Origin of the sequence: Streptomyces sp. NPDC059255, assembly GCF_042752355.1 — a bacterium.
Taxonomy (GTDB): domain Bacteria; phylum Actinomycetota; class Actinomycetes; order Streptomycetales; family Streptomycetaceae; genus Streptomyces.
Window position 1 is genome coordinate 1 of record NZ_JBHYZP010000014.1, and the last position, 57,671, is coordinate 57,671.

At 72.5% G+C, this 57,671-nt stretch carries 44 protein-coding genes and 1 pseudogene (1 of these 45 running past the window's edge); 15 read left to right on the forward strand and 30 right to left on the reverse strand.

Translation table 11 applies throughout. The features are described from left to right. The first annotated feature begins 56 nt into the window (after positions 1–56). Both ACFXKG_RS17910 and ACFXKG_RS17915 read left to right on the forward strand, forming a co-directional pair. Positions 57–2,108, forward strand: coding sequence for a beta-galactosidase (locus tag ACFXKG_RS17910; RefSeq protein WP_384839855.1), 2,052 nt, complete (start codon positions 57–59; stop codon positions 2,106–2,108). 153 nt (positions 2,109–2,261) lie between these two features. Then, complete coding sequence (locus ACFXKG_RS17915) at positions 2,262–4,298, forward strand: RICIN domain-containing protein (RefSeq protein WP_384839312.1); 2,037 nt, start codon at positions 2,262–2,264, stop codon at positions 4,296–4,298. A 112-nt stretch (positions 4,299–4,410) separates the two neighbouring features. Here the strand turns inward: ACFXKG_RS17915 and ACFXKG_RS17920 are convergent, their stop codons facing one another. The 5 genes from ACFXKG_RS17920 to ACFXKG_RS17940 all read right to left on the reverse strand — a co-directional run bounded on the left by ACFXKG_RS17920 (position 4,411) and on the right by ACFXKG_RS17940 (position 11,370). Beyond that, positions 4,411–6,777: a CBM35 domain-containing protein gene (locus ACFXKG_RS17920; protein ID WP_384839858.1), complete on the reverse strand. Its 2,367-nt coding sequence runs from the start codon at positions 6,775–6,777 to the stop codon at positions 4,411–4,413. Positions 6,778–6,993: 216 nt separating this feature from the next. After that, on the reverse strand, positions 6,994–7,872 hold the full coding sequence (locus ACFXKG_RS17925; protein WP_384839315.1) for a carbohydrate ABC transporter permease: 879 nt from the start codon (positions 7,870–7,872) through the stop codon (positions 6,994–6,996). After that, a complete protein-coding gene (locus ACFXKG_RS17930; RefSeq protein ID WP_384839318.1) occupies positions 7,869–8,795 on the reverse strand; it encodes a carbohydrate ABC transporter permease in 927 nt (308 codons plus the stop codon). The genes ACFXKG_RS17925 and ACFXKG_RS17930 overlap by 4 nt, the downstream gene beginning before the upstream one ends. A gap of 104 nt (positions 8,796–8,899) precedes the next feature. Further along, a complete protein-coding gene (locus ACFXKG_RS17935; protein WP_384839322.1) occupies positions 8,900–10,222 on the reverse strand; it encodes an ABC transporter substrate-binding protein in 1,323 nt (440 codons plus the stop codon). Positions 10,223–10,299: 77 nt separating this feature from the next. Further along, positions 10,300–11,370: a LacI family DNA-binding transcriptional regulator gene (locus ACFXKG_RS17940; RefSeq protein WP_384839326.1), complete on the reverse strand. Its 1,071-nt coding sequence runs from the start codon at positions 11,368–11,370 to the stop codon at positions 10,300–10,302. A 103-nt stretch (positions 11,371–11,473) separates the two neighbouring features. Between ACFXKG_RS17940 and ACFXKG_RS17945 the strand changes: the two genes are divergently transcribed. Both ACFXKG_RS17945 and ACFXKG_RS17950 read left to right on the forward strand, forming a co-directional pair. Then, the gene (locus ACFXKG_RS17945; protein ID WP_384839329.1) at positions 11,474–13,690 is read left to right on the forward strand and encodes a glycoside hydrolase family 36 protein; all 2,217 of its coding nucleotides are present in this window, start codon (positions 11,474–11,476) and stop codon (positions 13,688–13,690) included. A 234-nt stretch (positions 13,691–13,924) separates the two neighbouring features. Next, positions 13,925–15,160 (forward strand): annotated as a pseudogene (locus ACFXKG_RS17950) (immunoglobulin-like domain-containing protein); the annotation flags it as partial. Between the two features lie 114 nt (positions 15,161–15,274). Here ACFXKG_RS17950 and ACFXKG_RS17955 read toward each other — a convergent pair. The 4 genes from ACFXKG_RS17955 to ACFXKG_RS17970 all read right to left on the reverse strand — a co-directional run bounded on the left by ACFXKG_RS17955 (position 15,275) and on the right by ACFXKG_RS17970 (position 18,843). Further along, on the reverse strand, positions 15,275–16,168 hold the full coding sequence (locus tag ACFXKG_RS17955) for a serine protease (RefSeq protein ID WP_384839332.1): 894 nt from the start codon (positions 16,166–16,168) through the stop codon (positions 15,275–15,277). Between the two features lie 179 nt (positions 16,169–16,347). Further along, entirely contained in the window at positions 16,348–16,605 is a 258-nt protein-coding gene (locus tag ACFXKG_RS17960) for a hypothetical protein (RefSeq protein WP_365817509.1), read from the reverse strand. 73 nt (positions 16,606–16,678) lie between these two features. Then, positions 16,679–17,317 carry a histidine phosphatase family protein gene (locus tag ACFXKG_RS17965; RefSeq protein WP_384839335.1) on the reverse strand — a complete coding sequence of 213 codons (639 nt, stop codon included), beginning with the start codon at positions 17,315–17,317 and terminating at the stop codon, positions 16,679–16,681. After that, positions 17,314–18,843, reverse strand: a complete 1,530-nt coding sequence (locus ACFXKG_RS17970) for an FGGY-family carbohydrate kinase (RefSeq protein WP_384839338.1) — start codon at positions 18,841–18,843, stop codon at positions 17,314–17,316. The genes ACFXKG_RS17965 and ACFXKG_RS17970 overlap by 4 nt, the downstream gene beginning before the upstream one ends. A gap of 309 nt (positions 18,844–19,152) precedes the next feature. Between ACFXKG_RS17970 and ACFXKG_RS17975 the strand changes: the two genes are divergently transcribed. Genes ACFXKG_RS17975 through ACFXKG_RS17985 form a run of 3 tightly spaced genes read left to right on the forward strand, consistent with a single transcriptional unit; the run spans position 19,153 to position 22,514 of the window. After that, on the forward strand, positions 19,153–19,947 hold the full coding sequence (locus tag ACFXKG_RS17975; RefSeq protein ID WP_384839341.1) for a DeoR/GlpR family DNA-binding transcription regulator: 795 nt from the start codon (positions 19,153–19,155) through the stop codon (positions 19,945–19,947). Positions 19,948–19,986: 39 nt separating this feature from the next. Then, a complete protein-coding gene (locus tag ACFXKG_RS17980) occupies positions 19,987–21,003 on the forward strand; it encodes a 2-hydroxyacid dehydrogenase (RefSeq protein ID WP_365817501.1) in 1,017 nt (338 codons plus the stop codon). A gap of 56 nt (positions 21,004–21,059) precedes the next feature. After that, complete coding sequence (locus tag ACFXKG_RS17985; RefSeq protein ID WP_384839345.1) at positions 21,060–22,514, forward strand: FGGY family carbohydrate kinase; 1,455 nt, start codon at positions 21,060–21,062, stop codon at positions 22,512–22,514. A gap of 120 nt (positions 22,515–22,634) precedes the next feature. Here the strand turns inward: ACFXKG_RS17985 and ACFXKG_RS17990 are convergent, their stop codons facing one another. The 4 genes from ACFXKG_RS17990 to ACFXKG_RS18005 are packed head-to-tail and all read right to left on the reverse strand — an operon-like array spanning position 22,635 to position 28,718. Then, positions 22,635–23,522, reverse strand: a complete 888-nt coding sequence (locus tag ACFXKG_RS17990) for a carbohydrate ABC transporter permease (RefSeq protein ID WP_384839348.1) — start codon at positions 23,520–23,522, stop codon at positions 22,635–22,637. Then, positions 23,519–24,505 carry a carbohydrate ABC transporter permease gene (locus ACFXKG_RS17995; RefSeq protein WP_384839351.1) on the reverse strand — a complete coding sequence of 329 codons (987 nt, stop codon included), beginning with the start codon at positions 24,503–24,505 and terminating at the stop codon, positions 23,519–23,521. Before ACFXKG_RS17995 ends, ACFXKG_RS17990 begins: the two co-directional genes overlap by 4 nt. Beyond that, positions 24,502–25,812: an extracellular solute-binding protein gene (locus ACFXKG_RS18000; protein ID WP_384839355.1), complete on the reverse strand. Its 1,311-nt coding sequence runs from the start codon at positions 25,810–25,812 to the stop codon at positions 24,502–24,504. The genes ACFXKG_RS17995 and ACFXKG_RS18000 overlap by 4 nt, the downstream gene beginning before the upstream one ends. Then, on the reverse strand, positions 25,809–28,718 hold the full coding sequence (locus ACFXKG_RS18005; protein WP_384839358.1) for a family 78 glycoside hydrolase catalytic domain: 2,910 nt from the start codon (positions 28,716–28,718) through the stop codon (positions 25,809–25,811). The genes ACFXKG_RS18000 and ACFXKG_RS18005 overlap by 4 nt, the downstream gene beginning before the upstream one ends. Positions 28,719–29,110: 392 nt before the next feature. Between ACFXKG_RS18005 and ACFXKG_RS18010 the strand changes: the two genes are divergently transcribed. After that, positions 29,111–30,724 carry an alkaline phosphatase D family protein gene (locus tag ACFXKG_RS18010; protein ID WP_384839361.1) on the forward strand — a complete coding sequence of 538 codons (1,614 nt, stop codon included), beginning with the start codon at positions 29,111–29,113 and terminating at the stop codon, positions 30,722–30,724. Positions 30,725–30,817: 93 nt separating this feature from the next. Here the strand turns inward: ACFXKG_RS18010 and aspA are convergent, their stop codons facing one another. The 7 genes from aspA to ACFXKG_RS18045 form a co-directional block, all read right to left on the reverse strand. Then, the gene (gene aspA, locus ACFXKG_RS18015) at positions 30,818–32,236 is read right to left on the reverse strand and encodes an aspartate ammonia-lyase (protein ID WP_384839364.1); all 1,419 of its coding nucleotides are present in this window, start codon (positions 32,234–32,236) and stop codon (positions 30,818–30,820) included. Positions 32,237–32,352: 116 nt separating this feature from the next. Beyond that, entirely contained in the window at positions 32,353–33,408 is a 1,056-nt protein-coding gene (locus ACFXKG_RS18020; protein ID WP_384839367.1) for an asparaginase, read from the reverse strand. Positions 33,409–33,410: 2 nt separating this feature from the next. Beyond that, a complete protein-coding gene (locus ACFXKG_RS18025) occupies positions 33,411–34,937 on the reverse strand; it encodes an amino acid permease (protein WP_384839370.1) in 1,527 nt (508 codons plus the stop codon). Continuing rightward, positions 34,934–35,671: a FadR/GntR family transcriptional regulator gene (locus ACFXKG_RS18030; RefSeq protein ID WP_384839373.1), complete on the reverse strand. Its 738-nt coding sequence runs from the start codon at positions 35,669–35,671 to the stop codon at positions 34,934–34,936. Before ACFXKG_RS18030 ends, ACFXKG_RS18025 begins: the two co-directional genes overlap by 4 nt. A gap of 145 nt (positions 35,672–35,816) precedes the next feature. Next, complete coding sequence (locus ACFXKG_RS18035; protein ID WP_384839376.1) at positions 35,817–36,773, reverse strand: TauD/TfdA dioxygenase family protein; 957 nt, start codon at positions 36,771–36,773, stop codon at positions 35,817–35,819. A 333-nt stretch (positions 36,774–37,106) separates the two neighbouring features. Continuing rightward, the gene (locus tag ACFXKG_RS18040; protein ID WP_384839380.1) at positions 37,107–37,730 is read right to left on the reverse strand and encodes a peptide deformylase; all 624 of its coding nucleotides are present in this window, start codon (positions 37,728–37,730) and stop codon (positions 37,107–37,109) included. A 153-nt stretch (positions 37,731–37,883) separates the two neighbouring features. Next, positions 37,884–38,324 carry an SPW repeat protein gene (locus ACFXKG_RS18045; protein ID WP_382888180.1) on the reverse strand — a complete coding sequence of 147 codons (441 nt, stop codon included), beginning with the start codon at positions 38,322–38,324 and terminating at the stop codon, positions 37,884–37,886. 226 nt (positions 38,325–38,550) lie between these two features. Between ACFXKG_RS18045 and ACFXKG_RS18050 the strand changes: the two genes are divergently transcribed. From ACFXKG_RS18050 to ACFXKG_RS18070, 5 genes are all read left to right on the forward strand, one after another. Next, a complete protein-coding gene (locus ACFXKG_RS18050; RefSeq protein ID WP_384839384.1) occupies positions 38,551–39,240 on the forward strand; it encodes a GntR family transcriptional regulator in 690 nt (229 codons plus the stop codon). Positions 39,241–39,339: 99 nt separating this feature from the next. Continuing rightward, a complete protein-coding gene (locus ACFXKG_RS18055) occupies positions 39,340–40,347 on the forward strand; it encodes a 1-aminocyclopropane-1-carboxylate deaminase (RefSeq protein ID WP_384839387.1) in 1,008 nt (335 codons plus the stop codon). 205 nt (positions 40,348–40,552) lie between these two features. Next, the gene (locus tag ACFXKG_RS18060) at positions 40,553–41,413 is read left to right on the forward strand and encodes a hypothetical protein (protein WP_384839390.1); all 861 of its coding nucleotides are present in this window, start codon (positions 40,553–40,555) and stop codon (positions 41,411–41,413) included. 125 nt (positions 41,414–41,538) lie between these two features. After that, on the forward strand, positions 41,539–42,249 hold the full coding sequence (locus ACFXKG_RS18065; RefSeq protein WP_384839861.1) for a response regulator transcription factor: 711 nt from the start codon (positions 41,539–41,541) through the stop codon (positions 42,247–42,249). Next, on the forward strand, positions 42,246–43,730 hold the full coding sequence (locus tag ACFXKG_RS18070) for an ATP-binding protein (protein ID WP_384839393.1): 1,485 nt from the start codon (positions 42,246–42,248) through the stop codon (positions 43,728–43,730). Before ACFXKG_RS18065 ends, ACFXKG_RS18070 begins: the two co-directional genes overlap by 4 nt. On the opposite strand, the gene ACFXKG_RS18075 is transcribed toward ACFXKG_RS18070, so the two are convergent. Continuing rightward, on the reverse strand, positions 43,705–44,559 hold the full coding sequence (locus ACFXKG_RS18075; protein ID WP_384839396.1) for a hypothetical protein: 855 nt from the start codon (positions 44,557–44,559) through the stop codon (positions 43,705–43,707). The genes ACFXKG_RS18070 and ACFXKG_RS18075 overlap by 26 nt on opposite strands. A gap of 232 nt (positions 44,560–44,791) precedes the next feature. Between ACFXKG_RS18075 and ACFXKG_RS18080 the strand changes: the two genes are divergently transcribed. Continuing rightward, positions 44,792–45,757 carry a bile acid:sodium symporter family protein gene (locus tag ACFXKG_RS18080; protein ID WP_384839864.1) on the forward strand — a complete coding sequence of 322 codons (966 nt, stop codon included), beginning with the start codon at positions 44,792–44,794 and terminating at the stop codon, positions 45,755–45,757. Between the two features lie 90 nt (positions 45,758–45,847). Here ACFXKG_RS18080 and ACFXKG_RS18085 read toward each other — a convergent pair whose 3' ends face one another. The 7 genes from ACFXKG_RS18085 to ACFXKG_RS18115 all read right to left on the reverse strand — a co-directional run bounded on the left by ACFXKG_RS18085 (position 45,848) and on the right by ACFXKG_RS18115 (position 55,254). Further along, the gene (locus tag ACFXKG_RS18085; RefSeq protein ID WP_384839399.1) at positions 45,848–46,480 is read right to left on the reverse strand and encodes a TetR/AcrR family transcriptional regulator; all 633 of its coding nucleotides are present in this window, start codon (positions 46,478–46,480) and stop codon (positions 45,848–45,850) included. Beyond that, positions 46,477–48,498, reverse strand: a complete 2,022-nt coding sequence (locus tag ACFXKG_RS18090; RefSeq protein WP_384839402.1) for a CocE/NonD family hydrolase — start codon at positions 48,496–48,498, stop codon at positions 46,477–46,479. The genes ACFXKG_RS18085 and ACFXKG_RS18090 overlap by 4 nt, the downstream gene beginning before the upstream one ends. 105 nt (positions 48,499–48,603) lie before the next feature. After that, positions 48,604–50,457: a dipeptide ABC transporter ATP-binding protein gene (locus ACFXKG_RS18095; protein WP_384839405.1), complete on the reverse strand. Its 1,854-nt coding sequence runs from the start codon at positions 50,455–50,457 to the stop codon at positions 48,604–48,606. Next, positions 50,457–51,377 carry an ABC transporter permease gene (locus ACFXKG_RS18100; protein WP_384839408.1) on the reverse strand — a complete coding sequence of 307 codons (921 nt, stop codon included), beginning with the start codon at positions 51,375–51,377 and terminating at the stop codon, positions 50,457–50,459. The genes ACFXKG_RS18095 and ACFXKG_RS18100 overlap by 1 nt, the downstream gene beginning before the upstream one ends. Then, positions 51,374–52,333, reverse strand: a complete 960-nt coding sequence (locus ACFXKG_RS18105) for an ABC transporter permease (RefSeq protein WP_384839412.1) — start codon at positions 52,331–52,333, stop codon at positions 51,374–51,376. The genes ACFXKG_RS18100 and ACFXKG_RS18105 overlap by 4 nt, the downstream gene beginning before the upstream one ends. A gap of 7 nt (positions 52,334–52,340) precedes the next feature. Then, on the reverse strand, positions 52,341–53,990 hold the full coding sequence (locus ACFXKG_RS18110) for an ABC transporter substrate-binding protein (RefSeq protein WP_384839415.1): 1,650 nt from the start codon (positions 53,988–53,990) through the stop codon (positions 52,341–52,343). 256 nt (positions 53,991–54,246) lie between these two features. Continuing rightward, positions 54,247–55,254, reverse strand: a complete 1,008-nt coding sequence (locus ACFXKG_RS18115; protein ID WP_384839420.1) for a helix-turn-helix transcriptional regulator — start codon at positions 55,252–55,254, stop codon at positions 54,247–54,249. 94 nt (positions 55,255–55,348) lie between these two features. Between ACFXKG_RS18115 and ACFXKG_RS18120 the strand changes: the two genes are divergently transcribed. Then, entirely contained in the window at positions 55,349–56,293 is a 945-nt protein-coding gene (locus ACFXKG_RS18120; RefSeq protein ID WP_384839423.1) for a D-2-hydroxyacid dehydrogenase family protein, read from the forward strand. Between the two features lie 133 nt (positions 56,294–56,426). Here the strand turns inward: ACFXKG_RS18120 and ACFXKG_RS18125 are convergent, their stop codons facing one another. Together ACFXKG_RS18125 and ACFXKG_RS18130 are read right to left on the reverse strand one after the other, a co-directional pair. After that, positions 56,427–57,101, reverse strand: coding sequence for a hypothetical protein (locus tag ACFXKG_RS18125; RefSeq protein WP_384839426.1), 675 nt, complete (start codon positions 57,099–57,101; stop codon positions 56,427–56,429). A 57-nt stretch (positions 57,102–57,158) separates the two neighbouring features. Next, a protein-coding gene (locus tag ACFXKG_RS18130) for a cellulase family glycosylhydrolase (protein WP_384839429.1) crosses the window boundary here: on the reverse strand, positions 57,159–57,671 show its 3' end. Its footprint extends 1,422 nt past the window's final position; the window shows 513 of its 1,935 coding nt (coding positions 1,423–1,935); its start codon lies beyond the right edge, outside the window; the stop codon is at positions 57,159–57,161.

Below are 57,671 nucleotides of genomic sequence, written 5' to 3' on the forward strand. Positions count from 1 at the left end.
GTGCCCGCGGTCCGCCCGGACCGCCGGGACCCGGCACGATCTTCCCGAGGAGCAAGATGACCCGCGCCCCGTCGCCCCGCTGGCTGCGCCGGCCGCACGACGCCACCGCACCGGGGTTCGCCTACGGCGCCGACTACAACCCGGAGCAGTGGCCGCGCGAGGTGTGGCACGAAGACATCCGGCTGATGCGCGAGGCCGGTGTGAACATCGTGTCCCTCGCCATCTTCTCCTGGGCCCGTATCCAGCCCGGCCCCGACGTCTGGGACTTCGGCTGGCTGGACGAGATCATGGATCTCCTGCACGCCGGCGGGATCTCCGTCGACCTGGCCACGGCGACCGCGTCCCCGCCCCCGTGGCTCACCACACTGCACCCCGAGATCCTCCCCGTGGGGCCGAACGGTGAGACGGTGTGGCCGGGCGCCCGCCAGCACTGGCGGCCCACCTCCCCGGTGTTCCGTACCTACGCGCTGCGGCTCGCCACCGCCATGGCCGAGCGGTACGGCGACCATCCGGCGCTCGTCGCCTGGCACATCTCCAACGAGCTGGGCTGCCACAACGTCTACGACTTCTCCGACGACGCGGCCCGCGCGTTCCGGAGCTGGCTGGCCGCCCGCTACGGCACGGTCGAGGCGCTCAACCACGCCTGGGGCACGGATTTCTGGTCCCAGCGCTACACGGAGTGGGAGCAGATCCTGCCGCCCCGGCTGGCCGCCTCGCACCCCAACCCGAGCCAGCAGCTCGACTTCAAGCGCTTCTCCTCGGACGCCCTCAAGGAGCATCTGCGCGCCGAGCGTGAGGTGCTGTACCGGCTGACCCCCGAGGTACCCGTCACCACCAATTTCATGGTGATGGGCGAGACCAAGGGCATGCACTACGCCGACTGGGCGCACGAGGTGGACTTCGTCTCCAACGACCACTACGTCCACCCGGGGCCCCAGGCCCTCGACGAGCTGTCGTTCTCCGCGAACCTCACCGGCTCGCTCGCGGGCGGGCATCCGTGGTTCCTGATGGAGCACTCCACCAGCGCGGTCAACTGGCAGCCGGTCAACCTGGCCAAGCGTGCGGGGGAGCTGGCCCGCGACTCGCTGCTCCATGTCGCGCACGGCGCCGACGCCGTCTGCTACTTCCAGTGGCGGCAGTCCGCGGCGGGCGCCGAGAAGTACCACTCGGCGATGGTGCCGCACGCCGGTGCCGACAGCGAGGTGTTCCGCTCGGTGACCCGGCTCGGCGCGCTGCTGGGCGACCTGTCCGAGGTCGCCGGGTCCACCCGGCGCCCCGCGCGGGCGGCGATCCTCTTCGACTGGGAGTCGTGGTGGGCCAGCGAACAGGACTCCCACCCGTCCTCCCTGCTCCGTTACCGGCAGGAGGCGCTCGACTGGTACTCGGCGTTCCTGGCCCTCGGGGTACGGGCCGACGTCGTCCACCGCGGGGCCGCACTCGACGGCTACGACCTGGTGGTGGCGCCGATCCTGCATGTGGTGCCGCGCGCCCTCGCCAAGGAGCTGAACAGCTTCGTGGAGAACGGCGGCCACCTCGTCACCACCTACTTCTCCGGTGTGGTGGACGAGAACGACCACGCGTGGCTGGGCGGTTACCCGGGTGCGCTGCGCGATCTGCTGGGCATCAGGATCGAGGAGTTCGCGCCGCTGCCCGAGGGCCGCAGCGTCACCCTGGACGACGGTTCCACCGGCACGCTCTGGACGGACCCGGTCACCCTCACCGACGACGCGGTGGAGGTGCTCGCCTCGTACACCTCCGGTGACCAGGCGGGCCGCCCCGCGATCACCCGGCGTCCGGTCGGCCAGGGGTCCGCCGCGTACGTCTCCACCCGGCTCGGCGCCGACGGAGTACGGGGCGTGCTCGCCCGGCTGCTCGACGGCGCCGGGGTGAGCGGCGAGCTGCCCGCGGCGGCCCGCGGCCGGGTCGAGCTGGTGGTGCGCGGCCACGGCGACACCGCCTACTGGTTCCTCGTCAACCGCACCGACGAGTCCGTCGAACTCCCCGGTGTGGACGGAACCCTGCTCGCGCTGACCGCCGGGGCGGACGAGCGCCCCGCCGGGCAGCCCCTCGTTCTCGGCCCGCGCGGCGTCGCGGTGGTGCGCCGCTGAGGCCGCCGCGCCGCTGAGAGCCTTCCTCCGCAGATCCACAGATCCGCAGATCCGCAAGCCGCAGAGAAGGGACGTACGCCCCACTCACCCCTCCGTAAGGCACGTGCGCAGTTCTCCCCCGATGACGCGACGAGGACAAGGGAAGACCCCACGATGAAGCGACCCCGTACCATCCGGTATCTGCCGGCGGCCCTGGCCGTCGTTCTGGCCACCGGCGGTGTACTGGCCGGCGGACCGCTGCCGGCCGCCGCCGCCGAGCCGGGCTCCGCCGTCACCGTACGGCCGGACCCCTCGTACCAGGGACAGGAGTTCGAGGGCTGGGGCACCAGCCTGGTCTGGTTCGCCAACGCCACCGGTGGCTATCCCCCGGCGATCCGCGAGAAGCTCGCCAAGCTGGTCTTCGGCGACGACGGGCTCGCGCTGAACATCGCCCGCTACAACATCGGCGGCGGCAACGCCCCCGACGTACGGGACTACCTGCGCGCGGGCGGCGCGGTGCAGGGCTGGTGGAAGGCGCCGGAGGGCACCACGCGCGAGGACACCACCTGGTGGTCGGCGGACGACCCGGCCGACTGGAACCCGAACGCCGACGCCACGCAGCGCTGGTGGGTGAACCGGATCGCCAAGGACATCACCCACTGGGAGGCGTTCTCCAACTCGCCGCCGTGGTTCATGACCGAGAGCGGGTACGTCTCCGGCAACTTCCAGGCCGGTCAGGACCAGCTCAAGCCCGGCTCGGTGGACGACTTCGCGGCGTATCTGACGGGCGCCGTGGAGCGGCTGGAGAAGTCGAGCCGGATCAAGGTCGACACCATCGACCCGTTCAACGAGCCCAACACCTCCTACTGGGGCACCACCCTGGGTCCGGACGGCGAGCCGGTCGGCGGCCGGCAGGAGGGCGCCCACGTCGGCCCCGAGCGTCAGCAGCAGGTCATCAGGGCGCTCGCGGCGAAGCTGGGCACGGCGAAGACCGACGCGGTGATCTCGGCGATGGACGAGACCAACCCCACCACGTTCGCCCGCAACTGGGAGTCCTACCCGCAGGACGTACGGGAGCTGGTCGCGCAGCTCAACGTCCACACGTACGGCACCGGGGGCAGGACCACCGCGCGGGACATCGCCAAGGCGGCCGGCAAGCCGCTGTGGATGAGCGAGGTCGACGGCGACTGGGGCGACGGCCAGGACTTCACCAGCATGCGTCCGGGGCTCGGGCTCGCGAAGCACATGGTGGACGACCTGCGCGATCTGGAGCCCACCGCCTGGCTGTTCTGGCAGCCGGTGGAGGACTACGACAACATGAAGCCGGGCGGCGAGTCCGCGAAGGGCGGCAACTGGGGCTCCATCCAGGTGCCGTTCAGCTGCACCGCGAAGGACACCCTGGAGACCTGCCCGATCCGGACCAACACCAAGTTCAACACGGCCCGGAACTTCACCCACTTCATCAAGCCGGGCGACCGGCTGGTGAAGACGGACGACACCACGAGCGTGGCAGCCGTCTCCGCGTCGGGGCGGGACGCCACCGTCGTCCATGTCAACGACACCACCGCGGCGCGCGCCGTGACCGTGGACCTCTCCGGATTCGGCCGGATCGCCCGGGACGCGACGGTCACCCCCGTGGTCACCGACGCGGGCGGCGCCCTCGTCAAGGGGGCTCCGGTGGCCGTGAAGAACGGCGGCGCGACCGTCGCCGTACCCGCCCAGTCGGTGACCAGTCTGCTGGTCAAGGGGGTCTCGGGGGTCGCGAAGGACGCCGCGGAGCTGCAGCGGGGGCACAGCTACACGCTGACCGGCGTGGGCAGCGGAAAGTCGCTCGACGTGTCGGACGACGCCACCGGCACCGTCATCCGCACCCCCGACACGGCCGACACGGGCCAGCGGTGGCGGATCGAGAAGGTGTCGAACGGCACCGGCAACCGGGACCGCTACGTCGTACGCAACGCGGAGCGGAAGCTGCGGCTGGCGGTGCGGGACGGGGCCGCCGTGCTGGAGCCGGACCGGGGCAGGGCCGGCGGGGCCGCCCGGTGGATCCTGTCCACCACCGGTGACTCCACCTACACCCTGGTCGGCGCGGAGAGCGGCACGCTGCTCGAAGTCCCGGGCCAGGCGGCGGCGGACGGCTCACGGGTCTCCGTGTGGACGCCCAACTCCGGTACCAACCAGCGCTGGAGGATCACCGACGTGACGTCGTAGCCGGCATCGCGTGAAACAGCCGAGGACCGGCCCGGGAGGGCCGGTCCTCGGTCGTTGTGCGGGGTGATGCGCTGTACCGCCCGCCGGTGTACGCGGTCGGCCGGCCGGTGGGTCAGCCCCGGACCGGGGCCAGCTCGATCCTGTCGATGTTCGGCGCCCAGGCGGACGCGTTCCCGATCGTGAGGGTGTTGGCACCCGGCTTCAGGGTGACCGGGACGCCGAGGGTCCAGAAGTCGTCCCAGCTCCAGGTGTTCTTGAAGGTCACCCGCCGGGTGTCGCCGCCGACGGTGATGTCGGCGGTACGGGACATGATGTCGGTGTTGTAGGCGTGGCCGTTGTCACGGCGGTCGTTGTGGCTGTACGAGAGCACCAGGACGTACTGTCCCGCGCGGGGCGCGTCGACCGTGAAGGTGGCGGTGCTCGCCGCGCTGTTGCCCAGCCGGCCGATGTACGTACCGGCCGAGGCGCCGGCGCTCGCCACGAGCCGGGCGCCGCCTGCCAGCGTGGCCCGCTCGCCCTCGTGGACGACGGAGCCGGCCGAGGTGCCCGTGCCCGCCACGTCGAGGGAGCGCAGCGCCGCCCGGCCCGAGGCGGTGATACGGTTGTTGCCCGCCACGAGGTACAGCTTGAGTGCCTGGTCCGGGGCGGCGGTGACGGTCTCGCCGTGCAGCGAGAGCCGTACGGCGGCGGAGGCGCGTGAGGTCACCGTGTAGTACCCGTCGCGCGGGGCGTACACGTCGAGCACCGCCTTGCCGCCGGAGCCCAGGACGAGTGCGCCCGTGCCGGTGCCGGTCGCGTCCCGGTAGTCGTAGGACACACTGCCGGAGATGTCGGCGAACGTGGCCTCGTACGCGGTGGCCGGTGTGGTGCGGGCCGTCAGGTCGATCCGGTCGAGGGTGACCTCGCCGGTGCCCTTGGCCAGGGTGAGGGTGTGGCGGCCCGCGGTGAGCTCGACCGTCACGTCCTGCTTGGCCCGGTAGAGCCAGTTCTGGGTGGACGGGTAGCCGACCGTACGCGCCGCGCCGCCGTCGACCGAGAGCCGCTGGGTGGCCGGGGCGCCGGACTGGTTGCCGTACAGGACCGACAGCTCGTACGGGCCGGTGGCCGGCACGTCCACGGTGAAGTCGACCTTGCTGGCCTCGGTGTTGAGCGAGCCGACGTCCTTGGTGCCGGAGGCCGCGTACCCGTTGGCGTCGGAGACGGTGCCCTGGGTGTAGACCTGACCGCCGGTGATCCGCGCGTCCTCCGCCTCGTACGACGCCGACCACGGCACGGCGGGCACGGCGGGCGCCCCGGAGCCCGCCGGGGTGAGCAGGATCCGGTAGGCGGACATCTTGTCCAGGCCCGTGAGCGGAACGGTCACGGTGCCGTCCGCGGCGACGCGCAGTTTCGTACGGGACAGCACCCGCGGGGCGGCGTGCTGTCCCTCGTAACCGGACCAGGCGGCCTCGGCGACGGTCGCGGTGACCGAAGTCCCGAAGACCGCCGGATCGACCCGGCGCACGGAGACCTCCGCGTCGCCGGACGAGCCGCCCAGCAGGACCTGCGCCTGCCGGCGCGCGGGGTCGGCCGAGGCCAACCCCTGGAGCGTGTCGACGGTGTTGGGGGACGGCGGGGTGACCTTCACGGTCCGGCCGGTCAGGCCCGCGTACCAGCGGAAGAACCACCAGCCGCCGTTGGGGATGTTGGTGTGGACGACGTTGCCGCTGAGGTTGCCCGCGGCATCCCAGTACGCCTGGTTCGCGGATACCTTGTTCCGTTCGAACATCGAGACCCACTGGACCAGTTGGCCCGGCACCGACAGGTCACGGCGATTGGCGTACTCGTCGATGTTGACGGGCAGCGGGCCGATGCCGAGGCTCTTCTCGATGGCACGGTAGTTGTCGTGGTGGGCCTGGAAGTCCCGCAGCGAGGAGGGGCCGAGCTCGTGCCAGGTGGTGACGTCCGGCAGGACGTTCTCCCTCTTGGCGAAGGTGAGGAAGTCCGTCAGCAGCCGTGTGTGGTAGCCGGATTCGTTGGGCCCCGCGATCCGGGCGTCCGGGTCGATCGCGCGGATCCGCTGGTAGACCGTCTTCCAGTCCTTGAGGAAGCGGTCCCGGTTGACCTCGTACGCCGCCTGGTCGGCGACGCCCAGGTTGTACCAGATCTGGTCGGGCTCGTTGAACGGCACATAGACGAAGTGCTCGCTGTCCGGAGCGGCGGCGATGTCCGCGGTGATCCGGTCCACCTTGGTGAGGTAGTCGTTGATGCCGAGGTCCTCGTACGGCCACTTGGCGTACATGTCCTGCATCAGCACGAGGATGTCCCCGCCGCCGTTGCGGAGGAACGACTCCGAGACCGATATCGCGTCCCCGTTGGGGTGCTGCGCCCCGCCCTCCGGCTTCTGCGAGACGCTGGTGAGCTTCAGCGGCGCCAGGGCGGCGTCGCTCGGCACTCCGTCGTCGCCCAGCCCGTAGAGCGCGCCGTTCGCGCCGAGCATGACCTTGCCCTCGGGGGCGGCGAGGTCGACGGTGAGGCGCTGGGCCGCGGCCGGGGCGGGCTCTCCTGCCTGGGCGGCGGGCAGGAATCCTGTGGTCAACGCTGCTCCCAGCAAGGTCGCGCCGATGGCGGTGGACGCGCGGTGTCCGGTCCTGCCCGGTGTGCGCGGGGTACGGGACGTGCGGGTCGTACTCACTGAACCTCCGGTTGCTCGACGTTACTTGACGGCTCCGCTGGTGATTCCGGACACGATCCTGCGCTGGGCCACCAGGAAGACGGCGACCATCGGCAGGCTCATCACCACCACGTACGCGAAGATGAGATGCCAGTTGTTGAGGTAGAGCTGTGCTCCGGCGACCTGGTACAGGTTGATGGGCAGGGTCGCCGCGTCCGAGCCGCCGAGAACGAAGAAGGCGTAGAAGATGTCGCTCCAGGCGTAGAGCATCACCATGATCGTCGCGGTGGCGATCACCGGCCGCAGCAGCGGCAGGATGACGCCCAGGAAGATCCGCGCCGGCCCCGCGCCGTCGATCCGGGCCGCTTCCTCCAGTTCGGTGGGGATGGTGCGGATGAACCCGGTCATGAAGAAGACCGAGGTGGACAGATACATGCCGGTGTAGACGGCGATCATGCCGGGGCGGGTGCCGGCGAGTCCGAGCTGGCGCAGCTCCATCACGATGGTGATCACGGCGGGCGGCAGCAGGAGGCCGCTGATGGTCAGCGCGTACGCCGCCGAGACCAGTCGGGACGAGCGGCGGGCGAAGACCCAGGCCGCGCCCGCGCCGAGGATCAGCACCAGCGCCACCGAAGGAACCACCACCAGAAGGGAGTTGACGAAGCCCCGGAGCATCTCGCCCTGGCCGACGGCGTCCGCGTAGTTGTCGGCGGGCTGCCACTGCCGGGGCGGATCGAGGCCCGGCCGGACCGCCTCGCCCTGCGGCTTGGCCGAGGTGACGAGGACCAGCCACAGGGGTACGCCGACGGCGACGGCCGCGAGCAGCACCACCAGAACGGGGCGCCCGTGACGCCAGGCGCGCGGCTCCCGGCCGGGGACCGGTGCGCGGCGGGGCGCCGCCGGGGCGTGAGCGGTGGTCACAGCATCTGCTCCCTTCGGCGCAGCCCGATGACGAGGGGGATCGCGATGGCGACCACGATCAGGAAGAGGACGAGGCTCATCGCGGAGGCCTGGGCGTACAGGCCCTGTCCGAAGACCCGGAACATGTAGATGTTGAAGACCTCGGTGGAGGCGGCGGGGCCGCCGCCCGTGGTGGCCTGGACGATGTCGAAGGTGTTCATCGAGCCGATGAGGGCGGTGGTCACGTTGAAGGTGAGGGCGGGCGCGAGCATCGGCCAGCGCACCGAGCGGAAGGTGCGCCAGGGCCCGGCCCCGTCGACCTTCGCGGCCTCCAGCATGTCGCCGGGGATGCCCTTGAGCCCGGCGAGGTAGATCAGCATGGACAGGCCCATCCACTTCCAGCCGTGGATGACGGAGACCAGGACGAGCGTCCAGGTGGTGGAGCCGAGCCAGGGGATGTCCGTGCCCAGCACCGCGTTGACCGCGCCGTCCTGGTCGAGCAGGGCCTGGAAGACGTAGCCGACGGCGAGTGCGGAGATCAGCACGGGCAGGAAGAACACGGCGCGGAAGAAGCGGTTGAAGCGGGAGTCCTGTTCCAGGAGCAGGGCCAGGCCGAGCCCGAAGCCGTTCTGGAAGAGGGCCGCCAGGGCCGCGTAGACGAGGGTGGTCCTGATGGCCCGGACCAGGGAGCCGTCCTCGGCGATGGTGGCGAAGTTGTCGAGTCCGGTGAAGGCGATGTCGGGGTGGTACGAGGACCAGTCGGTGAACGGGTAGTAGAAGTTGAGCAGGTTCGGCACCAGGAAGAAGGCGACGAAGAGCACGACCGCCGGCAGCGCGAACCACCAGGGGTGGTGGACGGCCGCGCGGGGCAGCCGTCCCACCGGTCCGCTCTTCCCGTAGGCGGGCGGCGCCGCCTTGCGTGGGCGTATGGCTGTCTCCGCCACGGCTGACATCCCTCGTTCCGAAGTGTTCCGTTACCGAAGTGTTCAGTGATGGGGCAGTGTTGAGGCGCCGGCCGGGACCCGGTGGGAAAAATCATGACGAGCCGTCAGAATCCCGGTGTGCCCTGGGCCTTGGCCACCTGGGCGAACTGGTCCTGGATGGCCTGGGCCACCTGCGCCGGGGTTTTCTTGCCGTAGATCATGTCGGCGAGGTAGAGATGGGCGTCCGGGGCGACGACGGCCTTGGCCTGGAACACACCGTTGGCGGTGGGCAGCGCCTTGAGCTGGGCCAGCGAGGTCCCGGGCAGCCCGTCGGGGCTGGGTACGCCGGGCTGGACGGACGGGATCTTCATCGCCTTGATGTACTGCGCGTAGTCCGTGCCGAGCCAGAAGGCCAGGAACTGGCGGGCGGCGTTCTGCCGCTTCTCGTCGCCGGTCCTGAAGGCGACGACCCCGTTCGTCTGGTCGGGCGAGTACATGCCGGTGGCGTCCGAGTGGGAGACCGGGAACCAGCCGATCTTCCGGTCGATCTCCGCGGTGCTGTGCTTCGCCTGTAACTGCGTCTGGAAGGAGGTGACGTTGAGGACCATGCCCGCCTCGCCGTTCCACAGCGCGTCGGCGGAGCCGGTGAAGGTGCCGGTGCGGTAGTTCTTCTGCGCGAGTCCGGCGCCGAGGAGTTGGTCCTTGTAGGTCGTGATGGCCTTGACGACGACCGGGTCGGTCCACTTCTCCTTGTTGGAGTTGAGCCCGGCCCACCACCGCTGGTCGAGGTCGGTGAGCTGCACCTGCATCTGCCACTGCATGGGCCACTTGTCGCCGCCGGACTCGTAGAACGCGGCGGCGCCGGTCCGGTCCTTGACCGTGTGGCCGAGCTTCAGCAGCTCCGCGTAGTTCCGGGGGAACCGGTCCTCGGTGATGCCCGCCTTCCGGAAGACGTCCTTGTTGTAGTAGACGCCGAGCATGGCGGGGCTGGTGACGATCGCGGCGTACCGCTTGCCGTCGACGACGCCGAGGGACCGCTCCGTGTCGCCGAGCTTGTCGACCCAGGGTTCGCCGTCGAGTGTGAGGAGGTTCTGCGAGGGCTGGACGAAGGGCAGTGTGGAGATGGACGGCTGCCAGAACATCAGGTCCGGCTTGTCGCCCGAGGCGAGCTTGGTCGGTACGTTCTGCTCGTACAGGTCGGGGATGGCCTGGGTGTCGACGGTGGCGCCGGTGGCCCGCTCGAAGGCGTCGATGACCTGCCGGGGCGCGTTGACGGTGTTCTGCGCCGTCCACATCGTCAGTTTCACACCGTCGAGCCGGGCCGTGGGGTCGACCCGGGCTCCGGAGTCCGCGCCGCTCCCGCCGTCCCCCGCCGTGGGGTCGCTGCACGCGGTGGCGGTGAGGGCGGTCACGCATATCAGGACGAGGGCTGGGAGAACTCTCTTCATCGGGGGCTCTGCCTCACTGCGTAGAGGGACATGGGGAGGGCGCGCTCTGGCGGTGGGTCCTGGCGTGGGGTGCGGTGTCACGGCTCCCGGGTGGTGGCGGGCGGCGGGCCGGAGCTCTCCCGCACCACCAGCTCCGGTACGGACAGGGGGCGTGGCGCCACCGGCGCCGACTCCTCGACGACGCCGTGCAGCAGCCCGAAGGCGGCCCGCCCCAGGCCGGTGAAGTCCAGTCGTACGGAGGTGAGCGACGGGGTGAGATAGGCGGAGCCGGGCGCGTCGTCGAAGCCGGCCACGCTCACCTCGCCGGGGACCGCCCGGCCCGCCTCGTGCAGTGCCCGGATCACGCCGAGCGCGAGATCGTCGTTGCCACAGAGGATCGCGGTGACGTCCGGGTCGGCGGCCAGCTTCCGTCCCGCGGCGTACCCGTCGGCAGGTCCCCAGCCGCCCTGGATCCGGCGCGGCTCGGGCGCCCCCGCCTCGCGCAGCGCGGCCCGCCATCCAGCCGTCCGGGGTGCGGTGCGGCGGGTGCTGGAGGGGATCGCGACGTAGTGCACGGTCCGGTGGCCGAGCGCCAGCAGATGGCGGGTGGCCTCGTGGGCCGCCCGCCGGTCGTCGGTCCAGACCCAGGGCAGTTCGTCGCCGGGCGGGCGCGCGGGGGTCTCGACCACCCCGACGACCGGGAGTCCGGCGGGGACGGCGTGCAGCGCCGCGACCCCGGCCGGATCGTAGGCGATCACGATCAGTCCGCCGCCGGTGTCGGCGGCGCGCTGGACGTCGGCCCGTACGGCGCTCTCCTCGGCCGATTCCAGTACGCCGATCCCCATGGCGTAGGAGGCGCCGCGGGCCGCCTCCTCGATGCCCTGGAGGATCGCCGCGTAGCCGTGGTGCGTGGTGTTCGCGGTGAGCACGGTGACGGACCGGGAGCGGCCGCTGGCCAGCGCGAGCGCGGTGGCGCTGCGCCGGAACCCGAGTTCGTCGATGGTGGCGAGGACCCGTTCGCGGGTGGACCGCTTGACGCTCGGGTGGCCGTTGATCACACGGGAGACGGTCTGGTACGAGACGTCCGCCGCGGCGGCGACGTCCCGGATGCTCGGGCCCGCCTTCGCGCCCGGCTTGGCCGTCTTCCTTGTGTGACCGGTCACATTCATGCCAGGATTGTGACCGGTCACACAGGGCTCGTCAAGAGACCGTAACGAAGGATTCACGCACCGGACGCACACCGCCGGCACCGGCGGTTCGGGAGGGGACACGTTGACCGGTCAGTCGGCGAACAGCACGCGGGAGACGTTCACTTGGGGGCATGCGGCGCTCCGGGCGGAGTTCGCCACCGCCCCCGACGGCACGCTGAGGATGACCGGGCCGGCCCGCCCTGACGGGACCGGCGGCGCCGTCACGGGCGACCGCCCGGACCCCTCCGGGGCGGCCCCCGCGGGCGGGCTCCGCGACACCTCGGCGCCGCTGCCGCTCGTCGAGGTGACGGCGCTGGGCCACGGGAGCGGATGGTCGGGGCAGCGCTTCCTGGACGGGGCGCTCGGCTCCCGGCTGCGGCACCGCGCGCACCGCTCCGTACGCGAGGGTGACTGGCACCGGCTCACGGTCGAACTGCACGATCCGCTCAGCGGGTTGACCGCCGAGGTGCGGTTCTCGTCGCCCGACGGGGTGGCCGTGCTGCGGAGCGAGGTCCGGCTCGTCAACGAGGGGGTGGAGCCGCTCGTCGTGCAGTCGGTCAGCAGCCTGCTCCTGGGCGGGCTGCCCTCCCCTGACGTCCTCGACGTGCACCGCGCGCGCAACGACTGGCTCGCGGAGTGCCGTTGGTACCGCGCCCCGCTGCGCGAGACCGTCGCCGGGCTCAACCACGAGGCCCACGAGCACGACAGCCGTGCCGCGCTCACCCTCGCGGGACGCGGAAGCTGGCCCAGCGACGGCCATCTCCCGATGGGCGGGCTGACCGACCGCGCCACGGGGCGCGGGCTGCTCTGGCAGATCGAGTCGGCCGCGGGGTGGCGATGGGACACCGGCGAGCGGGCGGGCGCCGCCTATCTCGCGCTGAACGGGCCCACCGACGCCGAGCACCAGTGGCGTGAACGGCTGGCGCCCGGAGGGGAGTTCACCACGGTCGCCGCCGCGGTCGCCGTGGGCGCGGACTTCGAGGACGCGCTCGGCCACCTCACCGCGTACCGCCGGGCCGTCCGCCGCCCGCACCCGGACCACACCACGCTGCCGGTGGTCTTCAACGACTACATGAACACCCTGATGGGCGACCCGACGACCGAGCGTCTGCTGCCGCTCGTCGACGCCGCCGCGGCGGCGGGCGCGGAGTACTTCTGCATCGACTCCGGCTGGTACGACGACCAGGCGAAGGGCTGGTGGGACAGTGTCGGCGAGTGGCTGCCCTCGGAGCGCCGCTTCCCGGACGGCGGCATCCAGGCGGTGCTGGACCACATCCGTTCGCGCGGGATGGTCCCGGGGCTGTGGCTGGAGCCGGAGGTGGTGGGGGTCCGCAGCCCGGTCGCCAAGAGCCTGCCGCCCGAGGCGTTCTTCCGGCGCGACGGTGTCCGGATCACCGAACACGGCCGTCACCAGCTCGATCTGCGCCATCCGGCGGCCCGTGCCCATCTCGACGCGGCCATCGACCGGATCGTCGGCGACTGGGGCGTCGGCTATCTCAAGCTGGACTACAACATCAGCGTGGCACCCGGCACCCAGGGCGAGGGGGACACCTCGCCGGGCGGCGGGCTGCTCGGCCACACCCGCGCCTACCTGGAGTGGCTCGGCGCGGCGCTGGACCGCCATCCGGGCCTGGTCGTCGAGAACTGCGCGTCCGGCGGGATGCGCATGGACGGCGCCTCGCTGGCCGTCACCCAACTCCAGTCCACCAGCGATCAACAGGACCCCCTGTACTATCCGCCGATCGCGGCCTCGGCGCCCACGGCCGTGCCGCCGGAGCAGGGCGCGGTCTGGGCCTATCCGCAGCCTGGGTTCACCCCGGAGGAGATCTCGTTCACCCTCGGGAGCGCGCTGCTGGGCCGGATCCATCTCTCCGGGCACCTGGACCACATGACGGAGCCCCAACTCGCCCTGGTGCGCGAAGCGGTGGCCACGTACAAGTCACTGCGGGGCGATCTGGCCACCGCCGTGCCCTTCTGGCCGCTGGGGCTGCCGCGGTGGACCGATGCCTGGATCGCGCTGGGGCTGCGTCCCGGCGGGGCGCCCGCCGGGACGCAGCCCCAGCGGGTGCCCGCCGCGTCCCCGGGGACGACCTATCTGTCGCTCTGGCGCCGGGACGAGGAGGCCACGCGCACCCTGTCCGTACCGCATCTCGCGGGCGTCGAGGCGCGCGTGGAGATCCTGCATCCCCTGGCCTCCTCCGGCCGGGCGCGCTGGCGGGCGGAGCGCGCGGAGCTGACCGTCGAACTCCCGGCCGCCCCGGCCTGCCTGCTCGTCGCCCTCACCCCGGCGCTCCACTGACACCGGCGAGGATTCCGGGACGGCCGATCCGTGCACGACCATTGACGCTGTGTCGCACACGTGACAACACTTCGGGACGGCCGTTCCAACAGGAACACGCAATACCTCACAGACCCATCCCGTCCGGGGAGGACCTCCATGCGCCCCCGCACCGCACGCAGAGGCTTCGTTCCGCTCTTCGCCCTGCTGCTCGGACTGCTCGCCGTCCCCGGAGGACCCGCGCACGCGGAGTCCCCGGGCGAGGGCGACAGGGCCGCCACCAGACTCGCCGCCGAGCAGCTCACCGTGGCCGGTCTGGACGATGTACGCGGCCATCTCACCCTGCCGGACACCGGCACCGGTGCCACCTCCGTGAGCTGGAGGTCCGACAAGCCTGCGGTGATCGACGCGACCGGCCTGGTCCACCGCCCCCGGCACGGCTCCGGCGCGCGGTCCGTACGGCTCACCGCGACCGTCACCCGCGGCAAGGCCCGCGCCACCCGGGCATTCGCTGCCACCGTCCGCGAACTGCCCGCGAAGCAGAAGTACACGGGCTACGCGTTCAGTTACTTCACCGGCGAGGGCACCGCGGACGGCGAGCAGATCCGCACGGCGCTCAGCCGCGGCAACGACCCTCTCCACTGGCAGGAGTTGAACGGCGGCAGGCCGGTGCTCTCCTCCGAGCTGGGCACGAAGGGGCTGCGCGACCCGTTCGTCATCCGCTCCCCCGAGGGCGACACGTTCTACCAGATCGCCACCGACCTCCGGATGTACGGCAACGGGAACTGGGACCAGGTCCAGCGCACCGGCAGCAAGTCCGTCATGGTGTGGGAATCCACCGACCTGGTGAACTGGACCGACCAGCGGCTGGTGAAGGTCGCCCCGGACACCGCGGGCAACACCTGGGCCCCCGAGGCGTACTACGACGACACGCTCAACGCGTACGTCGTCTTCTGGGCCTCGAAGATCTACGCGGACGACGACCCGCAGCACACCGGCTCGACGTACAACAGGATGATGTACGCGACCACCCGTGACTTCCGTACCTTCAGCGAGGCGAAGGTGTGGAACGACCCCGGCTACTCGGTCATCGACTCGACCGTGATCCGGCACGACGGCAGCTACTACCGCTTCACGAAGGACGAGCGGGACGGCTCCTCGTCCACTCCGTGCGCCAAGTTCATCACCGCCGAGAAGTCCGACGACCTCCGCTCCACCTCCTACGACTTCGTCGCCGACTGCATCGGCCGGGGCTCGGTCTCCCGGGGCGAGGGGCCGACGGTCTTCAAGTCCAACACCGAAGAGAAGTGGTACCTGTTCATCGACGAGTTCGGGGACCGCGGCTACATCCCCTTCGAGACCACCGACCTCGGCTCCGGCACCTGGACCATGTCGGAGAACTACGAACTCCCGGCCAGCCCGCGCCACGGCACCGTCCTGCCGGTGACCCAGGAGGAGTACGACCGGCTGCTCGGCGCGTACGCCCCCGAGGCATAGGTCGCCGACGCGACGGCGAAGGTCACCCTGGGCCGTGCGCCCGGAAGGGGCGGCTGCCGTCCGGAGTCCTGGACGGCAGCCGTCGTACGTCGCGGGTGCCGGGCGGGGTTACGGCTTGGGCAGGGTGCAGCCGGCCGCGTTCAGGTCGATCCTGCTGCCGGTCGTGACGCAGGGCACGATCCCGTACGTCTCCTGTGCGTAGTTGATGCCCTGGCGAACCGTGACGGTGCCGTTCGCGTCGACCTCGCACGGGTTGTTGAGCGTGCAGCGCGCGCCGTCCTCGTTGCCGGTGTTGTTGACGGCGACGACCTTTCCGGTGGCGTCGTCGATCACGGGCGAGCCCGAGGTGCCGCCGATGGTGTTGCAGGCGGAGGTGTAGCGGACCGAGTCCTTCCAGGTCCAGCTGCCCTCCTTGAGGAGATAGGCGAAGCCGTCGATGTTGCAGCTGTAGATGCGCTTCCAGTAGCCGGAGACCACCTTGATCGCGGTGCCCTGGACGGGGCGTGCGGCGTTGAGTTCCAGCGCCGTGATGCCGTACGCGCTCTGGATCTGGGCGTAGGTGCTGGTGAGCTGGTACAGCGAGATGTCGGTGTCGGTCATCGTCCCGTACGCGATCTTGCTGGCCCGCAGGGTCGCCACGCCGGTACCGGCCGAGTTGAGCAGGGTGAACGTGCGGGTGGACGCCCGGTCGACGATGACCTGTCCGGCGGCGGGGAAGCCGGTCTCCAGGCAGTGCCCGTTGGAGAGGACGAGCGCCGGGTCGGTCGGCTGCGACTGGGGCGTGCGGACGACGGATCCTGAACAGTTGCTGAGCGCTACCGTTCCGGCGAAGTCGACCGCCGCGAGCCGGGACTGGGGTGCCGGGTCGGCGACGTCCGTCGCCGCGTCGGTCCGTACAGCCTTCGTGGGCGCGCCCGCGTCATGGCTTGTGGCCATCGCGGGTGCCGTGCCGGCTCCGAGGAGCAGGACGGCGAGCAGCGCGCCGAGGAGAGGCTTTCTCATGTGGGATCCCCTCTGTGACCGAAGTTCCTTCGGTGTTTTTTGTCATGGGCATTGTTGACGCAAGAAGGCCAACAGGCAACCATGCCTGGGGAGTTCGGGATCCCTGGAGCCGGAGAAACAGAGCGGGGCGGGACCGTGCCTGCCGGCACCGCCCCGCCCCGCGCACTCGCTGGTCGGAATCAGTTGATCAGTTCATTGCCCGCCTGGACGGCGTCCGTTCCGGCCTGGACGGCCTTCTTCACGGCGCCGACCTTCTTGCCCAGCTTGTTTCCGGTGACACCCTCGACGACCGGCTTGGCCTCCTGGCCGACGGCGACGGCGGTCTTCGCCGTACTGGTCAGCGTGGATCCCAGGTCGAGGGCCTGGGCGGAGGGGGCGACGGCGGCGAGAAGCGCGGAACCGGCGGCGGCTGCGGTGAGAATCCGTTGCACGTTCATGATCGATACAACGAGCGCGGGCCCCGGAGGGCACGTACCCGAACCCGATGGGATGACAAGCCGCGACCCGCCGTCACCCTGCCTTGCCTGTGGGCACGTTGTACGACATGAGCGCGGGCGCGCCCGCGCTCACCCGTACTTCGGTGATCGCGCAGTTGCGCAGCCCCGGCAGGACCCTGCGGTACTCGCTCTCCGGGATCCCGAGCAGCCGGCACAGCACCAGCCGGAAGAGCGTGTTGTGCGCGACGACCAGCACCCGCCCGCCGGGCCGCGCGTCCGCGAGGCGCAGCAGCGCGGCGGCGCCCCGCCCCGCGGCGGCCTTCGGATCCTCGCCGCCCGGCAGCGGATGGGCGGCCGGATCGTCGAGGAAGGCGGCCGTCTCGCGCGGGTGGGAGGCGTGGAGTTCGGCGATCGTGCGCCCCTCGGCGACCCCGAAGTCGATCTCGGTCAGTTCCGGTTGGACAACGGGCGTCAGACCGGTCGCCCGGGCGGCCGGCTCCGCGGTGCGCCGGGCGCGGGCGAGGGGGGAGGTGACGATCGCGTCGAGCCGGGCGCCGCCCGCCCACGCGCCGAGTTCCCCGGCCTGCTCGACGCCGCGCGGGGTCAGTTCGATGTCGCTGACCCCGGTGTAGCGGTTCTCCGCGTGCCAGACGGTCTCGCCGTGGCGCGCGAGGAAGAGGGTCGTCGGAGTGGGAGGGGGTGCGGGTGTCATCCGTGCTCCCGTGCGTAGGCGGCGGTCGGTGCGGGCAGCCAGCCGCGCTGTTCCAGCGCGTCGACGAGGGCGGTGAAGGGTTCCTGGAAGCGGGCGCCGACCCGGGGGCGCGGTTCCAGGACCGTACGGACGCGGACCATCCCGCGCAGGTCGGAGAGGGGGGCGTCGGGGCCCGCCCGGCCGGAGTCGGTGGCGGCGCGCCGTACGCCGTGGGCGGCGAGGACCGCCATGCCGAGGGCCGAGTCGGTGTGGGCGGGGACGGTGGCCCTGCGACCGAGGACGTCCGCGCGGAGCTGGTTCCAGTAGGCGCTGCGGGTGGCGCCGCCGGTGAAGGTGACCGCCCGGTCGACGGGGGCGCCGAGCAGGCCGAGGTAGGCCAGGCAGAGCCGTTCGGTGAGGGCGACGCCCTGGAGCAGCGCGGCGTAGCGGTCGGCGTCGTCGCGGGGCGTGCCGAGCACGAAGGGCTCGGCGTCGGCGGCCAGGAAGGGGAAGCGCTCGCCGCGCGAGACCAGGGGGTACGCGACGGCGCCCGCCGGTTCGCGGTGCGCGGCGAGGCGGTCGAGGTGGGCGAGGTCGGCGCCGGGGAACGCCCGGGTCAGGGCGCCCGCGCCGACGCTGGAGGCGCCGCCGGGGAGCCAGTGCCCGTCCGGGGAGAGGTGGCTGTAGAGCACCCCCGCGGGATCGTGGAGCGGGGCCGCGGTGACGCCCTTGAGGACGAGGGTCGTGCCGAGGACGGTGTTCCACTGGCCGATGTCCCAGGCCCCGGAGCCGAGTTGGGCGGCGCAGCCGTCGGTCATGCCGGCGACGACCGGGGTGGAGACGGCGAGCCCCGTCGCGTCGGCCGCCTCGGCGCACACCGTGCCGAGCGGGGTGCCGGGGAGCACCACGGGCGGGAAGTCCAGCTCGGCGAGGCCGAGTCGGTCGTGGACGGCGACGGGCCAGGACCGGGTGGTCAGGTCGTAGCCGGTCTTCAGCGCGTGGCTGGTGTCGGTCGGTACGGGGTGTCCGACGAGCCGGGCGGTGACGAAGTCGGTCTGGTGGCAGACCCGGGCGCCCCGGAGCGCGCCCGCGTCTCCGGCCTCACCGGCCCCCGGGCCGGTGAGCCAGAGGAGTTTGGCGAGGGCCCAGCTCGGCTGGATGCGGTGTCCCATGGAGCGCCAGACGTCGGCGCCGGCCTCCTGGGCGCGGGCGGCCTCGGCCCCGGCGCGCCCGTCGTCGTACATGAGCGCGGGGGTGAGCGGCGCCCCGTCGGGGCCGGTCAGCAGGACCGTACCGGACGTGCCGCAGACGGAGACGCCCCGCACCCGCGAGGCGGCGACGGTACGGAGCGTGCCGCGCAGCGCGGTGCGGACGCCCGACCACCAGTCGGCCGGGAGCTGTTCGTGGCGGTTCCCGTCGCGGTGGCCGGTGAGGGGCGCGGAGCCGCGGCCGAGCACCTGGCCGTCGTCGGTGACGGCGAGGGCGCGCACGCTCTGGGTGCCGAGGTCGACTCCGATCCACACGTCCTGGTGGCGTGGGTCCGTCACAAGCTCCCGCCTTCCCGTCGTTCCCGGTTCCTGGTTCCCGGTTCCCGGTTCCTGCCGTCGTATCGTCCGGCGACGCGTGACCCCACGGCGCTTTTCACACCCGTCGCCCCCGGCCGCGGTCCCCCGTCCCGGCGGCCGTGAAGGAGCCGGATCCGTCATGTCCTGCCTGGTGAGGAACGCGTCGCCCCGTCGGTCGACGGGTTGACCGGGCCGCCGTCCGTGGTGAACACTGCCGACGGTACATCAACAAACAATGTTATATCCTCAGAACTTGATGTTACTGAGGTGTCGCTGGAACAGGACCGAGGAATGTCACAGGACAAGAGCCGGCGGGGCCCCCTCCAGCGCCGCCGCGAGATTTCCGACCATGTGCTGACCGAGGGTTCGGTGTCGGCGTCGGATCTGGCGGAGCGGTTCGGCGTGAGCGTGATGACGATCTACCGCGACATCGACGAGCTGGAACGCGAGGGCGTGCTGCGCAAGTTCCGCGGCGGGGTCACCGTCCAGCCCTCCGGCGTGTTCGAGAGCAATGTGGCGTTCCGCAAGAAGACCATGCGGCTGGAGAAGGAGGCGATCGCGGCCCGGGCCGCCACCCTGATCGAGCCCGGCATGTCGGTGCTGCTGGACGACTCGACGACCGCACTGGAGCTGGCCCGGCTGCTCCCCCGCATCGAGCCGCTGACCGTGGTGACCAACTTCCTGGAGGTCCTGAACCTCCTCGCCGACGAGCGCGGCCTCCATCTCATGGCGCTGGGCGGCGACTACGACCCGCTGCACGACTCGTTCCTCGGGGTCCCCTGTGTGGAGGCCGTGGAGGCGCTCCGTGTCGACCTGTGTTTCGTCTCCACCTCGTCGGTCTACGGCGACTACGCCTTCCACCAGGAACAGCGCATCGTCGCCGTCAAGCGCGCGATGCTCAAGGCCGCCGGGCGCAGCGTCCTGATGATCGACCACTCGAAACTCGACCGCACCGCGCTGCACCGGCTGACCCCGCTCACCACCTTCGATCTGATACTGATCGACGACCGCACCCCGCCCGAGGTGCTGCGCTCGCTCGACGAGCGCGGTGTCCCCTACGAGATCGCCGAGACCGCCGCCGCCTGACCTGCCGTCAGCCGAGTCCACGCCAAGGAGACCGCGCCGATGAGAATCCTCGCCGCGGGCGACCACTTCGTCGCCCCCGACCTCTTCACCCGGGAACTGGAGGCCGAGATCGGCCGTGGTCATACGATCGGGGAACTGCTTCTGGAGTGGCCGCTGACGCCGTTCGGCCCGGTCGGTGAGGTCGAGGAGGCGTCGGGGGACGAGGAGACCGTCCTCGCCGCGCTGGAGGGGGCGCGGGTCTGCGTGACGCAGATGGCCCCGGTGACGCGCAAGGTCCTCGAAGGCTCCCCCGAACTGCGGCTGGTGGTGGTCGGCCGGGGCGGTCCCGTCAACGTCAATCTGGAGGCGGCGAAGGAGCGGGGGGTCCAGGTCTGCAACACCCCGGGGCGCAACGCCGCCGCCACCGCCGAGTACACGGTGGGGCTGCTCCTGGCCGCGATGCGCCGGATCCCGGAGACGTCCGCCGCGCTCGCCCGGGGCCGCTGGGCGGGCGAGTTCTACACGTACGGCAACTGCGGCCCCGGACTGGACGGCGCGACGGTCGGACTGATCGGCTGCGGCGCCGTCGGCAGCCGGGTGGCGCGGGCACTGACCGCGTTCGGCGCGCGGGTCCTGCTGTACGACCCGTACGCGGACCAGGACGCGCTGCGCGCGGCGGGCACGCCGGTCGCGGACCTGGACGAACTGCTGCGCCGCTCCGACGTGGTGTCGCTGCACGCGCGGCTGACGCCGGAGACCCGCGGTCTGCTCGGCGCCCGGGAACTCGCGCTGCTCCCGGAGGGCGCCGTCGTGGTCAACTGCGCGCGCGGCGCGCTGCTGGACGAGGCGGCGCTGTGCGACGCGCTGGAGTCGGGGCGGCTCGGGGCGGCGGGTCTCGACGTGTTCGCCGTGGAGCCGCCTCCCGCGGACTCGCGGCTGCGGACCGCTCCCCGGCTGGTCATGACGCCTCATCTGGCGGGCGCGAACACGGCCGTCGCGCACAACGCGGCGCGTATCGCGGCGGCCGAGGTGGGCCGGTTCCTGCGGGGTGAGCCGCTCGCCCACCGCGTCGCCTGAAGATCCACGGGTTCCGCAACACAGCACATCGAATCGAATCGACAAGAGGAGACACGGTGTTCGTCGGAGTGGACATGGGTACCTCGGTCGCCAAGGCCGTCGCCTTCGCGGACGACGGCGCGGCCCTGGGAGTGGAGTCGGTCCCGATCTCGCTGGGCGGGCGGGGCGACAAGGTGGAACAGGACGTCGAGGAAGTGGTGCGCGCCGCCACCGAGGTCGTCGGCGCGGTGACGGCGGGCCGTACGCCGCCCGCCCTCGTCGCCCTCACCGGCCAGGGCGACGGCCTGTGGCTGGCCGACGACCGGGGCCGCGCGGTGCGCCCCGCGCTCTCCTGGATGGACGGCCGCGCGGGCTCGCTCGTCAAGGAATGGATGGACGACGGTACGGCGGAGCGGATGTACCGGCGGACGGGGAACGTCCTGTTCCCGGGCTCCCCCGGGCCGCTGCTGGCCTGGCTGGACCGGCACGAGCCGCACTCCCTGGACGCCGCGACGACCGCGGCGAGCTGCAAGGACATCATCCATCTGCGGCTGACGGGCGAGCGGTCCACCGATCTCTCCGACGCGTCCGTCCCCTTCCTCGACCCGCGCACCCGCGCCTACTCCCCCGAGGCGCTCGCGGACCTCGGCGTCGGCCACCGCGCGGGGCTGCTGCCGCCCATCGCGGCGACCCTGCCGTACGGGGAGGCCCGCGGCGGCGTCCCGGGGCTGCCGGACGGGACACCGGTCACCTCGGGACCGTACGACCTGCCCGCGTGCGCGATCGGCGCGGGTGTGACCGAGCCGGGCGACGGGCTGCTCATCGTGGGGACGACGCTGGCGTGCCAGGTCGTCGTCGAGCGGGTCGCGTTCGACGAGGAGCCGGTGGGCTTCCATCTGGCGCTGGCCAGACCCGACCGCCATATGCGGGCGCTGCCGGCGATGACCGGCACGGTCGCGCTCGACTGGGTGCTGGGGGTCACCGGCACGGCCCACGAGCAGGTCTCCGGTCTGCTGGACTCGACGCCGCGCGGCGCCCGGGGGGTGACCGCGCTGCCGTACCTCTCCCCCTCGGGCGAGCGCGCGCCGTTCGTGGACCACACCGCCCGCGCGGAGTTCACCGGCCTCGATCTGCGGGCCTCCCGCGCCGACCTGGTGCGGGGCATGTGTGAGGCGATCGCCTTCGCGGCGCGGCACTGTCTGGAGGCGGCCGGCCTCACCGGCGAACTGGCCGTGTGCGGCGGCGGTACCCGCAGCCAGGCCTGGCTGCGGCTGTTCGCCGATGTCATCGGGCGGCCGCTGCGGGTGGCGCGCGGCCCGGAGCCGGGCGCGCGCGGCGCCGTGCTGGCCGCCGTCGCCGCCCGGGGCGAGCAGCTGGGCCGGGAGCTGGACGTCGCCGCCTGGACGGCGCCGGAGACGGTGGTGGACCCGGATCCGGCGGGCGTGGCGTTCTACGACGAGGCGTACGCGGACTACCTGTTCCGGGTGGAGAGCGCGCGGGCGCGCTGGCGGGGCCCCGACGGCACCCGCTGAGCCGGTGGTCGGTGGATGCTCCGGTCTCGGCCCGTGAGGCCGGAGCATCCGTGTCAGCAGGGCATTCCCCTCGGCCGGGCCTTGCTCCCGGCCGAGCCTTCCTCTCGGCCGGGCATCCCCTCAGCCCTTGAGGCCGCTCGCGAACCCCTTGATGACATAGCGCTGGAGCAGCAGGAACACGATCAGGATCGGCAGCGCGGCCAGTACCAGTCCGGCGAAGACCAGGCCGTAGTCGGAGACGTACTGGCCGACGAAGGAGAACACCCCCACGGGCACGGTCTCCTTGCCGGAGCCGCCGAGGTAGAGCAGCGGCGTGAAGAAGTCGTTCCAGATGAACACCGCGTTCAGGATGATCACGGTGCCGGTGATGGGCCGCAGCAGGGGGAAGACGATCCGGGTGAAGGCCTGCCGGTGGTCGCAGCCGTCGATCAGCGCCGCCTGCGCGTAGTCCGCGGGCAGGGCGCGGATGAAGCCGGTGTAGAGGAAGACGGTGAACGGGAGCTGGATGCCCGTGTAGAAGAGGACCATGCCCTGGTAGGTGCCGAGCCAGCCGAGGCTGTCGACCAGTTTGTAGAGCGGGATCATGCCGAGCTGGAACGGCAGCACGATCCCGAGCAGGAAGAGGACGTAGAGCCCGTACCCGAGGCCGCGTGCCCTGCGGGCCAGGTAGTAGGCGCCGGTGGAGCCGAGGACGATCAGCAGGAGCAGGCTGACGGTGGTGATGAGCGCGCTGCTGACCAGGGCGGGGCCGAGCGAGGCGGAGGACCAGGCGTCCCCGAAGTTGGCGAAGGTGGGCGGCGCGGGCGGGGACAGCGGCGACTCGGCGATCTGCCGGGGGTCCTTCAACGCCAGGGTGACCAGCGCGTACACCGGGAAGAGGAAGACCACCGCGACGGCGATCATCACCAGTTCCAGGGCGTAGCCCCCGAACCGGGAGCGGCTCCGGCGGCGTTGACGCGCGGTCCGGGCCGCGGCGGCGTCCTGCGGGGCGGTGGCGGTGGTGCTCACGCGGTGACCTCCCGGGCACGCAGATAGCGGAGCTGGACCAGGGAGACGGCGGCGACGAACAGCGCGAGGACGAGTGCGACCGCGGTGCTGTAGCCGAACTTGCCGTAGACGAAGGCCTCTTTGTAGAGCACCGTGGACAGGGTCTCGCTGGAGGTACCGGGGCCGCCGTTGGTGGCCGCGTACACCTGGTCGAAGAGTTTCAGCCCGCCGATGGTCGACAGCATCAGGTTGATGGTGAGCGCCGGGGCGAGCAGCGGCCAGGTCACGTAGCGGAAGCGCTGCCAGGCGCCCGCGCCGTCGATCCGCGCCGCCTCGTGGAGTTCGGCGGGCACGCCCTGGAGCCCGGCGAGGAAGATGACCATCGAGTACCCCGCGTACTGCCAGACCACCATCGCGGCGACCGACCACAGGGCGAGCGCCGGGTCGCCGAGCCAGTCCTGGCGCAGCCCGCCGAGCCCGACGGCGCCGAGGATCCCGTTGAGCCCGGCGCCGTCGTCGGGGTTGTACACGTACTTCCAGAGGAAGGCGACCATGACGGGGCTGACGACGGCGGGCGCGAAGAAGATCACGCGGAGCAGGGAGCGCGATCTGATGTTGGCGTGCACGCCGAGCGCGAGCAGCAGGCCGATGCCGTTCTGGACGACGACCACGGCGAGGGTGAGCAGCAGGGTGTTGGCGACGGACTCCAGGGCGCGCCGGTCGTCCAGCAGCGTACGGAAGTTGTCCACGCCGACGAAGGAGAAGCCGCCGATGCCGGACCAGTCCGTGAAGGCGTAGACGACGCCCGCGAGGCTCGGGTAGAGGACGACGACGGCGTACACCACGAGCGCGGGGACGACGAAGCCCCACGGGGGGAGAGTGCCGTCGCGCCGCCGTCGGGCGGTGCGCGCCGCCCCGCTCCCGCCCGTCTTCCGGGCGGTCCCGGGGACGGCTGGGGACGGCGGACCCGGTCGCGGTGTGGTCCGCTCGGGCAGGGGGTTCACGATGTCTTGCCGTAGGCCGCGTCCATCTGTCCCAGGGCGCCCTTGACGTCGGTCTTGCCCGCGAGGAGTTCCTGTACGGCGGCGAAGTGGGCGGGCTGCACCTCGGCGTTGGGCCATGCCTGGTCCATGAAGGGGACGGCGCGGTCGGCGTCGATGATCGGCAGGAAGTCGGCCAGCACGGGGTCGATTCTGGTCGTGGCGTCGCGCTGGAAGGGGATCGCGGAGACGGCGGTGGCCCAGGCGTTGATGTTCTCCTGCCGGCCGAGGAAGTCGACGAATGCCTTGGCCTTGTCCGGGTTCTTGGCGTGGGCGGCGACGCCCAGTCCGACCACGATGCCCGCCGGGATCCATGGCTGGGCGGCGTCGTCACCGCCGGGGAAGGGGAACATGCCCAGGTCGTCGGGGGTCCTGGTGGCGTCGCGGAAGGTGGAGAGCACCGCGGAGACCTGCACGGCCATGGCCGCCTTGCCGCTCGCGACGAGGGAGGTCTGCTGCTCGAAGGTGGTGCCGTTGGGGTTGTCGTTGAAGAAGCCCTTGGTCTGGAGCTGCTTGTACTTGCCGAGAGCGTCGGCCCAGCCGGAGTCGGCGAACGTGGCGCGTCCGGCGGCCATGTCGGCGTCGAAGCCGGGGGTCGTGGCGTAGACCGCGTTGGGGACGAGGGCGTATGTGATGAGCTGGGTGACCCAGGGCGTCTGCGCGCCGAGGGCGATCGGCACGATGCCCTCGGCCTTCAGCGTGGCGCAGACGTCGAGGAGTTCGGCCCAGGTCGTGGGCGGCCGGACACCGGCCTTGGCGAAGGTCTTCTTGTTGTATATGGCGCCGATGACGCTGCTGCCGGCCGAGTAGAGGTAGGTCTTGCCCTCGTAGCGGTAGGCGGCGTCGAAGTTCTTGGGTATGCCCTGGGTCCACTTCTGCGCCGAGAGGTCGGTGAGCAGCCCCGCCTTGGCCAGCTCGACCATGGACATGGCGCTTCCACTGCCGGGGAACAGGACATGCACGTCGGGGGCGTTGCCGCCGGCGAGCTGGGTGCGTACGACGGTCTGGACCTGGTCGGTGGGGGCGAAGGAGGTGGCGAAGGTGTCGTCGGGGTGGCTCTTGCGGTAGGCGGCCAGCAGTTCCTCGACGGGCTTCTGCTGGTCGGCGACGCCGACGATACGCACCTTGCCGCCGCCGGAACCGCCGGATCCGGAACACGCGGTGAGGGCCGGGGGCAGTGCGGCGAGGGCCGCGGCCCCGCCGCCCATACGGAGCAGCCCTCGTCGGCTGAGTGTGCCGGGGAGGGGCGGGACGCGGGAACCCGTGGTCATGTCATGTCCTCCTCGTGGGGGCCGGCGTGCGTCGGCGCCGCCGGACCTGGTGTGCGCGGGAGCGCGGCGGCGCGGTGCAGCGGTCCGCGCTCCGGTGTGCCCGCCGGTACGTAGGCGGCGGTGAAGCGGTAGACGCCGGAGGCCACGCGGTAGACGGCACGGCCGGGGCCGGTCCCGGCGCAGGTGAGGTGGGCGCCGTCGACGGGTACCTCGCCGGACTCGCGGACCGACCGGGGGTCGGTGGTGGGGACATGGATCTCGGCGGTGGCGCCCGGGGGCACCCGGACCCGCAGGGAGAGCGTGTCGCCGTGCCGTTCCCAGCGGACGGTGACGGTGCCGCGGACCGATTCGTACCGGGCGCTCGCGTGGGTGAGGTCGCCGGGGGCGGGGCGTACGGTCAGGCGCCGGTAGCCGGTGGAGTCGGCGCTCTGGTCGAGTCCGGCGACGCCCCGGTACAGCCATTCGCCGATCGAGCCGAGCGCGTAGTGGTTGAAGGAGTTCATCGCCGGGGCCCGGAAGCCGGCCTCGGGTGTCCAGCCGTCCCAGCGCTCCCAGATCGTGGTGGCGCCGTGATGCAGCGGGAAGAGCCAGGAGGGTGCTTCGGTACGGCGCAGCAGGGCGTGGGCGAGGTCGGCGCGGCCGTGCGCGTCCAGGACGGGCGCGGCCAGCGCGACCCCGAGGAAGCCGGTGACGAGTCCGGGGCCCGCGGCCTCGACCAGTTCGGCGAGGCGCCGGGCGGCCGCGGGCGCCTGTTCCTCGGGGAGCAGGTGGAAGGCGAGCGCGAGAAGATAGCCGGTCTGGGTGTCGCCGTCGATCCGCAGGGAGCCGCCGTCCGGCCCGTCCGGCCCGTCCCGGCCCGGCGTCCGGGTGACGAAGCGGTCGTTGAAGGCGGCCCGGACTCCGGCGGCCAGCCGGTGGTGCTCGCGGGCGAGGTCGTGGTGGCCGAGCACCTCGGCGGCTCGTGCGGTGAGGTGGGCGCTGTGCGCGAAGTAGGCCGTGGCGACGACCTCGCGCGGGGTCGGGGTGCCGGGGGCCAGCCAGTCGGAGAAGTGCGGGCCGACGCGGTGACGCCAGACCAGGTCGGGGTTGTGACGGCGGATCAGCTCCACCCAGGCGCACATGCCGGGCAGCGCGCGGGCGAGGAAGCGCGGGTCGTCGTACGTACGGTAGAGGTGCCACGGGATGAGGACGCCCGCGTCGGCCCAGCCGGGGGCTCCTTCGTCGGCGACCCCCACGAGGCGCGGGGCGACGTTGGTGAAGCCGCCGTCGGGGGTGCGGGCGTCGTCCACGTCGCGCAGCCACTTGGTGAAGAACGCGGCGACATCGGCGTTGAGGGCGGCCGTGGGCAGGAAGACCTGCGCGTCCGCGAGCCAGCCGAGGCGTTCGTCGCGCTGCGGGCAGTCGGTGGGCACGCTGACGAAGTTGGAGCGCTGGCCCCAGGTGACGCAGTCGTGGAGCCGCCGGATGTCCGGGTCGGAGCAGTCGAACGAGCCGGCCCACGGGGTGTCGCTGTGCAGCGCGACGGCGACGATGTCCGGCGCGGCCAGCTCGGCGAGGCCGGTGACCTCGGCGTACCGGAAGCCGTGGTAGGTGAAGCGCGGCTCGAAGACGGTGTGCGCCCGCCCGTCGCCGATGAGCAGGTCGGTCGCGGCGGCGGTGCGCAGGTTGGCGGTGTAGAGCTCACCGTCCTCGTCCAGGACCTCGGCGTGGCGCAGCGTCACCCGGGCGCCGTGGGCGAGGCCGTCGACGCGCAGCCGTACCCGCCCGGCGAGGTTCTGGCCGAAGTCGACGACATGGACGCCGTCGCGCAGCCGGGTGACCGTACGGGGGGTCAGTTCGGCGGTGGCCCGTACGGGTTCGTCGGGCGCGGCGACGAGCAGCCGGTGGTCGGCGTCCGTGACCCGCGCGGGCGACCAGCCGGCGTCGTCGAAGCCGGGCAGATCCCAGCCGTCGGCGGAGCGGCGCAGATCGTGGCACTCGCCCATGAGCAGGTCGGCATGGCGAATCGTTCCTGTACGGGTGCGCCAGGTGTGGTCGGTGACGACTCTCGTGGTGCGGCCGTAGGCGTCGACCAGGTGGAGTTCGGCCAGCAGCTGGGGCGTCGAGCCGTAGTGGGCGCCCGCCCTGCGGGGTTCGAAGCCGACGAAGCCGCTCCACCAGCCGTCGGCGACGGTCGCGGCGAGGACGTTCTCGCCGCCGCCGTCCCGGATCAGTTCCGTCACGTCGTACGTCTGGTACTGGATCCGGTGGTGGTAGTCGGTCCAGCCCGGGGCGAGTTCGGCGTCGCCGACCCGGGTGCCGTTGAGCCGGATCTCGTAGAGCCCGCGCGCGCTCACGTACAGCCGGGCGCGGCCGACCGGGCCGGGGGCGCCGGGGAAGGCGCGCCGCAGGACGGGGCAGGGGGTGAGCCCGTGGTGGTCGAGGGCCGCCTCGCCCTCGGTCGGCGCGTCCATCACCTCGATCGGGTCGGGGTCGTGGGTGATCCAGCTCGCGCGCCAGCCGTCGCCGTCCGGGCGGCCGTCGGCCGGGTCGCCGGACGGCGCCATGACGAGGCCGGTCTCGAACCAGGAGCCGGCCGCCGCGGGAACCCCCGGGCCTGCCGGGTCGACGGTGACCTGCCAGTGGTAGCGGGTACGGGGCTCCAGCGCGGGCCCGGTGTAGCGGACGCCGACCGCCCGCGGGTCCGTCAGCGGACCGCTGTCCCAGAGGGGTTCACCGCCCGCGGCGAGGTCCTCGGGCCGCCGCCCGACCCGTACCCGGTGGCCGGCCGGGTCGTCGCCCCGGCGGTCGGAGGCGAGCCGCCACGAGAGCAGCGGTCCGGGCTCGTCGATTCCCAGGGGGGTGACGCGGTGGTCGCAGCGCAGACCATAGGGGCGCAGGTGCCCCGCTACGGAGGGACCGGACACGGACACGTCCTTCCTGCGCGCCTCGCTGACGGCGCATCACCATCGTTCCTACGCCGTCGTTCACCACCCACCCGGCGTGAAGACGACACGTCTCCATGTGAAATCTAACGTGAATTCTGTGGCGTGGACACTATGAGCCGCCCGCGAGACGTGTCAAGGGTGTTACACAGGGCTGGTCGGACACCTCATGGCGCGATCGGCCGGCACAGCGACGCCGCCGTACAGTCGCCTGCGACAGGCGTTGTCGACCTGGCGGCGGGTGGTCTTGTGACGGGTGAATACGTGTGATATTCACCGTGTGATTACAACATGAACGGACGTTAAATCACGCGTCATTTCCGCCTCGGGTCACGCGGGAATCGCGCACGACGAACGGACGAGGATTCATGCGGATGAACAGTGGGATCAGCACCAGCGGAACCACCTCGGCCACCGGGTTCGGGAGAAGGGCGATGCTCGGCGCCACCGGAACGGTCGCACTGGCGGTCGCGGCGGGCAATCTGTCGGCGGGCCGGGCGGGCGCCGCCGAACGCCGCCTCCGCGAGGACCCGTTCACGCTCGGGGTCGCGTCGGGCGACCCCTGGCCGGACGGCTTCGTCCTCTGGACCCGGCTCGCGCCGCACCCGCTCGCCCCCGACGGAACCGGCGGCATGGACCCGCGCGCGGTCACGGTCCACTGGGAGGTGGCGGAGGACGAGCGCTTCCGGCGCGTCGTCCGCCGGGGGTGGACCCGGGCGGTGGCCGAACTCGCCCACTCCGTCCACGTCGAGGTCAGCGGACTCAGACCCGGCCGCCAGTACTACTACCGCTTCCGCGCCGGCGGCGTGGTCTCCCCCGTCGGCCGCTCGCGCACCGCGCCCGCGCCGCACAGCGACCCCCGCTCCCTGAACTTCGCGTTCGTCTCCTGCCAGGCATGGTTCGAGGGTTTCTACACCGCCTACCGGCATCTCGCCGAGGAGGATGTCGATCTGGTCCTCCATCTCGGCGACTACATCTACGAGAACCCCATCGACGCCATGGGCGGCGTGCGCAAGACCCCCGTCGCCGCCGAGCTGCGCCCCGAGCCGATGGACCTGACCCAGTACCGCAACCGGCACGCGCTGCACCGCTTCGACAACGACCTCATCGCCGCCCACCAGGCCCATCCCTTCGCCGTCGTGTGGGACGACCACGAGGTCGAGGACAACTGGGCCGGCGACATCTCCAAGCACCCGGACGTGGACCCGGCGGTCTTCCGGGTGCGCGCCGCGGCGGCGTTCCAGGCGTACTACGAACACCTGCCCCTGCGGCTGCCGAACAAGCCGCGCGGCTTCGACGCCCGGATGTACCGGAGTCTGCGGTACGGGCGGATGGCGACGTTCCACATCCTCGACACCCGGCTGTACCGCGACGACCAGCCGTGCGGCGACGGCACCAAGACCGGCTGCGAGGAGCGGCTCGACCCCGACCGCACCATCCTCGGCGCGGAGCAGGAACGATGGCTCTACAACAGCCTGGGCCGCTCCGACGCGAAGTGGAACCTGATCCCCCAGCAGATCGCCATGAACCAGGTGGACACCGACCCCGGTCCCGGCCAGTCGTTCGTGATGGACTTCTGGGACGGCTATGTCGCCTCCCGCGAACGGCTCTTCAAGGAGATCGCCGACCGGAACGTGGCCAACCCCGTCGTGCTCACCGGTGACATGCACCGCCATCTCGCGGCGGACCTCAAGCGGAACTTCGACGACCCGGACTCCCCCGCCATCGGGGTCGAGTTCGTCGGCACCTCCATCTCGACCAAGATGGACGGCATGGACCTGGACCCGTCCGGGGCGAACCTGCTGGCCGCCAACCGGCACATCAAGTTCACCAACTACCAGCGCGGTTACGTCCGCTGCTCCCTCACCCCGCGCAGCTGCCGCGCCGACTTCCGGGTCCTGCCGTACGTCACCACCCCCGGCGCGCCGGTGTCCACCCGGATGTCCTTCGTCACCGAGGCGGGCCGGCCGGGCGTGCAGCCCGTCTGACCGGGCGCGCGCGTACGCACGGGCGCGCCGGTCCCGTACCCGCGGAGGTACGTACGGACCGGCGCGCTCGCCGAGGGGGCCGCGGGTGCCGTGTTACGGGGCGACGGGGCGCGGCCCCGTACCGGCGATCACCTCGGGGCGCAGCAGCGCCGCGAGCCGGTCGGCCGGGAGGAGCCCGCGCTCCAGCACGAGTTCGGCGACGCCCCGGCCGGTGGCCAGCGCCTCCTTGGCGATCTCGGTCGCGGCGGTGTAACCGATGTGCGGGTTGAGCGCGGTGACGAGCCCGATGGAGTTCTCGACGGTCGCGCGCAGCGTCTCGGTGTTGGCGGTGATACCGGAGACACAGCGTTCGGCGAGGGTGACGCAGGCGGCCCGCAGATGGGTGATGCTCTCCGAGAGGGAGTGCAGGATGATCGGCTCGAAGGCGTTGAGCTGGAGCTGCCCCGCCTCGGCCGCCATGGTGATGGTGACGTCGTTGCCGATCACCTCGAAGGCGACCTGGTTGACGACCTCGGGGATCACCGGGTTGACCTTGCCGGGCATGATGCTCGACCCGGCCTGGACCGGCGGCAGGTTGATCTCGGCGAAGCCCGCGCGCGGCCCGGAGGAGAGCAGCCGCAGATCGTTGCAGCTCTTGGAGAGCTTGACCGCGATGCGCTTGAGCACGCCGGAGAGATGGACGAAGGCGCCGCAGTCCTGGGTGGCCTCCACCAGGTTGGCCGCGGTGACCAGGGGCAGCCCGGTGAGGTCCGAGAGATGGCGGCGGGCGGCCTCCGCGTAGCCGGCGGGGGCGTTGAGGCCGGTGCCGATGGCGGTCGCGCCGAGGTTGATCTCGTGAATGAGGAGGACCGCCTCGGCCAGCCGGCTCTGGTCCTCCTCCAGCATCACCGCGTACGCCGAGAACTCCTGGCCGAGCGTCATGGGCACGGCGTCCTGGAGCTGGGTGCGCCCCATCTTGAGGATGTCGTGGAACTCCGCCGCCTTGGCGGCGAACGCCTCGCGCAGGACGGTCATCGCGTCGAGCAGTTCGCGCACGGCGATGATCGTGGCCACGTTGACGGCGGTCGGGTAGACGTCGTTCGTGGACTGGCTGAGGTTGACGTCCTCGTTGGGGTGCAGGTGCGTGTAGTCGCCCTTGGCGTGCCCGAGGAGCTCCAGCGCCCGGTTGGCGATCACCTCGTTGGCGTTCATGTTGGTCGAGGTGCCGGCGCCGCCCTGGATGACGTCCACGACGAACTGGTCGTGGAACCTGCCCTCCTCCCGGATCTCCCGGCAGGCGGTGGCGATGGCCGCCGCCTTCTCCCCGGCGAGCAGCCCGAGGTCCTCGTTGGCGCGGGCCGCGGCCTCCTTCACGGCGGCGAGCGCGTCGATGAGATGCGGGTACGCGGAGATGGCCGTACCGGTGATGGGGAAGTTCTCCGAGGCGCGCAGCGTGTGCACGCCCCAGTACGCGTCGGCGGGTATGTCGCGGTCGCCGAGCAGATCGTGTTCGGAGCGGTGGCCGGCAGTCATGGCGCAGGGGTTCCTTCGTGAGGGTGGGAGGAGATCGGCCGGACAGGGCCTGTGCGGCCCGGGTGGGACGGGCCGCACAGGCGGAGTGAGCGGGCCACGGGGCGAGGGTGAGCGGGCTACGCGGCCCGGGTCGCCGACGAGGCGGGCTCCGGGGGCGTCGCGGGAGCCAGCGCGCCCGCCGCCCGCAGGCTCCCCACCTCCTGGCCGCCGCCGAGCACGGGGGTACGGGTGAACGGGGCGAGGATGCCGGGGTCGACACCGCACCGGGCGAGGGCCGCGGCGGTCACCGGCATCCTGGCGCGGTCCCCGCCGTCGGCGATCTTCACGCCGACGGCCCGGCCGTCCGGGAGCGCCGCGACCTGGACGCCCTCGAAGCCGTCCTTGGCGAGCAGCCCGGGCACGGCCCGCATCAGACCGGCCACGTCCCGGCCGGCGCCGGCGACCAGCTCCGGGTGAGCCCGCATGGCGCCCGCGACGCGGCCCTCGTCGGTGTCGGGGGCCGCGGTCACCAGCCGGGCGAAGGCCCGGGTGAGTCCGTGCAGGGAGACGGAGAACAGCGGGGCGCCGCAGCCGTCGACGGTGACGCGGGCGATGCGCTGTCCCGTCAGCTCCTCCACCGTCGCGGCGATCGCCTTCTGGAGCGGGTGGCCCGGGTCGAGATAGCCGGTCAGGGGCCACTGCCGGGTCAGGGCGGTCCTGAGCATGGAGGCGTGCTTGCCCGAGCAGTTCTGGGCGAGCCGACTGGGCCCGAGGCCCCGGCGCAGCCACGCCTCGCGTTCCGTGGCGCCGTACGGCAGATCGGGGGTGTTGGCCAAGTCGTCCTCGGTGAGCCCGGCGGAGTCGAGGATGCGCCGGGCCACGGCGAGGTGGATCTCCGCGCCGGAGTGGCTGGCCGCGGTGAGGGCGAGCGCCTCGTCGTCGGGCACGGGGAGCCCGGCGCGGAGCAGGGCGACCGCCTGGAGCGGCTTGAGCGCGGAGCGCGGATAGAACGCGGCCTCGATGTCCCCGGCCAGGAACTCCACGCTGCCGTCGGCCGCCAGGACGACGACCGAGCCGTGGTGGACCCCCTCGATGACGCCTCCCCGTACGACATGGGCGAGGGGCACATGGCCCGGCGCGCGGACGACGGGAGGCTCGCCCGGGGTGCGGCGCGGCGCGGTGGGGTGGCTCATGGTCAGCTCTCGGTGTTCTGGTCGCGGTCGGTGGTGCCGGCGCGTTCGGTGGTGCCGGCACGTTCGAGGGCCGCCGCGTCCCTGAGGACCCCGACCCGGCCCCGTACCAGGTACCAGCCGCCGACCAGCGCCGCGGCGATCAGCGGCAGGGCCAGCACCGTCGTGCGGCCCGCGCCGCCGTCCGCGTACATCAGGACCAGGACGGAGGCGAGGAAGACCAGGGTGACGATCTCGGTGTACGGCGAGCCGGGGAGCTGGTAGGAGGGGCGGGCGAGCAGCCCCGCCTGCGTCTTCCGCCAGAAGAGCAGGTGGCAGATCATGATCATGGACCAGGTGGCGAGGATGCCGAGCGCCGCGAAGTTCAGGACGATCTCGAACGCCTTGCTGGGCACGACGTAGTTGAGGCCGACCCCGAGCACACAGATGCCGGAGGTGAGCAGGATGCCGCCGTACGGCACCTGGCTGCGGCTCATCACCCCGGTGAACCTCGGCGCGGATCCCGACTTCGCCATGGAGCGCAGGATGCGTCCGGTGGAGTAGAGGCCGGAGTTGAGGCTGGACATCGCGGCGGTGAGGACGACGAGGTTCATCACGTCGCCCGCCGCGGGGATGCCGATGTTGGAGAGCACGGTGACGAAGGGGCTCTCACCGGCGGAGTACTTGTCCCAGGGCAGCAGCATCGTCAGCAGCACGACGGAGCCGACGTAGAAGAGGGCCACGCGCCACATGATGGAGTTGATCGCCTTGGGCATGATCTTCTCCGGCTCCTTGGTCTCGCCGGCCGTGACACCGACCAGCTCGACCGAGGCGTACGCGAAGACGACGCCCTGGATGACCAGCAGCATCGGGAGCATCCCGGCCGGGAAGAGGCCGCCGTTGCCGGTGATCAGGGACGGCCCGGGGGTGTGGCCGTCGACCGGGTGCTGGGTGACCAGCAGGAAGATGCCGATGAGCATGAACAGGATGAGCGCGCCGACCTTGATGATCGCGAACCAGAACTCCAGTTCGCCGAAGATCTTCACGGATATGAGGTTCACGGTCAGCACGACCGCGAGGGCGATCAGGGCGAGCACCCACTGCGGTATGTCGGAGAACATGCCCCAGTAGTGGGTGTACGTCGCCACCGCCGTGATGTCGGCGATCCCGGTGGTCGCCCAGTTCAGGAAGCACATCCAGCCGGCGACGAAGGCGCCCTTCTCGCCCATGAACTCACGGGCGTAGCTGACGAACGCGCCGGAGGACGGCCGGTGCAGGACCAGCTCGCCGAGGGCGCGTACCACGAGGAAGGCGAAGAGACCGCAGACCGCGTAGGCGACGGCGAGGGAGGGGCCCGCGCTGGCCAGCCGGCCGCCCGCGCCGAGGAAGAGCCCGGTGCCGATGGCCCCGCCGATGGCGATCATGTTGATGTGCCGGGACTTCAGGGTCTTGCTGTATCCGGCGTCACCGGCGTCGACATGGGCGCCCGCGGAAACCGGTGGTTTCTCCGGCGGACACGCCTGCTGCTCTGTCTGAAGGGATTGCTCGCTCACGCCTGGTCTTCGCCTTCTTCGGGGGGTGCCGTGCGGTGGGGGGACCGCACGATGGTGGTCAGGGTCGACTCGACCCGTGCGAGGTGGTGGGTCATGGCGTCGACGGCGTCGCTCTCGGACTGCTCGACGAGGGCTTCGACGATCGCCCGGTGCTCCAGGTTGGACTGCTCACGCCGCCCGCCGAGTTCGTTGAGGAACGCCGACTGGCGGGCCAGCGCGTCGCGGATCTCCTCTATGACCCGGCGGAAGACCGGGTTCTGGGCCGCCTGGGCGACCGAGAGGTGGAAGAGGGTGTCCATGGCCACCCACGCGGTGGTGTCGGTCTCCTGTTCCATCCGCTCCAGCAGATGGGTGAGGTGGTCGAGATCCTCGGCGGTACGGCGGGTCGCCGCGTACCCGGCGACCGGGATCTCCACATGGCGGCGCACCTCCAGGAGGTCGCTCGCCGAGTAGTCGCCGAAGGTGGGATCCTCCACCGGGCCGTTGGAGACGACGAAGGTGCCTTTTCCGGTACGTGAGACGGTCAGTCCCATGACCTGGAGTGCCCGCAGGGCCTCGCGGAGCACGGGCCGGCTCACTTCGAGACGGCGGCAGAGCTCCGCCTCGGAGGGCAGCTTCTCCCCCACCGCGTACTCGCTCCGCTCGATGGCGCTCCGGAGATGGTTCAGCACGGCTTCCATCGCGCTGATCCTTCTGGGCACGGCCCCGGCTGTCTGGCTGTCTGACAGGTTCACCCGGGCATCGTGATGTGCGTGAACCGGAACTGTCAAGAGTCTGAACAGGGATCTTGCGCGGTCCCGGAGGCTCGGCGGAGCCTCCGGGACCGTCCGGCGCCAGTCCGACGCCCGTCCGGCGGGACGGGCCTGTCGGAAGGGCCGGTCAGAAGGGCCGGTCGCCCGCGATGGCGACGCGTTCGGCGACGCGGCGGTGCGGGGCGTAGTCGCTGACGGCGTAGTGCTGGGTGGCACGGTTGTCCCAGAAGGCGATGTCGCCCGCCTCCCAGCGGAACCGCACCTGGAACTCGGGTACGTGGGCCTGCTGGAACAGCAGCCGCAGCAGCCGGTCGCTCTCCGCCCGCTCCAGCCCCACGATCCGGGTGGTGAAGGACGCGTTGACGAAGAGCATCCGCCGCCCCGTGTCGGGGTGGCGGCGTACCACCGGGTGCTCGACCGGCGGGAACTCGTCCTGGAAGGCGGCCAGTCGCTCGGCCGAGTAGAAGCGGGAGAAGCCCGGGATGTAGTCGTGGACGGCGCGGGCGCCATCGATACGGTCCTTCACCTCCCGGGAGAGGTTGTCGTACGCGGCGGCCATGTCGGCCCACATCGTGTCGCCGCCGGACGGCGGCACCTCGCGCAGCTGCAGTACGGCGCCGAGCGCGGGCCGCTCCCGGAAGGTGACGTCGGTGTGCCAGACGTTCTCGAAGGTGGGGACCGCCGTGCGGTCGAAGCGGACGACATCCGGCGCGCCCGCCGTGGCGAGCAGCGGGTTGGTCTCCAACTCGCCCCAGTTCAGGGCGAAGGCGCGCTGCTCCCCGGAGGTGAGATGCTGGCCGCGGAAGAAGAGCACCTTCCACTCCAGCAGGGCGCGGTCGAGTTCGGCGCGTACGGCGGGCTCCAGGGGACGGGACAGGTCGAGGCCCCGGATCTCGGCGCCGATGGTGCGCGCCTGCGGCACGAGGCAGAAGAGTTCGTACGGCCGCTCCTGCCACCCCTCCGGGAGGCGGCGCAGTTCCCGGTGGCCTTCGTAGAGGCCGTCGGCGGGGATGCGGTGGTCGCGCAGCGGGGGCGGTACGACGGCGGGTGTGGAGGCGGCGGCGGGTACGGCTGTGGTGGTCACAGGGCTCCTCAGTTCGGCACGGCGGAGTGGGTGCGACGGGCAACGCGAGAGTGGTGCCTGGCGATACCGGACCGGGCCGGGGCGGGGTCAGCGGCCGGCTACGGAGCTACCGGGCCCTCGGCGCGGATCAGCGGCAGGGACAGCAGAGCGCCGGGGGAGAACCCACCCGGCCTCGGCGGCGCAGAAAACTGACGCCGCGGGGCGCGCACACGCCGTGGGGGTCGCCGAAGCGCGACTCCACCGCACGGAGAGGAGAATGCATGCCCATGGCAGGCACCGTACCTCAGGAACAGCCGGCCCGTCCCCTCCCCGGGCGACTCGGATGACTCACACTCATGTCAGAGGAAAGCCCAGCTCCCGGGCGGCGAGGGCGGGGGTGGGCTGGGACCAGCGCTCGGTGAGGTGGTGGGTGGCGGAGAGCGAGCGGGTCTCGGCCAGGTCGATGTAGAGCGTTCCGTCGAGATGGTCCGTCTCGTGCTGGACGATCCGGGCCGGCCATCCCGAGAACTCCTCGTCCATCTCCCGTCCCCGTTCGTCCTGGCCACGGAGCCGGACCGTCCGGTGCCTGGCCACCACGGCCGCCCAGCCGGGGACGCTGAGGCACCCTTCGAAGAAGGCGGGGCGGTCCTCGCCGACGGGTTCGTACGACGGGTTGACCAGCACCCGGAAGGGCTGCGGGACGCGGCCCCGGGCCGCGAGGACCTCCTCGGGCGCCTGCGCGGCGTCCTCGATGACCGCGATCCGCAGCGGGATCCCGATCTGGGGCGCCGCCAGCCCCACGCCGGGGGCGGCGTGCATCGTCTCGCGCAGGAGCCGGACCAGGCGCGCCAGCCGCTCCTCCCCCAACTGCCCTTCGTACGGGGCGGCCGGGCGCCGCAGGACCGGGTCACCGGCGGCGACGACAGGCGGCGTTCCGGGGGTTTCGAGCAGGGCGTCCACATGGTCGATGAGCGTCATCGCGCCATGGTCCCACTGCCCCGGGACCACGGGGACCACCGGACCACGGGGCACCGCCGGACCACGGGGATCACCGGGAAGCGGTCCCGTACGGAGCGCGGCCGGCCCGCTCGGGGGACGGGCCGGCCGCGCCCGGTGGGCGGACCGTGCCGCTCACACCTTCCGGGCGGCTCTCATCGCCGTACCGGCACAGGCCAGTCCGAACAGGAACGTGAGTGCGCCGATGACGACGTTGGTCCAGATGACGCCCGCGTCAGGAGCGCTGCCGACGATCCATGGAGCGATGATCAGCCAGACACCCATGGCGCACAGGGCCCAGCTCAGCCCGGCCATCCGCACCGGGGCGAGGGTGAGGCCGAGCGCCATGACGACGATCGCGATCCCCATGATCAGGTTGTGTGCCGCGAGGGCCGGCTGGTTCAGGGTGAAGTGGATGATCCAGGGCGACAGGGCACAGAACAGGCCGACGAGGAACACCGGCCCGTCCAGGAGCGCCGCACCGCGCCCGCCGAGCATGCGGGCGTACCTCGCGCGCATCTCGGGAACATCGGGGTGACTGGACAGGTCGCCCCTCGAATGTGAGACGTCGGCCATACGACTCGCCTCCTTCGTTCGTGCAAGTCTGACCGCGATGTACGGCATCGAGCCGCAACATCCCCAGTTTGCGCGCTTTCCTGACTTTTGTGTAGCAGTCACCGCATACGGAAATTTTATTTACCGGTATGACAGGCGAGGGCACCTGCCCCGCTTTCCCCACCGGGCCCAACGGCGTACGGGCCGCTCTTGACAGCGCTCCCCGTCGGCGCATGCAATATATTGCATGCCGATTCCCGATACCTCGCTCGCCGGCCGGGTCCTGCTGCGGGACCGCGCCTTCACCGCCCTGCGGGACGCCATCGTCGACGGCACGCTGCAGCCCGGGGAGCAGCTCCGGGAGAGCGAGCTGGAGCGCTGGATCGGGGTGAGCCGTACACCGATCCGCGAGGCACTGATGCGGCTGGAGCGCAGCGGTCTGGTGGTCAGCAAGCCCGGCCGGTCGACCCGGGTGAGCGCGCTCGACGACCGGGCCGTGCGGGACGCCCAGCCGGTGGTGGCGGCCCTGCACGAGCTGGCCGTACGGCTCGCCACCCCGGCGCTCACCCCGGCGGACATCGAGGCGATGCGGGCCGGGAACGCGGCGTTCGCGGCGGCGCTGGAGCGCGGTGACGCGACGGCCGCGCTGGCGGCCGACGACGCCCTGCACCAGATCTGCGTGACGGCCGCGTCCAACACCGTCGTCACCGAGGTGCTCGACCAGTACGCACCGCTGCTGCGCCGCGTCGAGCGGGTCCGTTTCTCCTCCGCGGCCGGCCTCGGCTCCGTCGCACTGCACGACCGGATGATCGACGCCTGCGCGGCCGGTGACGCGGCCACCGCGGCGGCGTTCGCGCACATGACCTGGATGACCCTCGCCGACCCGGGCCCCGTGCCGGAGGTCTCCGGCGGTCACGGTCTGGTCCGCGCCCGCTGAGCGGGCGCCGCGCCGCCGCCCCCCGTACGACGCCTCACGCTCCCCGCACCCGCCCCACGCGCCCCCGTACCACCACCGACCGAGTGAGAGGAACCCTCCATGGCGATCGAGGACTTCGCACGCTATCCGCTGCTCTTCGGCCCGAGCCCGATCCACCGGCTGGAGCGGTTGAGCGGCCATCTGGGCGGCGCGGCCGTCTGGGCCAAGCGCGAGGACTGCAACTCCGGGCTCGCGTACGGCGGCAACAAGACCCGCAAGCTGGAGTACATCGTCCCCGACATCCTGGAGCAGGGCGCGGACACCCTGGTCTCGATCGGCGGGTACCAGTCGAACCACACCCGCCAGGTGGCCGCCGTCGCCGCCCGGCTCGGCCTGAAGGCCCGGCTCGTGCAGGAGAAGTGGGTCGACTGGCCCGACCCCGTGAACGACAAGGTGGGCAACATCCTGCTCTCCCGGATCATGGGCGCGGACGTCCGCCTCGACCCGGCGGGCTTCGGCATCGGGATCAAGGACTCCTGGCAGCAGGCGCTGGACGAGGTCCGCGCCGAGGGCGGCACGCCGTACGCGATCCCGGCGGGTGCCTCGGAGCACCGGCTCGGCGGCCTCGGGTTCGCCAACTGGGCGTACGAGGTGGAGCGCCAGGAGGCCGAGCACGGCGTCTTCTTCGACACGATCGTCGTCTGCAGTGTCACGGGCTCCACGCAGGCCGGGATGATCGCCGGGTTCGCCGGGCAGGCCCGGCCCCGGCGGGTCATCGGGATCGACGCGTCCGCCAGGATCGAGGAGACCCGGGACCAGGTGGAGCGGATCGCCCGCCACACGGCGGAGCTGATCGGCCTCGGACGCGACCTGCGCGACGACGAGATCAGCCTCCTCGAAGGCTGGGCGGGTGACCGTTACGGTGTTCCCGTCGAGTCGACGCTGGAGGCCATCCGGCTCACGGGCCGTCTGGAGGGGATGATCATCGATCCGGTGTACGAGGGGAAGTCGATGGCCGGGCTCATGGATCTGGTCCGTACCGGCGAGATCGGCAGGGACTCGACCGTGCTCTACGCCCACCTCGGCGGCCAGCCCGCCCTGAACGCGTACAGCGGCGCCTTCGCCTGACCTGCGTCTGACCTGCGCGGACCTGCACGGACCGGGGCGGCATCGGGACAGCACCCGGTGGTCCAGCGGTCCGGAAGGGGGCGGTCCGGGGCCGCTTTTCGGCTCCGGACCGGCTCCGGATAAGCAGTTGAAGGAAATAGCACTCGATGTAGTGATCTATAACGGCAAATCGACCCATAAGATCTCAATGACCGTTGATCACGGCATGGAACCCAGAGAGTTGTGGGAGCGTCACTCCGTGCTGGCGGCCGCATTCTGCGGCAGTGACGACCAGGTCCGGGAAGCCCAGGGGATTCTCGACGAGGCGCAGGCGGGCCGGACCCGGATGCTCGCCGCCTTCGCCGTGACCGTCGGCAGCGACGGCGCCGTCGCCAACCTTCTCGGACTCAACGAGCGCGAGGTGCGGCTCGCCCGGCGCACCGTCGGCAAGGACGACGCCCGTACGGTCGCCAAGCACCTTCTCGCCGTCGATCCCGATGACCTCCGGGCGCAGGGAGCGGCACCGGTCGAGTCCCCGGCCGGGCCCTCGGCCGCCGGATTCGGCTCGGGACCGCACGCGGCGGACTGCCTGGGCCCCGAGCAGCCGCCGGCCCAGACACCGCTCCCGGCACACACCCCGGGTCAGCCCGTACCGGTCACGGACACCGCCTGGTCGGCGGCGCTGGACGCGGTCCTGGTGGGCGGCTGGCACACCGGGCTCGACCTGACCGCGCTGGCCACGGAGTTCGGCCTGGAACTGGCCCATCTGGTCGCCCGGGTCCAGCGGCTCTCCGCGGAGGGCCGCCTCAACCAGCCGTCGGTCCACGAGGACCGGGCCGGCCGGCACCGGCGGCTCGACGCCGTCCCCCAGACGGAGCTGGGCGGCCACTCCCCCGGCGGGACCCCGGGTCACGCGGTGCCGTATCCGCGGAGCAACGACGACATCAACTGGCAGCAGATTCCGCCCCACACGTCCCCGTGGGACAACACCACCGCGACGCAGACCGACTGGAACGGCATCGTCAGCCACTGGCACCACACCGCTCCCGTGACCCAGACCTGGGAGCCCTCGAACCAGTACACCTGAGCCCGGCCCCGGCCGGGTGGCGGCCCGGCAGCCCGGCAGCCCCGGCAGCCCGGCAGGCCGCGGTAACGAAGGATCCGCGGCCCGGCGGTCCGGTGCTCGTACGCGACATACTGGGCGGCGTGACCATGCACCGCGTCCTGATCGTCGAGGACGACCACGGCCTGCGGGACGTCCTCGCCCGGGGCCTGCGCGACGAGGACTTCGACGTCGTGACCGCCGCCGACGGCGCCGGGGCGCTGCGGGCCGCCGACGCCCGGGTGGACGCGGTGGTCCTGGACATCGGGCTGCCGGACTCCGACGGCCGAGACGTCTGCCAGGCCATGCGGGCCGCGGGGATCACCGCCCCGGTGGTCTTCCTGACCGCGCACGACACCCTCACCGACCGGCTCTCCGGCTTCTCCTCCGGCGGTGACGACTATCTCGCCAAACCCTTCCACCTCGCCGAACTCGCGGCGCGCGTCCGGGCCGCCCTGCGGCGCGCGGGACGCGACCCGGCGATCGACGTACGGGGGCTGCGGCTCGATCCCGTACGGCACGAGCTGACGGCGCGGGACACGGCCGTGCCGCTGACACCGACCGAGTTCCGGCTGCTGGCCTGTCTGATGGCCGCGCCGGGTACCGCCGTACGCCGCCGGGCGCTGCTGCGGGCGGGCTGGCCGGAGGGGGCGCAGGTGAGCGACAACACGCTGGACCAGTATCTGACCCGGCTGCGCCGCAAGCTGCGGGCGGCGGGCGCCGGGCACGGGATCAGCACCGTACGGGGCGTCGGCTACCGCTTCGACCACGGCGCGGGCGGGCCTGCCGACGAGGCGGCCGACCGGACGGAACCGGTGTGACGCGCGGGCCCCGGGAGCGGCCGGAGCCGCCGGGCGGACCGGACCGGCCGGGCCGACCGGAGCGGCCGGGCCGACCGGAGCGGCTGAGGCGGCGGGGGCGGCGGCTCGCGCGGCGGCTGTCGGCGCGCACGCTGCGCGGCCGGCTGGCGCTGGTCGCGCTGGTCACCAGCGCGCTCTGGGTCGCCGTCCTGACCACCGCGTTCAATCTGGCGCTGGACGGCAGGCTGCGCGCGCAGGCCGACGACGTCCTGCGGACGAAGGCGGAGGCCGTCGCCACCACCGTCGAGGTACGGCCGGACGGCCGGCTCGTGGTCCACGAGCCGGCCCAGGACCAGGCGCTGGACACGGGGGTGTGGATCTACCAGGGCCGGCGCGCGGTCGAGTCCCCGCCCGGCGCCCCGCCCGCGCTGCGAAGGAGCGCGGACGCGCTGGCGGGCCGGTCACGGGCGTTCGCCGAGGTCTCCGAGCCCGCCGCGACCCGGCTCTACGCGCTGCCGGTCCGGGGGCCCGACGGGAGCCGTGCGGGCACGGTGGTCGCCTCGGTCGGGCTCGACCCGTACCGCTCCACCGCCGACACGGCTCTGGTGGCGTCGGTCGTGCTGGGCGCGCTGCTGCTGGGCGCCGTCTATCCGCTGACCCGGCTCGTCGTACGGCGGGCCCTGCGGCCGGTCGGTGCGATGAGCGCGCAGGCCGCGCAGTGGAGCGAGGAGGGTGCCGCCCGGCGCTTCGGCACCGCGGGCCGGCCGGCCGAACTGACCGCCCTCGCCGCCAGTCTCGACGAACTGCTCGACCGGCTCGCCGCGGTCCTGCGCCATGAACAGCAGCAGGCGGCGGAGCTCTCCCACGAACTGCGCACCCCGCTGGCCCGGATCACCGCGGAGGCCGACTGGCTGACGGCGCGCCCGCGTGGGGCCGGGGAGCGGCGGGCCGCCCACGAGGCGATCGCGAGCGCGGCGGCCACCATGCGGCAGATCTGCGACAGCCTCCTCTCGGAGGCACGCACCCGCGAGGCGCCGGTGCCCGGCCGCTGCCGGCTGCCGGAGCTGACGGGGGCGCTGGCCGCGCGGGTGACGGCCGACCATCCGCAGGCGCCGCCGGTGCGCGCCCGCGCCGCCGCCGGGACTCCTGCCGGGGCCATGATCACGGCCGGAGTCTCGGCGGCGGTCGCGGAGCGGATCCTGATGCCGCTCCTGGACAACGCCCGGCGTTACGCCGCGCGCTCCGTCGTGATCGAGTACGCGGCGGTGCCGGGGGCCGTGGAGGTGAGCGTCGTGGACGACGGCCCGGGCGTCCCGGAGGAGTTCGTCCCCTCGCTCTTCGAGCCCGGCCGCCGGGCCACCCCCGGCGACGGGCACGACGGGGCGGGGCTGGGGCTGGCGCTGGCGCGCCGACTGGCCAGGGCGGCCGGCGGTGACATCGCCCTGGAGCGCGCGGGCGGCGGCAGCGGGGCGCGGTTCACCGTGCGTCTTCCGGCAGGATGACCCGGCCCTCCGCGTGGCCGGGGAGCGGCGCGGGCGCCCCGCCCTCCGCCGCCACGTCCCGCTTCGTACGGGCGAGATGGACGACGAGGGCGACGATCACGGCGAGGAAGAGCAGGCTGGTGCCCACGGTGCCGAGCCCGAGTCCGCCGTCCCCGGCCGGCTGGGACAGGTAGTCGCCGAGCGAGGCACCCAGCGGGCGGGTGAGGACGTACGCGGTCCAGAACGCCAGGACCGTGTTGAGGTCGAGGGCGCGGTGGGCGAGGGCGACCACGGCGATCAGCGCCGCGAAGATGACGGCCGACACCCAGTAACCGAGGCCGAGACGCTCGGCCGTGAGGTCTCCGGCCGAGGTGCCCAGCGCGAAGGTGAAGAGGATCGCGAGCCAGTAGAAGGTCTCCCTGCGGCGGGTCCGCACGGTGTGGATCGACAGCGTGCGCTCACTCGCGTACCAGAGGGCGAAGGTCACGGCCAGAGCGAGCGCGAACACCCAGGTGGTCGTGGTCAGCGGCACACCGAGACGGTCGGTGAGGTTGTCGCTGACCAGCGTCCCGACCACGCTGATCAGGACGACGGTCAGCCAGTAGCGGCCCGGTACGTAGGCGCGCGCCCGGAACTGGAAGACGAGTGCGACGAGCAGGAGCGCCCCCATCACGTACGAGGTGTTGGCCAGCCCCAGGCCCAGGTTGGCGTTGAGCAGGTCGGCCGCGGTCTCCCCCACCGTGGTGCACAGGACTTTGATGACCCAGAAGTAGACCGTGACCTCGGGAACCTTGTTCAGCGTCTCGCGTCCGCGGGGCCGGGCCGCCGCGGCGTGCTTGTTGGTCGTCATGCACGGGAGGCTGACAGGGCGTACCTGAAGACTTCCTGACCGCCGGCGGCACGGGCCGCCGGCGCCGTCCCGGTCCGTGGTCACTCCATCCATATCCTGAGACATTGTTGCGCTGAGCGGCGCCGAGGCGTTGCATCGCGCCGTGCGATCCGAACAAGACTCCCCCGCCGACCCCACCGACCCTGCCGACCCGGAAGGCGCCGCGGGCCCCGAAGGCGCCACGGAGCCCGCCATCGATGCCTCCGGGCGCGCGGCGCGGCGCGCGGTCACCGTCTTCCCCGTCCTCGTGCTCGCCGCGGGCGCCCTGGGTCTGCTGACCCCGGGCACGTTCGCCGGGTGGTCGGTCTCGGTGCCGTACCTGCTGGGCGTCGTCATGTTCGCCATGGGGCTGACCATGACGCCGAAGGACTTCGAAGGGGTGGCGAAGCGGCCGTGGGCGGTCGGGCTCGGTCTCGTCGCGCACTACGTGATCATGCCGGGGCTCGGCTGGCTGATCGCCAACGCCCTCGATCTGCCGCCCCAGTTGGCGGCCGGGGTGATCCTGGTCGGCTGCGCGCCGAGCGGCACCGCCTCCAACGTGGTGACGTATCTCGCCCGGGGCGATGTGGCGCTGTCGGTCTCGGTCGCCACCGTCTCGACCGTCCTGGCGCCGCTGGTGACCCCGCCGCTGACGCTGCTGCTGGCGGGCGAGTTCCTGCCGGTCGACGCGGGCTCGATGGTCACGGACATCCTGAAGACCGTGCTGCTGCCGGTGCTCGCCGGGCTGGCGGTCCGGCTGCTGGCCGGACGGTACGTCGACCGCGTGCTGGGGGCGCTGCCCTGGCTGTCGGCGGTGACGATCGCCGTGATCGTCGCGGTGGTGGTGGCGGGCAGCGCCGCGGCGATCAAGTCCGCGGCCCTGCTGGTGTTCGTCGCCGTCGTGCTGCACAACGGGCTCGGGCTGGCGCTCGGTTACGGAGCGGGCAAGGCGGCCGGGCTGGGCCGGCCCGCGAGCCGGGCCATGGCCTTCGAGGTCGGCATGCAGAACTCCGGGCTGGCCGCCTCGCTCGCGACCGCGCACTTCAGCCCGCTGGCCGCGCTGCCCGCCGCCGTGTTCTCGGTGTGGCACAACGTGTCGGGCGCGCTGGTGGCCGCGTGGATGGCCCGCCGGGCCCGGCGGGCCGAGGCGCCGGCCGGGGCGGCGGAACCGGCCCTGTGACGCCCGCCCGGCGCCTGTCGTCCGGGTCGGGACGGTCGGGGCCCGGGCGGGCGCCCAGGACCCGGTGGGCCCGGCCGGCCGGGCCCACCGTCAGTTCCGTCCCTCCAGCTCCACCTCGATCAGCCGGCACAGATGGCGGCGCGCGTCCCGTGTGGTGAGCGGCGGGGCCTGGCGCAGCCGCTGGAGCGCGAGGCCGTCCGCCAGGGCGGCGAAGCGCACGGCGAAGTCGGCCGGGTCCTCACAGGTGAAGTCGCCCTCCTCCCGGCCCCGTTCGACGAGGGCGCGGATCTCGCCGTGCCAGCTCTCGTACCGCGCCGCCTGACCGCGCGCGAACGCCTGGTCCCGGTCGCCCGCGTTCCAGTAGTCGAACCACATCCGCCAGTGCCGGTCGGTGTCGTCGGTGAACAGCGCGTCGATCAGCAGCCGCAGCCCCTCCGCGGCCCGGGTGGCCCGGTCGGCGGAGGCGCTGAGCGCGGCGTAGTAGCGCTCGATGTGCAGCACCATCGCCTCGGAGAGCACTTCCTGGACGCTCTCGAAGTGGTACGTCACCGTGCCGACCGACACCCCGGCCGCCGCCGCGACGTCCCGTACGCCGACGGCCGCCGAGCCGCGCTCCGCGATGAGCGGCACCGCCGCCTCCGCGATGAGCCGGCGGCGCACCTCGGTGGGCTGGCGGGTCCGGCTGGCGGCGGCGACGGCCCGCCGTGGCGTCCTCGCCGTCATCCGGATGTCCTGGGGGTGGTGCTGTGCCAAGACCGCTCGGCCACTGTCTCTCCGTCCGCCCGTGCCAGGAGGGTGCTGTCCATGATGAACTCCGTTGCCGTGGCGCGCAGTTCGGTACTGGTCGTGATGTGCGCGTCCCAGCCGTCCGGGCGCCGCAGCCGGATCGTCCAGGAGGAGGACGCCACCGCCGACAGCGGATCGTCCCCGCGGATACGGTAGACCTCGCGGGCGCTCTCCTCGTACCGCAGGCCGTCCGGATAGGTCCGGGAGCCCCCGTAGTTCGGGTCCACCTCCAGGGTCCACTCGCCGGTGGCCACGTCGTGCCGTACCACCCGCTCGGGGCGCGGCGGGGCGGCCGGGTCCGGGGTGTCCACGGTCACCGCGAGCGGCACGGCCTGTTCCGGCTCCTCGAAGCGGATCGGGGCGCGCCCCGTGTCGTACGCCGGATCCCGTACGGGCAGCAGTACGGCGCTGTCCCCGGGGAGCACGGTCAGGGCGCCGCGCTCGCCGTGCGGCCAGACCCACGGCCAGTACGCGTCGGAGACGGCGACGCGGACGCGGTGCCCGGGCGGGAAGGCGTAGCCGGTGGCGTTCAGTTCGAACTCGACGTCCTCGAAGGTGCCGGGCACCCACGGATCCGCCCGCTCCCTGCCGTGGCGCGAGAGCAGGTTGAGCACGCCCCGGGTGACGAGGGTGGACGAGCCGTCGGGCGCGACGTCGCAGACCCGGGCGACGACATGGGCGCGCGCGGTGGCGCTGTCGAGCCGCAGCCGGACCCGGGGCCGGCCGAGGATCTCGGTCCGTTCGGTCAGCGGAGGCGAGTCGAAGCAGACGGAGCGGCCGTCCTCCTCCCGCTGGTCGGGCGGCAGGTCGGTGGCGTTGCCGAACGGGAAGAACCGGCCCGCGTCGAGCCCGGTGTGGTGCGGCGAACGTACGGTCACGGCAACCGCCCCGGCCTCGCCGAGCGGCCGTTCGTCCCAGGTGACGGTGGGCGACGGCCAGGAGTCGGCGCCGACCCAGCGGCCCGGCATCGTCGCGTACGAAGTGGCGGGCGGCACCGGGTCGTTGATCCAGGCGCGCAGGGCGGGCTCGGCCATGACGCCGGTGTCGGTCCCCTTGAGGTGCTGGTCCCACCAGCGCAGCGTCTCCTGGAGGAAGCCGATCGCCGGCCCCGGCGGCAGCCCCCGGTCCGGGTACTGGTGCGACCAGGGGCCGATCAGCCCGCGTACCGGCGCGTCCAGCCGCTCGACCAGCCGCAGCACCGTGTCCCGGTACGGGTCGGCCCAGCCGCCGACGGCGAGGACGGCGGCGTCGACGGCGGAGTAGTCCTCGCAGACACTGCCGTGCCGCCAGTAGTCGTCCCGCTCCTGGTGGGCGAGCCACGTGTGCAGGTACGGGGTGATCGCGTCGAGCCGTTCGCGCCACATCGGCAGCCAGCGGTCCGCGCCGACGTGCGCGGGGTCCGGCGGCCGGGCGGTGAACGCGAGCATCGTGCCGGCCCAGGCGAGCATGTCGATACCGAGGACCGCGCCGCCCATGTAGTGGACGTCGTTGTCGTACCGGTCGTCGGTGGAGCAGACGGTGACGATCGCCTTGAGCGGTTCGGGGCGCAGGGCGGCGATCTGGAGGGCGTTGAAACCGCCCCAGGAGATCCCGAACATGCCGACCTTGCCCGTGCACCAGTCCTGCGCGGCCAGCCAGTTGACGACATCGACCCCGTCGGCGAGCTCGGTCTCGGTGTACTCGTCGAGCATGACGCCCTCGGAGTCCCCGCTGCCGCGCAGATCGACGCGTACGGACGCGTAACCGTGCCCGGCGTACCAAGGGTGGCGCTGGGCGTCCCGGGGCGCGGTCCAGTCGCTCTTGCGGTACGGCAGATACTCCAGCAGGGCGGGAACCGGGTCGGCCGCCGCGTCGACGGGCCGCCAGATCCGGGCGTGCAGCCGGGTGCCGTCCCGGGTGGGGATCCAGACGTCCTCGGTGTGGATCCGACGGTCGTACGTCTCGCGGTACTTCACGACATCCCTCCTTACTTTGCGCCTGAGCCGGCGCCGCTTTCGCGGACTGGGTTGCTCTTCGTGGGGGTTGCTCAATTGATGGTTGCGGTCAAGGCGGGCCCTTGGTCAGTTGGTTGCCGGGCGCCAGCGGCGGATGCGGTGGCGGCTGGTGACCTCGGTCCAGATGTCGTCGCCGGATGCCGCGTCCTGCCATTCCTCCTCCGGCACCGCCGCCCGCGCCGTCCCGGGGTCGGGCTCCAGCGCGGCGGCCATGAGGCGGCGCGTGTAGGGGTGGGCCGGGGCGAGGAACACCGCGTCCGTGGGGCCCTCCTCCACCACCACGCCGTGCCGCAGCACCAGGACGCGGTCGGCGATCCCGCGGACCACCGCCAGGTCGTGGCTGATGAAGAGGCAGGCCAGCCGGCGCTCCCGGCGCAGGTCGTCCAGCAGCCGCAGGACCTCGGCCTGGACGGAGACGTCGAGCGCGGTGGTGATCTCGTCGGCGATGAGCACGTCGGGCTCGCCCGCCAGGGCCCGCGCGATGCCGATCCGCTGCCGCTGGCCGCCGGAGAGCTGGGCGGGCAGCCGGTCGGCGAACTCCGGGGGGAGGCGTACGTCGGCGATGAGGCGGCGGGCCCGTACCGCCGCGTCCGCGCGGGTGGCCGCCGTACCGAAGACACGCAGCGGGCGGCGTACCGCGTCGCCCACGGAGCGGCGGGGGTTGAGGGAGGTGTCGGCGTTCTGGAAGACGAGCTGGACCTTGCGGCGCAGGGCGCGGGGGCGCTTGCGGGACGGCGCGGTGAGGTCCCCGCCGCCCGGAGCACCGCCGCCCGGGCCGCCGCCGCCCGAAACGCCGTCGTGTCCGCCGTCGTGCCTGCCGTCGTCCCGGCTGTCCGTCGCCGTCATCGTGCCGCCGGACGGGGCGCGCAGCCCGGCCAGCGACCAGGCGAGCGTGGACTTGCCGCTGCCGGACTCCCCGACGAGCGCGAGGATCTCGCCGCGCCGGACCTGGAACGAGACGCCGTGGACGGCGCGGGTGGCCCCGTAGTCGATGGTCACGTCGCGTACGGCGACGGCCTCGGGGGCGTCGGCGGGCAGCACCGGCCGGGGGCGGATCTCGCGGGTGCCGTCCTCGGCGACCAGCGCGAGGCCCTCGTCCGCGAGGCGCGGCACACTGGCGAGCAGCCGGCGCGTGTACGGCTCGGCGGGTGCGCCGAAGAGCCGGTGCGTGGGCGCGCTCTCCACGACGCGGCCCGCGCGCAGCACGGCGACGTGGTCGGCCATGTGGGCGACCACCCCGAGGTCATGGCTGACCAGGACGGCGGCGAGGCCGAGTTCGTCGCGCAGCGCCCCGATCAGGTCGAGGACGCCGCGCTGGGTGACGACGTCCAGCCCGGTCGTCGGCTCGTCGAGGACCAGGACCCGGGGCCGGGCGGCGATGGCCATGGCGATGGCCACGCGCTGCTGCTGGCCGCCGGAGAGCTCGTGCGGATAGCGCCGGGCCAGGTCGGCGGGGCGGGGCAGCCGGACCTGTTCGAGGAGGTCCGTCACGGAGTGGCGGGCGGCGTCCTCGCCGCGCAGTGCCTCGGCGATCTGCCGGCCGACGCGCATGGAGGGGGTGAGCGCGTGTCCCGCGTTCTGGGCGACCATCGCGACCGTGCCGCCGCGCAGCCGCCGCAGCTCCCGGGCGGGGAGGGCGAAGACGTCCTGTCCGTCGACGCGTACGGTGCCGGCGGTGATCCGGGATCCGTGCCGCAGGTGGCCCAGGAGCGTGGCGGCGACGGTGGACTTGCCGCTGCCCGACTCGCCGACCAGGGCGAGGGTCCGGCCCGGCAGCACGTCGAGGGAGACGTCGTGGACGACGGGTACGTCCACGCCGCCGGAGCGGTAGGCGACATGGAGGCCGGCCACCGAGACCAGCGCGGCGTCCCGGTCGGTCGTACGGGCGGCGGCTGCGTCGCCGGTCGCGTGCGTGGTCATCAGGATCCCTCCCGTATCCGGTCGACGCCCCACGCCTTGGACAGGCCGTCGGCGGCGAGGTTGAGTCCGACCACGAGGGTGGCCAGGGCGATGATCGGCGCGAGGCTGGCCATCGGTACGACGGTGATGGCGGTGCGGTTCTCCGCGACCATCAGTCCCCAGTCGGGGGTGGGCGGGTTGGCGCCGAAGCCGAGGAAGGACAGGGAACTGATCAGCAGCACCACCCAGGAGGCGCGCATCGCGAACTCGACGCACACCACGTCGGTGATGTTGGGCAGCACCTCGCGGCGCAGGATCGACCAGGTCGACTCGCCGCGGGCGCGCGCCGCCGTGACGTAGTCCGCGGGGACGACGGCGAGGGCCGCGCCGCGCACCACCCGTACCACCTGGGGTACGTAGACGACGGCGATGGCCAGCACGATGACGGCGGGGCCCGAGCCGAGCGCGGTGACGATGACGAGCAGGGCGAGGATCGAGGGGACGGAGAGCACCGCGTCCAGCACCCGCATCAGCGCGTCGTCCAGCCGGCCGCCGCGCAGTGCGGTGGCGCAGCCGAGGACGGTGCCCAGCGCGACGGTCAGCAGGGTCGCGGCGACGGAGACACCGAGCGCGTACCGCCCGCCGTACAGCACCCGGGTGAGGACGTCACGCCCGTACTGGTCGGTTCCGGCCCAGTGGTCCGCGCCCGGTCCGAGCAGGGCGCGCGCGGAGTCGCCCACGGTGGGCGCGTACGAGGTGAGGAGCGGGGCGAGCAGGGCGACGACCACATGGACGGCGACCACCGCGAGGCCGATGGTGGCGGTACGGGAGGAACGTACGGTCCGCCAGGCACGGACGGCGAAACCGGGGCGTACGGGCGGCGCGTCCACCGCCGCGGAGAATTCCGGGACACTCACGGAACTCTTCGGGTTCTCGCTCATCGAGTCCTCCCGCCGCGGATACGGAGCTTGGGGTTCAGGGCCATCGCGCCGAGGTCGGCGGCGAGGTTGCACAGGACGTACACGACCGCGCTGATGAGGGCGATCGCCTGGATGACCGGCAGGTCGCGGTTCTGCACGGAGGAGAGCATCAGCTTGCCGATGCCCGGGTAGTTGAAGACGTTCTCGACGACGGCGACACCGCCGATGAGCCAGGCCACGTTGAGCGCGATCACATGGAGCGTGGGGAGCAGGGCACTGGGCAGCGCGTGCCGGGTCACCACGTGCCAGGAGGAGAGGCCCTTGAGCCGGGCGGTGGTGACGTACTCGCTCGCCATCACGTCGATCACGGAGGTACGGGCCATGCGGACGATGTACGCGGCCATCACGACGGCGAGCGAGGCGGCGGGCAGCCAGACGGCGGGCAGCAGTTGTCCGGCGGTGGCGGCGGGGCCGTAGAGCACGACGGCGGGAAAGAGCGGGAGCGCGACGGAGAAGGCGAGGACGAGGACGGTCGCCACGACGAACTCGGGGACGCTCATCCCGACCAGGCTGACCGTGGAGATGAGGTGGTCGGGCCAGCGGTCGCGGTAGTACCCGGCGACGACGCCGAGGACGAGGGAGCCGGTGACGGCGAACAGGACGGTGACGCCGGCGATCAGCAGGGAGTTGCCGACGTGCTGCGCGACCTCGCCGCCCACGGCCTTGCCGGAGACGAGCGAGCTGCCGAAGTCCCCCTGTACGGCGCCCTTGACCCACTGGAAGTAGCGCTCCCAGGCGGGCTGGTCGAGATGGAGCTTGTCGCGGAGCGCGGCGACGGCGGAGGGCGTGGCGTCCTTGCCGAGGACCTGCGTGGCGACATCGCCGGGCAGCGCCTGAACGGCGAGGAAGACGAGGACGGAGGAGAGCAGGAGGGTGCCGAGGGCGGTGACGACGCGGCGGGCCAGGAAGGTGAACACGGTGGTCTCAGGCTCCCTTCAGGCCGATGCCGAGATAGTCGAACTCGAATCCGTGCTCGGCGTAGCCGCGCACCTTCCGGGAGATGCCGACGAGCCGGTCCGCGAACATCGGGGTCATCGCCCCGCCCTTCTCGATGACGAAGGTCTGGGCCTGGCCGTACAGTTCGCGCCGGCGCGTGTCGTCGGTCTCGCGTCGGGCCCGGTCGAGCAGCGCGTCGAACGCCTTGTCCGACCAGGCGGTCTCGTTGTAGCCGGAGCCGCTGCGGAAGACCTGATTGAGGAGCTGGTCGACGGGGCGGCCGGTGAACCAGTAGGTGGCCATGAGCGGCTTCTTCATCCAGATCTGGGTGTAGTACGAGTCCGCCGAGGCGGTCTTGACCCTGACCCGGATGCCGGCGCGCCCGGCCGACTCCTGGTAGGCGAGGGCCATGGGCGTGAAGATCGGGTCGTAGGACGAGGTGTAGAGGTCGACGGCCAGCCGCTCCTGGCCCGCCCGCTTGAGGAGGTACCGGGCCTTCTCCGGGTCGTGGACGGGGTGGGTGGCGAGGTGGTTGGGGTCACCGGGCGGTACGGGGTTGTCCCAGCCGAGGGTGCCCGCCCCCTGGAGGGCGACCTTGAGGACGTGTTCGGGGTCGTAGGCGAGCTTCATCGCCTGCCGTACCCGGACGTCGGTGAACGGCTTCTCGGTGGTGAGCATCGGCAGGACGTACCACTGTGCGTCCTTGACCCGGGCGATGGTGGCGCGGTCGGAGGCGGCGACGACCCGGGCGGTGGCGAAGTCCAGATTGGTCTGGGAGAGCAGATCGACCTGCCCGGCGAGCAGGGCGCCCGAGCGGGCCTGCATGTCGGCGACGGAGTAGAAGTCGATGGCGTCGAGGACGGGGCGGCCGGCCCAGTGCTCCTCGTACGCGGTGACCCGGCCGGGGCCCGCGGCGGCGAAGGACGTCAGCCGGAAGGGTCCGGTGCCGATGCCGGTGCGGCCGATGGAGCGGGCGCTGCCGTCGGGGATGACATAGCAGTTGTAGTGCGTCAGCAGGCTGGGGAACTCGGCGTTCGGGGTCTTCAGCGGGACGACGAGGGTGTGGGCGTCCGGGGTGCGCAGCGTCTTCGGGTCGACGAGCGGGGCGAGGACGGCGGCCTGCGGTGACGCGGTCGCGGCGTCGAGGATGTGGCGGAGGGTGTAGGCGGCATCGGCGGAGGTGAAGGCGCGGCCGTCGTGGAAGGTGAGACCGCGGCGGAGCCGGAAGGTCCAGGTGCGGGCCTGGCCGTCCGGTTCCCAGGACTCGGCGAGGTCGGGGGCGAGCAGACCGTCGGGGCCGACCCGGACGAGCCGGTTGTAGAGGGCGCCGAGGTATTCGTACGCGGAGAGCGCGCTCGCCGGGTCGAGGGTCTCCGCCTCGGAGGCGGGCGGCCTGGCGATCCGCAGGGTGCCGCCGCGGTCGGGCCGGCCGGCGGGCGCCGCGGCGGGCAGGACGCCCGTCGCCGATCCGGTCCGGGCGCCGCCGCCGGAGCAGCCGGTGAGCAGCCAGGAGGCGCCGAGCGCCGCGCCGCCGGCCGCCGCGGCGGTGAGCAGCGCGCGGCGCGGCATCGCGGGCGCCGCGGTCCTCCCGGCCGGGCCGGTCGCCCCGGGGTCCGTTCGTCGGTCAGTGTCGGACATGTACCGGACACCCTTCGCATTGATTCGTTCCGCTGAACGATTGGGTGAAGTGCGTGAACGATAGCCAGGCGTCACTCCCCCGCCAACCCCTTGTGCGCGGAAATTAACGCGGGACATCGACTCGTTACCTGGGGCGGCGCCGGGCGCGGCGCATGGCGGGCCTCCGGGCACGGCACCTCGCGGGCCTCTGCGCGCGGCGCGTGGCGGGTGTCTGGGCGGTGGGTGTCTGGGCGGTGTGCGTGGCGGGGTGCTGCCGTCAGTCGGCGCGGGGGGCCGTCGGCGGGCCGTAGAGCGCGGCGAGTTCGGCCCCGAGGCGCGCGAGGTGCTCCCGGGCCGCCGGGGGCGCGAGGACCTCGATCCGGGCGCCCAGCCCGGCCAGTTGGGCCGCCAGGACCTCCGGCGAGGGCCCGTCGACCTCGAACTCCATCCAGCCGCGGGGCAGCGGTCCGCCGAGCCGCAGCCGTCCGGCGAACAGGCCGCGCAGCAGTGCCTCGGCGCCGCGCTCGGCACGTGCCCGTACGGTCACCGACCGCATCCGGTCCTCCATCGTCGCCGCGAGGGAGCGCCAGGCCGCGGCGAGGTCGAACCCCTCCGGGCGGACGACGGGCTCGCCGGTCGGCTCGACGGAGGTGATCCGGCTGAGCCGGAAGATCCGCAGCCCGCCCGCGCCGGTACCGGTGCCCGCGACGAGGTAGCGGACGCCGCTCTTGGTCGCGAGGCCCAGCGGATGGACGATCCGCTCGTCGGCCGGCCTGCCGGGCCGCTCGTACCCGAGACGGATCTGCGTCCCGTCGACCACGGCGCGCTCCAGCGCCCTGAGGTGCGGCGAGCCGCTCTCGTACGGGGCGGGCGGCCGGTCCGACCCGTCCGGGACGCCGGTCCGCGGCGCGGCACCGGCCTCCGCTCCCGTGTCGGTGCTGCTGGTGCCGGTGTCGGCGGGCGGTGTCTGCGGCACGGCCCGGACGAGCCCGCGCGGCGCCGTCCGGGGCTCGGGGGCGGCCGGCGAGACCCCCGCGACCAGGAACAGTTCGCGGATCTCGCCGACGGTCAGCCCGGTGAGCCCGGTCCGCGCCCCGCCCACCAGCGCCCAGCCGCCGCCCCGGCCACGCTGCGGGTAGACCGGTATACCGGCGGTCGCCAGCGCCTCCAGGTCGCGGCGCGCCGTGCGCTCCGACACGGCCAGCTCGGCCGCCACCTCGGCCGCGGTCACCCGTCCACGCGACTGGAGGAACAGCAGCGTCGCCACCAGACGATCCGCCCTCATACGACCATTCTCCTCCTGAAACCGGTCAGAAGATGGCCTGTTTGGACTGATCCATGTGACCGTAGATCCGTCTGCCAGCCTGAAGGAGCCATCCATGCGTATCGCCGTCCTCGACGACTACCAGCGGGCCGCCCGCCGTTTCACCGACTGGGACGCACTCGACGGCGACGTGGTCTTCTTCCACGAGCCGCTGTCCGGCGTGGCCGCGGTGAGCGCGGCGCTGGCCGGTTTCGACGTGGTGGTCGCCATGCGGGAACGCACCCCGTTCACCGCCGAACTCTTCGAGCGGCTGCCCGCGCTCCGGCTGCTGGTGACCACCGGCATGGTGAACGCGTCGGTGGATCTGGCGGCGGCCCGGCGGCAGGGGGTGACGGTCTGCGGGACGGAGTCGGTGCCGCACGCCACGGCGGAGCTGACATGGGGTCTGATCCTGTCGCTGGCCCGGCACATCCCCGCCGAGGCGGCGGGGATGCGGGAGGGCGGCTGGCAGCGGACGATCGGCCGCGATCTGCACGGCCGGACGCTCGGGGTCGTCGGTCTGGGGCGGCTCGGCTCCCGGGTCGCCGCGATCGGCGCCGCGTTCGGGATGCGGGTCGTCGCCTGGAGCAGCAATCTGGACGCGGACCGGGCCAGGGCGGCGGGGGTGGAGCCGGTGGACAAGCGGACGCTGTTCTCCCAGGCCGATGTCGTCACCGTGCACTACAAGCTGAGCGCGCGCAGTACGGGGCTGATCGGCGCCCAGGAGCTGTCCTGGATGAAGCCGACGGCTCTGCTCGTCAACACCTCACGGGGGCCGCTGCTCGACACCGCCGCGCTGATCGAGGCGCTGCGCGCCGAGCGGATCGCGGGGGCGGGCCTCGATGTGTACGACCTGGAGCCGCTGCCCGCCGACGACGTGCTGCGCACCCTCCCCCGCACCGTCCTGACCCCGCACCTCGGCTATGTCACCGAGGCCACGTACGAGGTGTTCTACGGTCAGGCGGCCGAGGACATCGCGGCGTTCCACGCGGGCACGCCGCTGCGCGTCCTCAACGGCTGACGCACCTCGGGGCGGTGCCGGTCCCGGGGACGGCGCCCGCCCCGTGAGGACGCCCCCGTGGGGACGGCCGGTTGGGACGCCCGGTGGGAACGGCCGCCCGCCGTGGGGGCGGGCGGCCGTCGGGTCTCCTCGGTCAGGACTCCTCGAAGTAGGCGTCCAGGACCTCGTCCAGATCCGCCTCCCACTGCTTGAGGAGGTTCTTGGCCGGTGCCTCCACCTCGGCGTCGAACCAGCGGCGCGACGAGATGTGGACCGTGACCGTGAACCGGCGCCCGAACCGGGGGGTCTTGACCTCGACCGCGCCGATCTCGTCCCAGTCGAACTCGGCCTCCTGGTCGTCCAGCCGGAACCGGACGCCCTCCCGGTCCGCGGTGATCGAACCGCGGCGGTCGCTGACCTCGAAGACGGGGCCGTCCTCGGGGCCGTCCTCCTGCCCGCCCTCGGGGCCGTCCTCCGCCGGCTCCTTCTCCGCCGCCGGATCCCGGTCGTCGTCCTCGTCCCGCTCGCCCGGCGCGTCGCGCTCTTCCGGCCCGTCCCGCCCATCGCGCTCGTCGTGCTCGTCGTGCTCGTCGTGCTCGTCGTGCTCGTCCGGTCGCTGCTCCGCCTCCGGCTGCTCCTCTCCCTTCTCCGCCGTCGCCGGAGCGGCCGCCTCGTCGGCGGCGGCCGGCTCCTCGGTCTCGCCCTCGGCCCGCCCGGGCCCCTTCCCCGCCGGCTTCGGCGGGGCGGGGGCCACGAGACCGGGGATGTACGCCGGGTCTGTACCCGCGGCGAACTCGGTCTGGATTTTCGGATCTATGCGCTGCTCCACGGCAGGAAGTATGGACGACGAAGCTGTATGAGCCCAGTGAGCCGTCCGCCGCCCCGCTCAGCCTGCCCCGACCAGCCGCAGCACCCGTACCCCGTACGGCTCCAGGGTGACCTCGTCCGCGGCGGAGCCGTCCAGTCCCGTCAGCCGCAGTCCGGCCTCGACAACGGGTTTGACCACCAGTTCCTCCCGGCCCTGGCTCACCAGCCAGACGTAGCGGCGGCCGTCCTCGTGGTCCAGGAGATCGACGGCCACCCTCAGGTCGTCCACGGTCACCGGACGGCGTACCCCCGCGTACGCGGCGAGCGCGTCGTACAGCCGCACCGTCTGTTCCGGGTTGACGCGCGGTGTGACGGAGGCCATGTGCTCCAACGGGTAGGTGCACAGCACCACGGCGCCCGCGCCGGTCTCGCGCAGCAGCAGGGCGGGGCGCCCCCGGCCGTCGGTGGCCAGCACCTCGGCTCCGTACGGCTCCACGGGCAGGAAGACCCGGCTGCTGGGCGTGCCGGCGGCGCGGAAGGAGAGGGTGTCGCCCTCGGCGAGGGTGCCGAAGGGGCGGGTGAGGGTGAGTTC

Excerpts from the sequence above, each read along its gene's own strand:
- ACFXKG_RS17910 (WP_384839855.1), top strand. The coding sequence starts at position 57 with ATGACCCGCGCCCCGTCGCCCCGCTGGCTGCGCCGGCCGCACGACGCC.
- ACFXKG_RS17915 (WP_384839312.1), top strand. The coding sequence starts at position 2,262 with ATGAAGCGACCCCGTACCATCCGGTATCTGCCGGCGGCCCTGGCCGTC.
- ACFXKG_RS17920 (WP_384839858.1), bottom strand. The coding sequence starts at position 6,777 with ATGCTCGGCGCGAACGGCGCGCTCTACGGGCTGGGCGACGACGGAGTG.
- ACFXKG_RS17935 (WP_384839322.1), bottom strand. The coding sequence starts at position 10,222 with ATGAAGAGAGTTCTCCCAGCCCTCGTCCTGATATGCGTGACCGCCCTC.
- ACFXKG_RS17940 (WP_384839326.1), bottom strand. The coding sequence starts at position 11,370 with ATGAATGTGACCGGTCACACAAGGAAGACGGCCAAGCCGGGCGCGAAG.
- ACFXKG_RS17955 (WP_384839332.1), bottom strand. The coding sequence starts at position 16,168 with ATGAGAAAGCCTCTCCTCGGCGCGCTGCTCGCCGTCCTGCTCCTCGGA.
- ACFXKG_RS17960 (WP_365817509.1), bottom strand. The coding sequence starts at position 16,605 with ATGAACGTGCAACGGATTCTCACCGCAGCCGCCGCCGGTTCCGCGCTT.
- ACFXKG_RS17965 (WP_384839335.1), bottom strand. The coding sequence starts at position 17,317 with ATGACACCCGCACCCCCTCCCACTCCGACGACCCTCTTCCTCGCGCGC.
- ACFXKG_RS17975 (WP_384839341.1), top strand. The coding sequence starts at position 19,153 with ATGTCACAGGACAAGAGCCGGCGGGGCCCCCTCCAGCGCCGCCGCGAG.
- ACFXKG_RS17980 (WP_365817501.1), top strand. The coding sequence starts at position 19,987 with ATGAGAATCCTCGCCGCGGGCGACCACTTCGTCGCCCCCGACCTCTTC.
- ACFXKG_RS18000 (WP_384839355.1), bottom strand. The coding sequence starts at position 25,812 with ATGACCACGGGTTCCCGCGTCCCGCCCCTCCCCGGCACACTCAGCCGA.
- ACFXKG_RS18010 (WP_384839361.1), top strand. The coding sequence starts at position 29,111 with ATGAACAGTGGGATCAGCACCAGCGGAACCACCTCGGCCACCGGGTTC.
- aspA (WP_384839364.1), bottom strand. The coding sequence starts at position 32,236 with ATGACTGCCGGCCACCGCTCCGAACACGATCTGCTCGGCGACCGCGAC.
- ACFXKG_RS18020 (WP_384839367.1), bottom strand. The coding sequence starts at position 33,408 with ATGAGCCACCCCACCGCGCCGCGCCGCACCCCGGGCGAGCCTCCCGTC.
- ACFXKG_RS18040 (WP_384839380.1), bottom strand. The coding sequence starts at position 37,730 with ATGACGCTCATCGACCATGTGGACGCCCTGCTCGAAACCCCCGGAACG.
- ACFXKG_RS18045 (WP_382888180.1), bottom strand. The coding sequence starts at position 38,324 with ATGGCCGACGTCTCACATTCGAGGGGCGACCTGTCCAGTCACCCCGAT.
- ACFXKG_RS18050 (WP_384839384.1), top strand. The coding sequence starts at position 38,551 with ATGCCGATTCCCGATACCTCGCTCGCCGGCCGGGTCCTGCTGCGGGAC.
- ACFXKG_RS18055 (WP_384839387.1), top strand. The coding sequence starts at position 39,340 with ATGGCGATCGAGGACTTCGCACGCTATCCGCTGCTCTTCGGCCCGAGC.
- ACFXKG_RS18060 (WP_384839390.1), top strand. The coding sequence starts at position 40,553 with ATGGAACCCAGAGAGTTGTGGGAGCGTCACTCCGTGCTGGCGGCCGCA.
- ACFXKG_RS18065 (WP_384839861.1), top strand. The coding sequence starts at position 41,539 with ATGCACCGCGTCCTGATCGTCGAGGACGACCACGGCCTGCGGGACGTC.
- ACFXKG_RS18075 (WP_384839396.1), bottom strand. The coding sequence starts at position 44,559 with ATGACGACCAACAAGCACGCCGCGGCGGCCCGGCCCCGCGGACGCGAG.
- ACFXKG_RS18085 (WP_384839399.1), bottom strand. The coding sequence starts at position 46,480 with ATGACGGCGAGGACGCCACGGCGGGCCGTCGCCGCCGCCAGCCGGACC.
- ACFXKG_RS18095 (WP_384839405.1), bottom strand. The coding sequence starts at position 50,457 with ATGACCACGCACGCGACCGGCGACGCAGCCGCCGCCCGTACGACCGAC.
- ACFXKG_RS18100 (WP_384839408.1), bottom strand. The coding sequence starts at position 51,377 with ATGAGCGAGAACCCGAAGAGTTCCGTGAGTGTCCCGGAATTCTCCGCG.
- ACFXKG_RS18110 (WP_384839415.1), bottom strand. The coding sequence starts at position 53,990 with ATGTCCGACACTGACCGACGAACGGACCCCGGGGCGACCGGCCCGGCC.
- ACFXKG_RS18115 (WP_384839420.1), bottom strand. The coding sequence starts at position 55,254 with ATGAGGGCGGATCGTCTGGTGGCGACGCTGCTGTTCCTCCAGTCGCGT.
- ACFXKG_RS18120 (WP_384839423.1), top strand. The coding sequence starts at position 55,349 with ATGCGTATCGCCGTCCTCGACGACTACCAGCGGGCCGCCCGCCGTTTC.